Source organism: Colwellia demingiae (genome assembly GCF_007954275.1).
Taxonomy (GTDB): Bacteria; Pseudomonadota; Gammaproteobacteria; order Enterobacterales; family Alteromonadaceae; genus Colwellia; species Colwellia demingiae.
Window position 1 is genome coordinate 1 of sequence record NZ_VOLT01000010.1, and the last position, 57,671, is coordinate 57,671.

The following is a 57,671-nucleotide window of genomic DNA, read 5'->3' on the forward strand; positions in this document are numbered from 1 at the left end:
TCGTTAACGGTGATAAAGAAGCGGTTGATGTGTTATTAAGTGACGAACGCATTAAAGCGGTTAGTTTTGTTGGCTCAACACCGATTGCTGAGTACATTTACACCACAGCGAATGCGAATGGCAAACGTTGTCAGGCACTGGGCGGCGCTAAAAATCACGCCATCATTATGCCTGATGCCGACATGGACAACGCGGTAAATCAATTGTTGGGTGCTGCCTTTGGCTCCTCGGGAGAGCGTTGTATGGCGTTGTCTGTCGCGGTTGCGGTAGGCGACGAAGCGGCGGATGCCTTAGTGGAAAAAATGACGCTAGCGATGAAAAATCTCAGTGTGGGCGCTCATGACAATGCCAGTAATGATTTTGGTCCCGTCATTACACAAGCACACAAAGAAAAAGTAGAAGGTTACATCACCAGCGCGCACAATCAGGGAGCAACGATTGTTGTCGATGGTCGCCAGCCACACGTTAAGGGTTATGAAAACGGCTTCTTTGTTGGCGCAACCTTAATTGATGGTGTTACGCCTGAAATGGACAGTTACGTTGCTGAAATCTTTGGTCCGGTATTGCAAGTAATGCGCGTTAAAACCATGCAAGAAGCAATGCAGTTAATTAACGACCATGAGTACGGCAATGGTACCTGTATCTTTACCCGTGATGGTGAAGCGGCGCGTTATTTCTCTGATAACATTCAAGTGGGTATGGTTGGCATTAATGTACCACTACCTGTGCCTGTTGCTTATCACAGTTTTGGTGGCTGGAAGCGTTCATTATTTGGTGATTTACATGCTTATGGCCCAGATGGCGTTCGTTTTTACACCAAGCGTAAAACCATCACCCAACGCTGGCCTTCAAGCGGTGTGCGTGAAGGAGCAAGCTTCGCGTTTGCTTAGTTAATTACCTCCAATAAAACCAGTGTGGCTTAATTAAAGTTAAGCCACACTTTCCCCCCTTCCCCCCTCTAAAGATCACCAATTATTTGCAAATAGTAAAAAATTCAACAACGAATTTGGTTACTTTTTCATGATTATCTCTTCGTTTTGTAGTGCTATGAATTGATTGACTGACTGCTTTTATATTTTTAATTTTCTTATAAATAGCATAAAGTTGACGACTATCATTTTTACTGGATTCAATAACTTGTGAAAACTCCATCGGCATTTATTATTGGCGCAGCTAAACAACAAGATAAGGTAGGTAGTCTTGATCAGGTTTTACTGCTCGAGTCACAATTACTTCAACAGGGTATTACGCCTAAACATTTAGTTATAGAGCCTTTAGAGGCTGATTGGCATAGTCCTGAAAAAGTGCATCACTTTAGAAGTGGTTGCGCTCCAATTGAGGCATTGGCTGAAGCAAAAAAATTAATTGAAAATGGTGAAGCTGCGGTTGTAATTAGTGGTGAAGATCATATCAGAACGGGTTATAGCCGAGAAAACCGGTTAAGTAAAATGGCAGTTTATGGACAGAGTTATCCATTAACACAAGCTTATACCGACTTAGCCCGTGCTTTTAGTGACAACCACACCATTACAGAACAACAATTTAAAGAATTCTCTAGTGCACTGTTTGAAAATTATCAAATCAGTTTTCGTAACGCTCTGTCTGATAGCTTTACTCCTGAATTATTGCCCGATTTACGTTGGCATAAACCGATAACAGATTTATTTAGAGGCGTAGATTGTGCAAACCCTATGGTCGATTTTTCAGGTCGATTATTGTTAACCCGCGCAGATATAGCTGAGCAGTTGGGCGTTGATAAAAGCCAATGGTTGAAGGTGAAAGCCGTAGGGTTGAGCCGCCTTGATGGTGATGGACGAGAGTTTTTAAACGATATTTCGAGATATGAACATTTACAGCAAGCTTATCAACAAGCCTGTGGTGAAGCTAATATCGACTTTGTGCACCTGTTCAAAAGTGGTGATGCCTTATTAGAAACTTATACTTGTTACCCTGTTGTCCCAATGGCTTTTTTATTAGTCAGTGGTTTGGTTGAGGTTTTAGAGGATATTCCAGACTTTCTCGCTGAACATAGTATTACCATTACTGGCGGCATGAATTTGGCCAAAGCAGCATGGAATAATCCAGCACTTAATGCACTGGTGCTAATGCATCATCGATTATGTGATGGCCCAGAAAAGCTTGGTTTAATACATGGAAATGGTGGTTTAGGTTATCGACAAGGGGTCGCGATTGTAGAGCGTGTTGACGCTATTTAAAATGCTCTGTAACTGCCAATAGGTACATGGTTAGTAACAAAATTTAAAACAGAAAAAAGCCCTGACTCTTTCGAATCAGGGCTTTATAATATTGGTATCAGCGGTCGGACTCGAACTGACACATATTGCGATCATTTTTTTGAAAAGAACATACATTCAAAAAACACTCGTTGTAAATTAAGTCCGGTAAAGTACTTTAATTACATGCCAACCAAATTTAGTTTTAACTAAGTGAGGTTCTAATATTGCGCCCTTAAAAGCTATTTTATCAAACTGAGGTACCATTTGACCTCGTTTAAACTCGCCTAAATCACCGCCCTTTTTACCAGACGGACATGACGAATATTTTTTAGCTAACGTTTGAAACTTAGCGCCTTTACCTAACTGCTCAATAATATCTTCTGCAATTTCTTTGTGCTTCACCAATATATGAAGTGCGTATGCTGTAGCTGCCATGAGAAACCTTTTTAATACCGTTTTATAACTAAAGAAAAAGTGAATAGATGAATATCGCTGCAATTAGTTTTTCAAAAACCAATACCGTGTAATACATTATAAACAAGCATAGTGTAAAAGATTTTATATCGGCTCATGACTAATCTATTTTAAATATTATATTTCGGCAATAAAAAAGCCCCGACTCTTTCGAATCAGGGCTTTCATATAATGGTACCGCAAGACGGACTTGAACCGTCACTTCTTTCGAAATCGGATTTTGAATAGAGCATGCCTAAAACCACTATATAAAATCAATAACTTATAAATTATTTACGGACTTTGCAAAAACTTTGCAAATCTAACTTCGAATTGTCATACTAGATTTTATGACTACTCAAACAGCACGACACGATATTCAAGACGGATTATACGTCTACCTTCAAGACAACAGCAAACGCTGGTACGCACGGTTTGTAATCAAAACCGAAGATAAAGGTAACGGAAAATGGTATAGCAAAGCCACTAAAGAAAAAGAATTAGATAAAGCTATAGCAAGTGCTCATATTATTCTTATGGAATATAAAATAAAAGCTAAAAATAATCTATTAGTTGGTAGTAAACGATTCAAAGATGTTGCAGCTAAGACCATCCAAAAGTTGCAGATAGAATACGATGATGACGGAAAATTTAGTTGCCGTGATTATATGCAAGCCCTGAATAAATACCATATCCCCTTCTTCAACCGAATGTATATAACCTCAATTGACCAAGACAAAATACGTGAATTTAATAATTGGCGTATAGAGAAACTGGGACGTATCCCTGCAAAGTCAACGATACTTACCCACAACGCTGCAATTAATATGGTGTTTAAAGAGGCCATCGAAAACAAGTGGATGATTGCAGCTCAAGTTCCAGTTCTAACATCAAAAGGCGAAAACGGTAAGCGACGAGCTGCATTTTCGGAGGATGAATACGATAAAGTTTTTGATACGCTTCTTAACATGATTGATAACAGCCGCAAAGAGATAACAAAACTAATAAGAGAGCTGTTACTTAACTATATGGAATTTGCTGTTTACACTGGAATTCGCCCCGGCACTGAAATGGACGGTATTACTTGGGGTGATATTGAAATGGCTCGCCAAGACAATAATGTACGTTTCAAAGTAAAAGTCAAAAAAGGTAAAACGAGTAAACATACAGGTACCCGAACAGTTATTTGCCGAGACCAAATATGGGGTACCTTAGAAACATTACGTGATAGATTTCCTAATAGAAAACCAAAAGATAAATTATTCAGGTTAGCAGATGGTAAAGAGACCAAAGAGCTTGGGGTTGCCTTCAGGAAAGTACTTGAAGCCTGCGATTTAAAAGACTCTGCGGATGGAGCTAGAACACTTTATTCATTACGTCATTCTTACATTACTTGGCAATTGCTACGACGTGATTTACGAATCGATATATTAGCCAAACAATGCGGTACTAGTACAGCAATGATTGAGCAACACTATAGCCATGTTGTACCTAGCATGTTTGAAGAAGAACTATCTGGCGTTAAGTTTGATAAAAAAGAGAAAAAGGTTCGTCACATTAATAAGAAGTCTTTAGACCAACAGATAGAGAAGTACAAAGGCTGGGAAGCTGAGTTTAAAAAACGAGGGTGTATCTAAGTAAGAGTTAACCTAGTTGCTAACTCTCCACACAAATAAAAACTAATACTTTGCTTTAGGTAACCAAGCCACCTTCTCTAGAGTTGGGTGCTAAATAGTTTTTCACAAATATATTCGGCAACGCTATTTCATTTAACAAGATATTAAAACAATCAAACTTTATTGGTAGTTTATTGCTCCCATCTTCATAGCCCTTTTCTCTAAAAATAGAATGTGCTTCAAAGTGTTCTCGTGTACATGAACCAACAATGTATGCGTGAGTGAAATTTCTCACATTTTTTTGAGAGGACCCCTTAGGCCGTAACAGTGAAACAAATATATATAAATTTGGTTTTTGATGTTGGTGATTATATGCTGGTGCTGTTGCTACGTAATAGTCTAATGGTGCTTTTGTTCTGTCTTTAGTTTTAACCTCAAATGTATCTCCATTAACAAAACTATAATCATGTGTAGTTTGATCCCTTTCATCAACGAATGGAGTATTTAAACCTCTTAGCCAATCTTCTACAATAATCTCCCCTAAAACACCGACTGGGTTAGCTTCCTCGCCTCTATAGGATAATCGCCATGCTGGCATATTTTCGCACAACGTATCGACCCTTTTGAAATGTTCATTATTTAGTTCAACTTTAATATACGACAATTGAGTTACTCCTTTTAATTATATTTCTAAACAGTGCTTTACAGGGGTTGGAAATAGTAAAGCTAAATCCTTCTTATTCATCTTAAACAAAGGGCCTTTCTCACTAACTTTTGGTTTATCTCCACCTTTACGTTTGATTAGGTGATCCATAGTAATAGTTCCATCCGCTAACAAAGGCATTAACTGACTAACCATGGGGTTTTTAGTGTGAGTAACTGATTTAAGTTTGAAATATTCATGCCCATCTATTTCAATACTTTCGGCATCAATCCAAAAAGTTTCTTTGTGTTTTTCTAATAATCGATCTCGTAATAAGTCTGCTGGCCAAAATGCAACATCACCCTCTTTATTGTGATGTTCTATTAGTTGGTCAATCTTCTCATCATAAGTAAACTGTAACCCTTGGCTATTAGGCTTCTTGGCTGAAATAGTGCAATACAGTTTAAAGTCCACCTCTCTTTGATAACCAAACGCATCAAGGATAGCGGCACTACTTTTTAGTGGACTAATTTTCCAGTCTGCAACTTGGGCAAACAAAGTAGTTCTACTTCCATTTCCACGTCCTGACTTAAGCTCAATACCTTTATAGTCAGGTAATTTGCTACTATTGGGTGGAACGCCTAGAGCATCTTCAATAGCCATTCCTATAGCAGTCGAACCTTTGAGTGTCGCCTTTATTAAACCGCCTTTAGCAATATCCCTAAGCTTATTGAGTAATTCAATTGCAACACTTTCATCATTAGGTAATAGCTCTTGTAACTTAGTTAACTCATTACCACCTTCAGCCAATTGCAGAGTGCTTAAGTTTACCAAAACCAACTGTTCATCAGCAAATATCAACGCGACTTGGTCACCAGCTTCAGCAAAATCCCCAAGACCACGAAACCACATTCGTGGGTCACCTTGCTTTGTCACAGGTCGATATAAACTCATTAAGGAGTTTTTACATTCGTTGTTACCAATAAATAAAGCTGTTTTCATTACTTTGTGTTCAGGACCTTGACCTTGTGAATCATAATCATGGAAAGCTGCACTTCTGAACAAATGTCTTACCGGATGAGTTGCATCTAAAATAGATTTTTTTAGACCTGTAGGAGTTGGTTCAAAAATGACAAAATCAATTCCTTTGGAAACCAATAGCTTCTTGTTTACTGAAACAACTAGAGCTTTATTGATTGCATCTTCGTTTGACATACCTTCACTTAATTCCTTTTTAGTTGAAGTGGATAATTTGATTATATTATGGTCATCACATGCTTTTACAAGCTCAGTCCAACTGCCAAAGTTATATTCATTAGCAATCAGTAATTGGGCTTGATGGAGTTTCAAGTCATGCTTTTTTTGGAAGGCTTTAGCTTCCTTTTTATATGTGGATAGGTTTTTCAAGGTTCTTATCTCCTAACATCTAAGGATTACGTATATCCTCAACGTAAGCTAACGTTTCACAGGACTTCTCAACTGAAACCAGTTGAAGGCATTGGGTTACCTTTCGCTTACAGGTTACTGTATAAATCCTTAGCATGTCCAGAAATAAAACTGATATACTTCAAATTTTTAAAAATCTTGTCCCTGGATTTTTTAACGTATTCAGATTAGAATAAAAAGCACTTTAAATTAGGTAGGTAGAACAGTTGAATTACATAGAATTATTTGCAGGATGTGGTGGTTTATCTTTAGGTCTGGAATCAATTAACTGCTCTAATATGGTAATGGCTAATGAGTTGTCCCCTATGCCTGCTCAGACATTCGCGTACAACTTTTTCAAAGAAGACTTTGAAGAGAAAGACATCCTACCTAAAAGAACTAAGTGGCTTTCTAGTAACTTCTCTTTAGATGAAATGTCTAAAAGAATGAGAGAAGACCCTCGGACTTATCCAGAGTTGAACATCAAAGATAGTGTTTGTGATGTTAAAGATATTAATTCCTTAAAGGGAAACTTAGTTGTAGCCAATGTTATTCATTTAAACCAGTTCCTTAATGACAGTCCTGACTTAGTTAAAAAACTATCTAATTCATTTGGAGACGGAGAGCTAGACTTCGTTTCTGGTGGTCCTCCTTGTCAAAGCTTTAGTATGGCAGGGATGAGAAAGAAAGATTGTGATAAGAACTCTTTGCCTTGGGAGTTTGCTTCTTTCGTTGCAAAAGTACGCCCCAAATTTACCATTTTAGAAAATGTCACTGGTATTTTAAGGGCCTTCCAAGAAGAAGGTGAAAAGTATTATGCTTGGATTGAAGTATCCAAAGCATTTAGTCAGATAGGCTATATACCACTTTGCCTACATGTAAACGCAAAGTATGCTGGCATCCCTCAAAATAGACCTAGGTTTATTATGATAGGCGTTAGGGATGACATTTATCAGAAGCTATCTAAGTCATTTAATAAGTCCGAGAAAGAGCTCTTTTCATCTTCATACGCTTTTTATAACGGTGTAAGGCATGGGATAGAAAGTGAGATAGCAAAACTCAAATATCATGATGTAGTTAATTCAGCAGACATAGAGTTGTTTAAAAACTCATTTCTGTCTGAATTAGTTTCTCATTCAGAAAACTTTGTAAGCGTATCTTGTGCAATTGATGATTTAAGGTTCAATGGTGATAAATCAAAGCCATCTGAATACATTACAACCAACTATGACGCTCTACTAGGAAAAGTTTACAAAAAGCCTACCAAACTGTTTAACCATGAAGAACGGAGAAATGGGGAGTTAGTCCAAAGACGTTTTAGGCTTTATCAGATAATGCAAAGAATAGGGAATAGTTTAGCGAAAGAAGTTCGCTCTATTTTGAAAGGGACAAGCTCAGATTTAAGTGATGTAGCATGGTCTGCTTTTTCAGAGCATGATTACTTAATAGAAGACGGGAGTTATTTAAAATTCAACACTAAAACTCAGTTCATAGATTTCTTATTACGTCATCCGACTAAGAAGCAAACTCAGAAAGCGTTGGATCCAAGCTCACCTGCCCCTGCTGCTTTATCAATTCCTGATGATGCTTGTCATTACCATCATGACGAACTCAGAACTCTTACAGTTCGTGAAATGGCTCGAATCCAATCATTTCCAGATAGTTTTGTATTCCGTTCAAAGGTGACAACTGGTGGACAAATGAGGAGGTTCGAAGTTCCTCAATATACTCAAGTAGGAAACGCAGTCCCACCTTTATTAGGTAGAGCACTAGGCCTTAGCCTGAAAAATTTATTGAAACGAATTTAGGGAGGTTTAATTGGCTATTGGAAAGTATGTTCAGGTTCATATAATAAGTATTATAGAGCTCTGTGAAAGCACAGATGCGAATTTACTTAGTCAATTAAAAAATAAAGAGTTTTCCAATAAAACATTTGGCCTTTCATTCCCATTTTTTAAAGAAGTTAAAGAAATAGATGAAAAGTCAAATGTAAGGTATTGGTCTACAGTCTACTCTGTTTGCAATCAACAGGTCAGAGTCTGTAGTCAATGGTATGCTTTACATCAAGCACGTTTCGATAAGTTTCTTGAAGCTAATAGAATTTCAGAATCAAATCTAGTAAATGACCTATCTCCCCAACCTAAAGAAATAATAAATAAACGCTATAAATATAGGGCTATTGGAAACGCTTCAAATATATTAGTACGAAATATTTTATCAAGTCTTGGTAATGAATCTTTTACAAAGGTTGATTGGCAAAAAACAATCGAATATTTTGATCATAACTGTGCGTATTGTGGCCAGAAAGGCGATATTGAAATGGACCATATTATTCCAATGAATAAGTCATCTCTAGGTGAACATAAGATTGGCAATATTGTTCCATCTTGTAAGCCTTGCAATAGGAAGAAACATGATAAAAGCTATACTGATTTTTTAAAGGGTAACTCCGCGGCCACCCAGCGTATAGATTCATATATGGAAAGTAGAAATTATAATCCTATACGTAATAAAAAAGTTAGTGAATTTTTACGGCTAGCTTATGATGAAGTTGCAACACTAGCTGAACGATATATTGATATTATCAATGAAAAGTTAGACAACAACTCAACAGAATAATGATTTAACTTTTTATAGTTATATCCGTAAACCATTGAATTTATATAAATATCTAATTGGAGAAACAGTGTGGGTCGAAAGTTTATTTCACAAAAGAAACAAACTAGAGAGGAGCTTTTTGATTCTTTAGTTAAAAATGCAATAGATTTCCTAGATTCATCTCTTGATAATCTAGAGAAAAGGCCTAAAAACTCTATTGTTGATTTTTATACTTCCATAGAATTGTTTTTAAAAGCAAGGCTAATGCATGAACACTGGACTTTGATTATCAGCAAGCCGGAAAATGCGAATATTGACAGTTTTATGGTTGGTGATTTTCATTCTGTATTTTTAGAGGACGTGATTAAAAGGTTAAAATCAATAATTAACGAGCCTTTACCTGAAAGTACTATCGCTAACTTTAAAGCCTTAGGTGAGCATAGAAATCAAATAGTTCATTTTGCCCACACTGATTACAGCGATATAAAAGCAACGAAGGCTGGCGTAGTAGTTGAACAATGGTCTTCGTGGCATCATTTGCACGAATTAATTGGTACAAAGTGGCTTGATATATTTAAAGTTTATTCATTAGAAATCAATCGAATTCATCAAAGAATGATGCAACAAACCGAATTTATTCAAGCTAGGTATGATGAACTTGAACCAAAGATTAAGATAGAAGAGAAGAAAGGAAAGAAGGTTATCGATTGCCTTCATTGTAAAATGCATTCAGGCATAATTACAGAAGAAAAAAAATGGGGTGTTGATTATAACTGTATGGTTTGTGGAGTGAAGGACTTGGCAATTACTCCTTTAAACGAAACTATCGAATGTTCTGAGTGTAATAAAGAATTTAAATTTTTTGATTCCACAGTTAAACATTGTCCAAATTGTAAGGTTGAACTTACTACAAAAAAGTTAATTGAGCTTTGTGAAAATAAATACAAAGAAGGTGATGGTTGGTGGGAGGAAGGTCAAGCACATATTGCAAGCTGCCATGAATGCCAAAATGAAAGGCCATCGGTGTTCTTTATAGATAACCTTTGGAGTTGTGTTTCATGCTTTGATCGTGGCTGGCAAGCAATCTGCTGTCCCAACTGTGATGAATTTGTTACGGGGGATATGGATAAATTAAAATATTTTGCTTGTCACAAGTGTGAAGACGACGTCAGAAGAAATATGGAAGCTGATGGCTTTTAACGAGGAATACAACTGCTTTGACCGCAATCAAAAACAAATCAGCTATCAACTATACTTCGTTGAAACATCTAGAGCAGTGGCCAAATTAACTTGGCCTCTATATTCGTTCGAAAATAACCACTGGTGGACAAATGAGGTGATTTGAAGTCCCTCAATATACTCAAGTAGGTAATGCGGTTCCGCCTTTATTAGGTAGAGCTTTAGGTTTATCTATCAATAGCTTACTAAAAAAGTTAACCTAGATTAATTGCAAGATTTTAATTAAATTAATATAAAATAATGGACCCTCCTTTCAATTTAAACATGTTTAAATTGAAAGGAGGCATTTTAAGGATATTCTCATATGATGTTTTACGTTAGAACTAATTCAGCTCTACTTCAATCAAAGAGTTACACTCGCCCATTTGCATTATTAGAAAAAATAAAATGGAATGATTTTAGCTACACCACTTTATTTAGATTATATGTATATCCCAAAGATTCAGCTGATCGAGTTCAAATAGGTCAATTAAAAATAATGCATTTGGGACAAAAAACTGAAGAAGATACATTTGATCCAGAAATTAAATCTTTTGATGACTTATCCAATTTGTCTAAAGAATACTGTTCTCTGGGAGATGAGTTAACTTATTATAAAAGCTTGAAAACAATTGATGGCTCACTTGCCATAAAAATTCTAAAACAATTAAATGATGTGTCATTTAACTCCAATATTCGAAGTAAATTTGAAAGTGACGATTGTTTCAATTCATCTTTACTCAGGTACAGTGAGTCTAAAGAAGCTCTAGACAAAGGGGCTTCTTTGTTTGGAAAAAGAATAATAAGGCAAATAGAGTTCTCTGCGACTATACCTGTTACAGAAGAAAAAAATTATAAATTCAATTTCAACTTTAACACTTTTAAAGGGCTTCCCCACAGAGTTAACCTATTGGTTGGTTCAAATGGTGTTGGAAAAACCCAAGTTATGGCGAAGCTAGCAATTCTTCTTAGTAGGTTTGCCAAAGATAACTTTGACGATAACAAAAGTAGCTTAAAAAAGTTAACCGAAGCTGGCGTTATTGAACCTCGTCCTTCCTTATACAATGTAATCGCAGTATCTTTTAATGCCTTTGATAGTTTTGAATTACCGAGTATTAAGCAGACAAAAGATTTTAGTTATAGTTACTGTGGTTTAAGAAAAGATGACTCTTCCTACTACAGTGAGCAAGAATTAGCGGGCAAAATTCAAAAATTATTAAGTTCTTTGGACGATTTAAAACTTAAAAAAGCGGAAGGGTACCTAAAACAACTATTACATTACGGTGATGACGAAAAAATAACCTCTTCATCAAATTACTCAAATCTTAGTGCAGGTCAAAAAATTGTTCTCAATATTTTATTACATGTTCTTAATAAAATAACGCCTCAATCACTAATTTTACTAGATGAGCCAGAGACTCATTTGCACCCTAAATTAATGACGTCACTTTTTATCATACTCACAGAAGTTCTTATAGAGTTTGATTCATTTGCTATTATTGCAACACATTCGCCAATAATAGTTCAACAAGTACCTTCAAGATCTGTACATGTTCTAAAGAGAATCGATAATATCCCTGATTTATCTGAACCCGTTATTGAATGTTTTGGGGAAAATTTAAGTGAGATATCTAGGCATGTTTTCCAAACAGCTCAAAGTGACCGTGACTATGAATCGATAATTGATGAATTGCTTGCAGATAATTTCAATGATCCTGAGCTAGTTGAAGAACTTTTTGAAGGAAGATTAGGAATGAACGCTCGAATGTATTTGCGCTCTAAAGCTGCATTAAGGAGCCAAAATGATTAACATGAAATTCAAAATTTCCGCTCCATCGAAGGCTTCTTTTAAAGTGTTTAAATCCAAATCAGGGGCTAGGAAAACAGTTTTACAAAATGCGGTTAATTCAGTAAAGACAAGAAAAGCATTATACTTATCGAATAGGTCCTGTTTGCATACTTTAAGAAGAACGACATATTCAGGAGTGCAAAGTGCAGCATTAGAACATTGCTATGATAGTTCAACAAATGCCTTAGTAGAAATTAAGGTAAGCTTAATTAAGAATATCAAAACACAAAATGAATACCTTTTATCTAAATGCCCATACTGCTTAGTAAGAGAACCATCCACATGGGATCATTATTTACCTAAAGCAAAATACCCTGAATACTCGGTATTTTCACCAAACCTCATTAGAGTTTGTGACGTTTGTAATAGAAAAAAATCAGATGGGTTAGTACAGAATACCAAGGAAGCAATACATACTTATTTTGACAAGTTACCCAATACTGAACTACTTGTATGTGACGTGACTTTAGATAACGCAAACATTCCAATCATGAATTTTAATGTACCAAATCCGACAAATAACACTCAAATTACATTAGTTCAAAATCATTTTAATGCTTTCGATTTAGCCGAGACTTATATCGACTATGCTAAAGATTATTTATCAGTTCTCCTTCAGGAATTTGCGAATAAATTTCCTACTGGTATCACCGCACAAATTTATAAACAAGAACTAATATTCATACATAATCAGATACCTATGAACAGAGGTTATAATTATTGGCAAGCTGCTTTATTAAAAGGCTTGGCTCGAAACTTAAATTTAGTATCTGTTATTAACAACTTACAATGCGTTCATTCAAATAACTGGAAAAGAGTCTAGAGTTGTTTATCAAATAGTTAACCAATGAGCTCTATTGTAGAAATGTTGATTGATAGAAATTGATAATTATTTGGTATCAGCACCACTTAGCGTTAAAAAACGAAATGCTAATGTCTGCAATGAGCTTCAGCAAACCTACTACTTATCATAAGTACATATTTAATATAAAAATTAATACTATGTAACTTTTAAGTACACTCTAAATTGCCAGTAAGTTAGTTGAATAAGGTTGTCATTTTTAAGTCTGTTTTGTGGCTAACTTTACAGTTATGTTGAACATCTAAGACCCCAAATTTACGGTGATAACATGACAGAACATATTGGATATATACGTGTTTCTACGATTGAACAAAATACTGTGCGTCAATTACTTAATGTTGAGCTTAATAAATATTTTACAGATAAATGTAGCGGCAAAGATACTAATCGCCCTCAGTTAAAATTGTTAATTGAATATGCGCGTGAAGGCGATGTTATTCATGTTCACGATATCAGCAGAATGGCGCGTAATACTGAAGATTTATTGCGTTTAGTTAAAGAATTCACTGAGCAAGGGATCAGTTTGAAATTTCACAAAGAGCATCTTGAGTTCAACGGTGAAAATAGTCCTATGCAACAACTAATGTTGACTATGCTTGGCGGCATTTATCAATTTGAACGCGCTATGATCCTAGAACGCCAGCGTGAAGGGATCGCTATTGCTAAAGCAAAGGGCAAGTATCTTGGTAAGCCTGTTAATCAAGTTCTTCATGAGAAGATCAGAGAGTTGTTTAGCCAAGGTGTGAATAAATCACAAATAGCTAAACAACTTGGCTGTACTAGACCAACGGTATACAAGGCTTTAAAGTAAGTTTTAGTATGGAAGTAGATAATTGCCTTTCTTTTTATAGAGAAAGGCTAACTAACGTATTTCGCATGGGGAATGAAACCACCATTTAATGCTACAACTCTTTTTATATCATCAACTTCAATTTCGTCGATTCCAAGAGACTTAATTATTCTCATTAACTCAGAAAATATTTGATCCGTTTTACTTATTTTAACAATAATATATTCATAAGGCTTTGTGCAGTAATAAGGACTTACATCATCATCAGCTGTATCAGGAACCCCTTCATTTAGCCCTATTTTTATAAAGTAGTTATAAGATTCAGACCAAATTAAACTAATCTTAGCAGAACCATATCTTGGTGGAAAAATAGAATTGGTTTTGGCCAGATCTGACGAATTCCAATCCCCATCATTATCACCATTTAAGGAGTTTAAAGCATAACTAAGAGTAAAAACCTCATCTCTTGTGTTCGGTATCCAATTAAATGCAAACTCTCCACTTGCTTTAGTTGGAACCAAATCGTCTCTACTTTCCCAAACAGCTCTCCCATTAATAACAATATCTTCCGGTACATAGCCGCATTCAATATTACCTAATTCAAAAGATTCATTTAAGGCTGTAATATCAGGATATTTTCCCTGTTCTAGAGTCTGCTTAATGCACCCGATTAACAATAATTGATTAGCACTGTATTCATCGTTTGAGTTAATAAAAATAATATCAAACTCTCTTTTTGCATATTCGGCCAATGATTCAGGTAATTTTTTTAAACCTAAATGATCATCATTACGTTTATGATATTTATCAATAACGTTTCTATATAATGGATTCGGACGAGCATCAAACGAGCTTAATTTCGACTTCATTATGGTAACCCATGAATTAAAGCCATCAGACTCTAACAGCTTATTAAGTTGAAATAACTTTGCAGCATATTGCTCGTCATTATTAACAACTTTAGTATCTGCTTCTAAAGTAAATCCGTTCAGTACCACACTTATATTTGATGAATCACTAACAAACCTCAGTAAGTACATCATGTGGCTTGCTCCTGAGCCTGGGCGATAACTCCTATCAAAGTCGACGTCATTAATAACCATCCCATGATAAAAGTATCCCGGGTTACTTGTGGGAATTCCGAAGTGTTCTCTCAAAGTATTAGCTTCTTCCATCTTTAAACGACGCGTTCCTCTCTTTACTTCGGAGACCCTTGATGGTTCTAAATTTAGTAATTTTGCAACAAAACCACTACTACTCTGTGAGCACGCATATTCACAAAAATGCTTCGATTCTGGTATTGATATTTTTATATTTTCCATTGCTTTATTCCTTAATAATAACGACCTACAAAGTACCAAAACACCACTTACGAATAAAGCGTAATTATAGCGTAAAAATTACAACTACCGTTTAATGTAGAACTATAATCAACGAATAAGTTCCTCTATAGCTTATGATTCAATAGAGAGGTTAGGATCAAATAACTTTGGTAGGGCTTTGTTATTACATCTTTACTTGTTGAGTCATGGCTCGCTTTGATAACGACAAGCGAATCGAACGAATTAAACAAGGTCAGAGACGTGCTAACGATGCAGGTAAAAAATTTGGGGTAGTACTAAAAATCAAGAAATTAGAATTAAAGTAATTTTATATTTGGATAAAAAATCTAACCGTTAAGAAATTGCTAAAATAGGAGGTTGATGTCTTGCCACTGTATATCGTATTAAAAATGAATTGAAACCTCTTACGTAGTGACCAAATTAACTAGGCCACTAGAATGAGCTGTTACATGTTTTGTAATATTGCTTTTCAATACCGCTTATCGTAGTTGTTTTCTAAACGCTGAACCATAATGAAACATAGCCATCGTATGGATGTACACAACGTGTTGCTGAAGGAAGAATATATTGCCATGAAATGTATTTCTCCACACTGTTGTATTTTCTAAATATAACAAAATGTTACTTATGAGTACTCAACTGCTAATTGAGAAGTATTAATTGACTTTAGGTCATCATCTGATTGCATTATTTCAATATAATGAGGATTCATTTTAATAACCCCTCTCAACTCATTGAGTATTTCTTTTTCATCATAATTTAATCGAGCTTTGTAACATGCTTTATTGAATAATGCGTTTGCCTTGTTATCTTCATGATTAAATTGATCTAGTTTAATGGCATCATTAATAGTTTTTAATGCTTCTTCATATTGTTCTAATCCACACAAACAATAAGCTTTATGAGCATAAATTTCTGAAGTTGGTTCCAATATCAACAGTTTGTTGGCCCAGACTATTGCTGTTTTAAAGCTCTTTTGGTACTTATATGCAAGCATTCTAAGGTAATATGTTTCTGATTCATGCCTTTTTTCTAACTCGCCAATTCTAGAATTTATTTGATTGATAACCTCTTTAGATATGTCACCTTTTAGATCCCCTCTTAATGATTCAGAGAGTTTCAAAAATAGTTCAGGATCTTTAAAATCCTCAGGAGAGAATAATTTAGAATGATGAGAAGTAACTAATCTATAAAATACCAATAGCAGTAAAGTAGAGTAGATAAAAATAAAACTCAATATCGATTTCCTCTCTAATGAGTCTAAACCATTCCCAAACATTATCACTAATGTGCAAAAACCGTATATAAGAACAATAAATAAGGCTAATATACTTACAGGGCTTTTTGACAAGCTTTTTGCGGTTTCGCCGAATTTTGTGACTTCATTCATTTTAATAGTCATAAGATTTTATTTTTCCCCTACAATTATATACCCGCCTTCGAATTCGTCATCACTTCCAGCGTGCAGTGTAGAATCTATGTATGTCATTTCTGTTGCAGTTTCATAAGCGATTGTAAAACCATTTTCTAGTAAAATCGTTTTTTCAGAAAGTGCTTCAATATCAGTTTTAACCTTTTTTACCACTACAGTTGTCATATTAATATCCTTTTATGAATTAGCCCATATTGCTTTGTTTATTTTGTCTATTATGTTTCGTCGTTCTTGGCTCCTGTTTAAATAACCACTTAACCTTTGTTCTATACAAGCTATATCAGCACAATTTTCTAGAAGGCCTTTCTCTGCTTTTTCAATGTTACTCATGAGAGCAGAATCACCTAGAGTTAATTTCCATAAATTTTGATTTAAAATATTTCCAGGTGCAACAGTAGATAAAATTAAGTTAATTTTATTTTTGTTAAGTGTATTTGTATTTTTTGCATCATCAACAATTGCTTGATATTGCTTTGAACCGAGAGATTCCTTTAATTCACTTTCTAAAGTAGATACCTTAGCCTCTGCTTTATCCGCTCTTTCTTTTTGTAGCTGAGCCTCTATAGCACTTGTTGGTTGTACGGTTACTAATCTAGATCCTCCAGATTCAGCTAATTTCTGAGCAGCAATCCCCGTAGCAAAAAATTGAGAAATACCACCAGAAGCAGCTGCACTGCCAGTTTTAGCTTCTCCACCAAATTCAGCTCCTAAAGTTGCCAAAACAGAGTATGTATCTGTTTTCTTGGAACCATCTTTGTTCGTCTCGTTACTTTGGAATACACAATCTGGCTTTCCACATTTGGCAGGTTTTGCATTTCCTTTGTAAACTTCTTCATTTGCCAAAAGAGGCATCCATACTCCTTCTACCCGTTTATAACCTATAGTTATATCAGGGCTACCAGTAGTTGGTTCAGCTGAAATATCTATAGCTACTTTTGTTGTGGTTGAAAATATTAATGTATTACTATGTTGAGGAGTTGAGCTACAACCTGAAAGTGCTACTGCAAATAAAATTGTTAAGCCTACGGAGTTACTGTTGCACATATCTCATTTCCTTTTAATTTTTCTAAATGTTCAATAAAGTGTTCTAATTGTTGTTTGTTTTGCACTATTACTAAAACTCTACAATCCATTGGAACAGAGACGATTTTGTTTTCTTCAAAACCCAATGTAATCCCATTTTGAATGGAAACCCCGATAGTTTTAATGCCTGTTACATTAATATTTTTGTTAGTTAAAGGTGGCTTAATGACTTGAACATAGCCGAAGTGATGAGCTACAGTTCTTCCTTTTTCATCAATTGTTATTTTGCTTGTGCAAGCAGATGATAAAAAAATAATATGAAAAATTATTAATTTAGAAATGTAACTCTCCATGTTTTTGTACAATGAGGACATCCTTTTTTAACCATAACCTAATATAGATTATGGTTAAAAAAAAGACAACTTTTCACATTTAAAATTTATGAAGTTTGAAAAATTTTAGTTAATAAAATTACACTCCTATGTAGCTTATTCAGGTAACACTGTCATTATGGGAAACCACAACAAATTAACGTGATATTTAATCATACTTTATGGTTTAGCATTATTAAAATTGTAGATTTCTAGTGTTTTATGGTGTTCTCATGACACCACCTGAGTAAGCTACATAGGCATGAAAATTAATATTTATCAGCTCCAATAAATATCAACTACTGGAAATTATCGTTTCGGTGCTTTCCCCTGTAGTTGTTGCTTTCGAAGTTACAATTAACTAATAAGACTAGAGGCTCATAGGAAATATTTGTGTTAAGAGCCATTGAGATGCCTACAGATAAAATGCAACAAAGGAATTAAAATTAGATAGTAGATGTATAAGGATAGGAGAATAAAAAATTACTCTTATAAACAATAAATATAGAATTACATGTCTATGAATAATAACTGTCTGTTACCTTAAGTGGCAGACTTAGCTTTGCTGAACGAACTTGGTATACCTGCCGCATAACTCAAAGTAGTTATAAACGATAGAAGTAATAGAATGATTAACGAATTAGCTTTCATAATATTTAGTCACCGTATTTGTAGCGTAATTAAAAAATAGAGTCTCACCTTGATACTTATTTCTTGTGCTCACGTTTAGTTTTCCTTTCTACCGACATTTCTTTAGCGGCAATTTCATTTTCCATTGCATATTGAAGTATATAAGCCAATTGCGAATCGAATTTATGTTTTTCTCTTCCCCTGCTAGTAAGATCATCTGATATTAGCCATTTTTTTATTTCTTCTACTTGTAATTCTTGCCCATGTTCATACCTATAAGCCTTACAAATATGTTTTTCATATTGATTTAAATAAAACAAACACGCCGTTTCAAGAGATTTCCTTTGTTCAATATTTAACTTCAACGGATAAAAGTTATGGGTATATTTTGAACCAGATACTTGGTTCCCAAACTTTTTCCAGTATTTTCCTATTGAGCCAAAACGTAATTCGTTCAACTCATGAATAAGACTCTCACCCAATGGCAACTGCCCTTGCTCTTCTAATCGCTTTATACTTTTAACACTAACTTTAGATAAACTAATTTTTGTTTCTTTAGATAGTACTTTTAATTTTTTTAAGAGCTGCTTGAGTTTCTTTAACTTTCCTTCAGAAACATTACCAGATTCATAGCCCACCTCAACTAACTTAAGTAATTTATCTCCATTTTCAATCCACACTTTTGGTGCTTTGGGCTGGTTTGGTTTCGTGCTCATTTCATTACCTTACTCTTGAATCTCAATTAAGGATATACAATCACATCGAAAAACACAATTCAAAAACGTCGAAAAACCTGTTTGAAATCTTATCGAAAAATGTGATTTTTTAAAACTGAGATTTGATCTCCTTAGCAGAAAGTAGTTTAATTTTTTCTTAAATAGTAATTTCGTATCTAACTGAGAACTGTAAAAACATTTCATACGAACTAAGTCTTTTGGAGCAAGCCTTTGGAGGTGGTTTTTATAAGTATTGTATCGATTAAACACCACTTAGATATGTAACAAACACTACTAATAGGAATTGAATTATGAGAGCTGAGAAGAATAACGGTTGTAAGGTTGTGAACACAAGAATACATACTATCACTACACTACTCCAAGACACCTTACTCCAACATGATCTGTTAAATGATCACCTTTATACAGAGCTACTAAACAACCAAACACTAGATAAAATTTGTGGCCCTGAAGGTTTGAGATTCAAATATGAAAGAGCAAGTGTCCTTAACAAATATCACAATTACTTTTGGACAGGCGCTCAGCATTCTATGGACTGGCAAATGCTAAAGTCAATCCAAGAACATTACCTGTTGTTAAGAAAGAAAGCTGAATCTGATACCAAGTTAATCTCTAGTGATTTTGATAATTTATTATCAGAAGATAACTTGATGTACCTTCATCAAAACATCACTTCAGCTTTAGTCAATCCTGAGCTTGAAGTTGAAACAGGTATCGATGAATTTGAGATATCCTTCATTATCCCTAGCATATGGCGAGAAAGTATATTCAACGAGCTATGTTGTGATGGTGTTATTAAGGAGAGACATTACACCAATGAGGGTTACGATAGACGCTATGGTAGCTCAACTCAATTTCAATACCGCACTGGTGGAATATTTGTTTTTCATTATATGGCAACGCAAGGTGACTGCTTAGTCTCATTTAGATTATCGCAAACACCTTGGCGTAACATACGTCACTTCTTTAATTGTTTTAAACAAGGGTTAGATAGAAACTATCAAGAATTTTTAGATCATGCCAAGGTAACGAGAGTTGATCCTTATATGTTAATCAAAGGCTACCCTCTACCGTTACTTCTTGTTCTTGAAGACTATACACCTAACGGTGAAGCTATTAGTACCTCTTGTTATAGAGAGAACGAGGGCTTTGCTAGAAGCATATACTCAGGAGATCGATTCAAGTCGAGCCACTTTATATTTTACGATATGCTATTGAAATTCTTAGAATTAAAGAAAGGGTACATCAAAGGTAAGAAGCCAATTAAAACTCGACAGAGATTTAAAAAACTTTTTGATAAAGCCTGTTCTGTATTTTGTATTTCTAAAATAGAGCGACGTATACATACTCATAAAAACGGAAGCAAGAACAACAGCATCAATGATATTAACAAGCTCAACGGCCATGGCTTTGAACGATTAAAGTTTTTCTCGCCACTAGCTTTGTTAGAGGTTAGCCATAGTATTCGCGTTAAAATATTCGAGCATGGCTTTGCTAATGTAGCTGATGAACTTTTGCCTAAGCAAAGAGAATCGCTACGTAAGATATTAGCTAAACCGCAGTATCAACTGTATTTTGACCATAAAACAGTTATGCAGCAACACATTAATAACGTTGAAAAGCTTCAGCGTATAATTAAGTGTCCTGATATTTTACCCAATAATATTAAGTTGTAGAGTTAAATGAATGGCTTGAGCAAGGAAGCTCCCGTCAAACTTTGTGAGAATCAGCTATTAATTTAGGCGTTCTTTAAACTTAAATAGCGACCTTAACCGAACTCTAATTACACTAGTATTACCATGGGTGCGAGTATCTAACGCACTGTCTTTATCACCAAATTCAATGATTTCAAGCTTAGTCAATATTTCTTCTGTTTTATTAATCCAACAATTGTGCATAGCCCTAATTTTATTATCTGTAACTTCATAACCAGCATCTTCGGCTACAGCAGTTAAAAAATCTTTCATTGTAAGATACGCATATGCACATCCATACCTCACTGACTCTTCATATTTATTCAAAAGAAATTTAGCAATCTCATGCCCCTGCTTATTTAATTTGTATCCGTTAACAGAGCGGTTCATCATTCTCTGAAGAATCTTATGATGCTCTTGGATAAATTTTAACCTTAGGGCTAAGCTAGGTTCGTCGTCGTCCTCTCCTGAAAAATCTTCTAAGTCTGTATAATCTCGTGCAGCATCCTCAAATTCGTTGAAGTACAACTTAATTCCATCCTTCTTTACAATTCCCACCATCTTTCCCTTTAATTTACAACACATTTCATTTAAAAATGAAAGTGCCTGAAGTAGTTGATTTTAACTGTTTTACTTATGTTCTTTTTAACAGGCTTTGTTCTTATACAAAAGTAAAATATGGAAGAAAACCTTGAAACAACAAAGTTAACTAATCATATCAGTGCAACCAATAAATAAAGGAAAACTAAATGGGCGTTTTTACTACAAGAATATCAAAGAACCTTTTAAGTTCTAATCTGGCGTATGAAGGGGCTGTATATTTAGATGTCGAAGATGTAAACGAAATTCATTTTATATTATCTAATTTATTTCAAAACCAAAAAGAATTAAAAGAACTGTTAAAACATATAAATAAGATAGATAGTCTGGAAATAGATTACTCATTTTCAAGTGTTGTGGAGCTATCTATTAGTTACTATGAACACTTCTCGGAAAGCGACATTCACTATTTTCATGAATTGCTACTTATCGTATTGCATGATCTACATCACAACGCTTCATACTCAACTTATGAATCAGGTAACTTTACCTTTAGCTTAAGTTTGTACGAGAAAAAAATGTGCATGGAACTAAATACTGTTAAATAACCATACACAATGATTATTCGTAAGTATTTTCACCCATATTAAAGGTTATCAATGAATAGAGATTGTACACAAACCATTAATCAATATACTAGATAGCCCTACTTATTTAATCAATCATAATTGATAACTTGTGACTCTGATATAGCTTGGTGAGTCATTGGTTTATCAATCTGCTGTGCAATTAGGGTTTGTGGAATATGGGGTTGTAGCAATGATTCAAATTGCTCAACCTGATTAAAATTGGGGTCTAGCCAGCTGTCTACTAACGATAGATCTTGCGGTAATATCAGGGGCATAGCTTTGCTGTGTATATGCTTCAGCTTCTCATGTGGTGGTAGCGTTATAACCGAACAGCTCAGTTTAACTTCACCTGTTACTTGGTGTTGCCATTCACGACACAAACCGCCAAGAATTAAACCTCCCTCTTCAGCGACCATATCGTAATAGTGAACAGGCTTTTTGTTCACAAATTCAGTTTCACCAAAACCTTTAACGGCGATTATACAACGCGAACTTCGGTACGCTTGATACCCTGCACTTTGAGGTACATTGAGTTTGTCGTACCGTGTATTGAATGACGTAAACTTGGATGGTTTAAAACCTTTTTCCGTTTGGTCTAACAATAACCACCAAGTCGCATTTTCAACTTGTCTTTGATGGCCTACATTTCTAACAATAGAAATGGTATCAGCGGATTTAACAAACCGACGGTCAAATGGCCTATCAACAATCTTGTTAATGTTTAAGCTGGTATAAAGCTTTCTCACTCCAGCATCAAAACTGGCATTGAACCTTCCGCACATAATTTTTATTCCTCATTCCTCACCGTTTAGCTTAACAAAGTATCTTAGGTATATCGCGCCAGTTGCTTGTGTATTGAGGGCTTAAAAAATGACGCTTCATTTGCCATGTTTCGGTTTGCCCTTCTGCCCCTATTTTTACCGTACCTTGGCCATAGCGATTATTAATATTATCAAAGCACTTCATTAGCACAGGGTTGGAGTTATCAGGCATGAATAGATCAGGCTGTTGAAATGTCCTGCTTTCCAATTCAATGGCACCAACACCACAACGGTAGAAACGAACACCTTCAACAAAAATGTCTGCCAGTACCAAGCTAATGGCTTTGGCAATATCACAACTATTATCAGTCGCTACAGGAAATTTATAAACCATCGCTTGTTTATAGTAGTTATCATCGTGAGGCGAGCTAGAAGCAAATATCATCAACTTCTTTATCAACGATGACTGCTGTCTTACTTTCTTAGCGACAATAGCGCCATGTGTTGCTAACGCTGATTGTAATGTATGAATATCAACAATGCGCTGTCCAAAACTGCGTGTTGAAAAGATTTCTCGCTTAGGCTCTCTAATGTCACCCCACGACAAACAGCTAATGCCGTTTAATTCATTAACGGTTCGTTCAGTTACCACGCTAAATTGTTTCCTAATTACTTTAGGGCATTGAGTTGATAATTGATAAGCTGTTTTTATTTCCTGTTGCTTTAAACGTTGTGATATTTTCCTACCAATTCCCCACACTTCATTTACGTCCATCCGTTCTAATATGGCTTTGCCGCTTTGAGCATTATCTATTACCGCCACACCATTATAGCCACTGAGCTTTTTAGCCGCATGGTTGGCTGCCTTCGCTAGTGTTGATGTAGTGCCAAAACCTACCCCGACTGGTAACTTTGTTTCCTTCCATATGGCTCGCCTTATTTCATGGCCGTATTTATGCCAATCAGTAATTAAACCATCGTAGTTTTTAAAGTGTAGAAATGATTCATCAATAGAGTAAACATGATGGTTATCACTGTACCTTGCGATGACATTCATCATCCTTTCGCTTAAGTCCGCATAAAGTTCATAGTTAGATGAACGAACAACAACACCATGCTTTTGGAGTAACCACTTTACTTTGAAATATGGTTCAAACTTAGGTATACCAAGCCGTCTCGCAATAGGGCAGACCGCACAAATACAACCATCGTTGTTTGTTAAAACAACCACAGGTTTATTTCTTATGCTTGGGTCAAATACCTTTTCCGCACTTGCATAAAAAGAGACAGCATCAACTAGTGCATACATGCTGTTAATTCAGGAGCAGGATGGTGTAGTCGAATAGAACGAGTAACTATGCCCTCTAATTGAAAGTCATCTTCTGGTTTTATAGTGATAGGTGCATGAGCTTTTGAGGCCGATAGTAATCTTGCTTGTGGTTTATCAATGAGCTTGCAAACAAAGCACCCATTATAATTAGCCACAATAACATCACCATTCTTTACGGTTAATGATCTATCAACAATGAGTAAATCCCCATCAAAAATACCAATACCTTCCATTGACTGCCCTGATGCTTGACCAATAAAGGTAGCATTGGGGTGTCGGATAAGAAGCTGGTCTAATGATAAACCAAGTTCTTTATATTCTACGGCAGGAGATTCGAAGCCAGAGATCCCAGCTTCAATGTATATGGGTATAACTTTCATGATGAAAAACCAATTAACTGTACATTTAAACAGTATAGGTTTTTAAATCTAATATAGAAAGATTTATACTTAGTTTTGACATTGTTCTTTCGTATTTAAAGGTAAGCGAAATAGGTTTCATAACGATTAATGCTAACTATCCTGCACAGTTACACTCATTGAATTTGTTTAATTTACTTTGATTAAGTACTATAAATAAAACAAACCAGTGGACTTATCCCATGAAATACCTTTTGTTACTCATTAACTTAGTTTTTTCAATTTCAGCTTCTGCACTTGCCCACATACCTGTTTGTCCTCATCTTAAAAATGGTACGCCTAAGGCAAGTGATGTTGTGTTATGTCGAGAGGGTTACGCTCTTGGCTACAATAATAAGTTAAAGTCAGCCGAATGGGTTTCTTACATTTTAGAGAAGGAACCCGGCAATGATGTGGATCGACAAGATGATTTTAGGGTTGATCCTGATATAAAATCAGAGTTTCAAACTACACCAGATGATTATGATGAACCTATATATCATCAAGGTCATTTAGCTAATAGCGAATCGATTGATCAAACACAAAGTGCTAACGATGAAACGTTCTTTATGTCGAATATGACACCTCAGTTACCTACTCATAATACAGGAATTTGGAAGGGCCTAGAAAACCGTGAGCGAAAATGGGCAAATAAGCGAGGAAGGGTAATTGTTTTAGCTGGGCCTGTTTATCACAATGAATTTTCATATATTGGAAAGAAGGTTCCAGTACCTTCTGCTTATTGGAAAGTAATTTATGACCCTCAAAAAAAAGAGGCTATCGCTTATTTGATTCCGCATAAAAAACTTAAGACAAAGCAGCTTGATAACTATCTGGTATCAATTGATCATATAGAAGAAATGTATGAATTAGACCTATTAAATATGCTAGATGATAAATTAGAAGATGCTATTGAGAAGATTACACAGCCTAAACAATGGTAATTAACTAAGCAGGACATTTAACCGTATCGTTTAGCTCAACGGTATGGTTTTAATAATACCGTGAATAAAACGGTGCCATTATTACGTTACTGATAGGAGTTCAGTCCTAATTTGGATTTACGTTCATTATTTAGAGTGTTTATTACAAACTGAAGATAATTGTTCTTTGTTTTGTACGCTGCTATTCCATGAAGCCATAAGTTGCTGAAGCTCTTTAAGCTCATCTTTTGAAGGCTCACCAGAAATTGATTTCTCTGATAGGTATTCGAATCGTTGAAAATCATCTTTGTTCATAATTGCCCTCCTTGGCTTGTTAATATAAACATAGTCCAATACATATAAACATTCAAAAATGACAGTAGATTAAACCACACACAACTCAGGTTTTTGTTCTTCGAAGTCGGAGATCACTTCGTGTCCAGTAGATCGTAGTACCATTAGATGAAATTCTGTGAAGGTTGTAAGATTATTTGAGTTCTTAATTTCATCCACTATAAACTGTTGCCAGTGTTTAATTAACTCCTGCCGATTAACACTATCATCCATCACATCTAACTCGGCATATTGACCATGCACTCGCCCTAAAAACTTAGTTGTTTTACCTTCTTCTATTATTTCATAAACCGCAATGTTGAGTATTTCCCATTGTTGATTATCAATTCGAATTAAGGTCACTAGGGAAAGTAATGCCCCTCTTTCTTTAATGTTATCAGGGAATAGAATAAGGCACTCAAAGTTACTATCCGGTTTATCAAATCCATCTAACCTGTTTTCAAAGTATGTTTGTATTTGAAGTGTTAGCTCAAATGATAGTGAACGTGTATCTATGTGGTTCTTTATCTTAATTTTGATTGGTTCCATCGTTAATTCCTCTTTTTAGTTAACTACAGAGAAATTACTAATAATAGTAAGAAGTTACCTTCTACCTAGGTAAACAGTTTTGTCAAAAATAGGCCTTTAAACAGGTATATAGCCTGATACCTTGGATACAAAGCAACCAAAGGTATCAATCATGTATCAATACATATTAAGACTTATTCACGCTTGTTTAGATAAAAGGGGGCGTTATGGCAACACACTACGCTGAGCTTTTACCTGCAAACATGTATCAACCCCTAGCAACAAAGTTTGCTTATCTAGCCATGACTTCCGGCTATATTGACCCCTGTGATTTACTCAATATCAAAGGCAGTATGATCAAATCAATATGCGGCACTAATATGAAACTAGCCAATGAATCACTGGAGGAATTTGAACAGTTAACTAAGCATTTCTATGACAGGCTCAATAAGGATACTAACACTAACCTGACACATAACTGCCGAGTGTTAACAAACGGCTTGGAACTGCCTAACAATGCGTGGAAAGTTTTACGGTTGATGGTGACAATGACAACCAATGGCGGTTTAAACGAATTCATACAACACACATTACCTTCGGATATGTATGTAACCGCACTGTTGGCTTCGATGATAGGTGTTGATGAAACAGATATAATTAATATTAACTTGGCCTTATCTGATACAGGACTATTTCGTGATTGCTGCTTAGACTTATTAGATTTAGATGGATTACCAAGAGGCATTGTTAATGGTTTAATTGGTGACAAAGTTGAAAGCTATACCCAACTAATCTCACTGTTAGTACAACTTCAACCTTGCAGTGAATTAACCACTAAGGATATAACCCATCTTGATATCAATGCCTTAGTCGAATTTTTGTCCGTGGCGGTAAATCATTCATTAATAGGCGTTAATATTCTCCTATGGGGGGAAGCAGGAACAGGGAAAACACAAGTTTGTAGACTACTTGCAGATATCGTAGGTGCAGCCCTGATAGGTATTAAACCATTAGGTGAAGATATTAACCAAAACAAACTGAATTACGATAATAACACCAGTAGCTCAGGTTTAAGATTGCAGTATCACCGCTTGGTTCAAAACGTGGTGAGTAATGAAGAAAAAAACATGTTGGTTGTTGAAGAAGCCGAAGATATCTTTTTACAAGGTATATCAAACCGTGGTTTAGGCAAAGATGCTCTGCACAATGTTTTAGAAAATAACACCGTACCAACCGTATGGATCACTAATGACGTAGATGCTTTACCCACTAGCTGTATTAGGCGTTTTAGCTTTGTTAAACATATTCATGTGCCTGATAACAGAGTGATGGAAAACTTAATTAGCAAAGTAAGTAAGGGGCTTAGGTTATCTAAAACCTTTAAAACTATGTTGGCGGCTAAGGCAAATGTGACACCCGCAAATATTACTAACGCGACTTTTGTCTGTAGCACCCTTGAACTAACGGGTAAGGAAGCCGAGACCACGATACTCGATATGATAGATGAAACATTATCGGCCTGTGGTTTTGATGAGCATAAAGTGCAATACAAGCCACAATTACCTTTCTCTACTGAATTTTTGAATATCCAAGGTGGCAATCAGGCCATCGAGCAGATAACACTGTCGCTTAACAAAAATGGAAATGTACGTGTGCTGTTAACGGGTCCGTCCGGTACAGGAAAAACAGCGGTCGTTAATCATATGGCTAAACAAGCTAATAAAGAACTTATCACCGTCAGGTGCAGTGATGTACTCGACAAATATGTCGGCGGAAGTACAAAAAACATAGCCCGACTTTTTCGTGAAGCAGAAGAAAAAGAGGCCATCCTATTTTTCGATGAAATTGATAGTTTATTATTAGACCGTGGCGGCATGTCTCAAAGTTTTGAAGTGCAACAAGTCAACGAATTACTGACGCAAATAGAGTGCTTTCAAGAACCTTTTTTTGCAGCTACAAATTTCTCTGCTCATCTAGATCGAGCCATGGCACGTCGTTTTGACTTTAAACTTCACTTTGAGTATCTAACATCATCACAGGCTTTAAAACTCTACAATCGCCTCTCAGCACAATCAGTTATCCCTAATAAAGTATCTGCAAAATTATTAGCACTTAAATTTTTAGCGCCCGGAGATTTTGCAATCTTAACGCGCCGAAGAAAGATCTCAACCACCAAGCTATCACACACTGAATGCTTAAAAATACTAACCAGCGAAAATAACCGTAAGCAAAAAAACAAAGCCATTGGCTTTATTAACTAAACCCCAACCACAATAGGTACATACTATGACTAAATCATTATTGAGCAAGCTCAAGCTATCAACGCGCCCTGAAAAAACTTCAGAAAATCCAACGCTAAAGAAACGTGAGAAATTACTAACCAAGTTAAACCAGCAACTTGCTATGGCACAAAGCCACGTTGCGGGTGAAACACATACTGTTTTCAAAGAAAAGTGGCAAAAGAATGCGGAAACAGGTGTGCAAGAGAAAATACAAATACCCAAAAAAGTCAGCCTATGGTTTTACCTTCGCAATAATCAATACTTTTTTGAAGTGCGTTATGGCAATAAACCACTGGAATTAAGCAAGGGGAATCATGCTATTGAGGTGGGTGAAAAAGAAAACCTAGTTTCAACCATTACCACCGTTATCGAAGCAGTTGTTGCTGGCGAACTAGACCCCCTACTCGATAAGGTCACTTCACACCTGAGTAAAAAGAAATAACCACCCAAAACTTATGCCTCTAGTCTAAAACTCTCAGGTTAGAGGCTTTACCCACTAACTTAAATCCCCAACTAAAATCAAAGGGATAATACATGCCTATTCTACGAGAGATTGAAGTGCGTTATACCTTCAAAGAAATTGATTGTGATGTTACAGGTAAGGCATTAGACAACCCGAAACGAACTCATGAGGTCTTTAGCTTTTTAAGGTTTGAGCCTAAGGAAAAGTTTATCGTGGTGAACCTAAGTAACCAAAATACCATCATGAGTTATGAAACCGTGGCATCAGGTACAGTCAACTCGGTAAGTTTACGTCCTGCTGAAGTGTTACGTACTGCCATCATTATTAATGCGCCAGCTATTGTTTTAGTCCACAACCATCCATCAGGCATAGTCAATCCAAGTAAAGCCGATATCGCATTCACTAAAGTCGTTATCGATGCTGCCAAGTTATTAAGTATCGACGTACTTGACCACATAATTATCGGTGAAAGTGATTTCTATAGCCTAAAACAACACGGAGATATGTAACCAGATAGAAAGCCTGCCTTATTTAATTACCGCCTAAAACATACCACAGTTATTCGCCAGCATATAAGTGAACCTGATCACCGAAAACTTAGCTTAAACATCTAATTTTAATTAACATTTATACACCAAAGGAATAAAATCATGACTATTCGTATTAAGCACGAAGGCGTAGCCTTGCCTCTTAGCCCAATGTTCGCATTGTATATTGCCGACTTAATTGCACCTTATGAAACCAATGAGACAGTTGTACTTAACTTTAGAGATCCAAACTACTCAGCTGAAAATGGTGGTTATCACCCAGTTGAAATTCGATTAGAAAACGAAGGTAATTGCTGGCGTTTTTGTTACATCACCGATTTTTGCTTTGTCGGTAATGGTCATATGGCAGAACTTGCTAAAGATCTAGACTTTGACTTTGATGCTGGCGTGTTTCAAAACCTGTTCGGTACATATCCTATAGAGCAAGCTATAGAAATCTTTCAAGTTTGGGAAAGTAACTTTGTTTATTACGCTATAGTGTCAAAAGTGTTTACCATTCAAAAAATAGCAGATTAATTGTATTTTTTGGATATACGCACGTAAAACATTTAACTATCTATATAAATCAGCTACTACTTTAACTATTTTTTCCTGTATTAATTTTAGAGTTTCATCATCATGATAATAAGGAGCATTAACATCTGTTACTTTATCTAATATGAACGATTGAGTATGTGATAATGTACGTGAAAGGTGAATAGGTAATGATAACTCAACAAGCCAAATACAATGACTGTGACTCATCAATAAATAAAAAACAAACACCATACCCACAAGCCTTTGTTTATGGCGATGTAATCAAAGCAGTTGTAAGTCCACCCTCACGCATGTAATGTAATATTAATAGCGCAGTGTGACAGGTGGAAAATGAACAATTTAGAAAAAATACTAGAACAAGAAGGACCAACAAGCAGTTCGAAGATTGTAGATAGGTTGGTTTCAATATATAAGATATCCAAACCTGCTGCTCGAAAACGAGTTTCAAGAGGCTCTCCAAATATTGTTAGCCTGAAAGGTATTTCTCTACCTCGCAGAGAAAAATTTGTTTACTTAAAAAAAGATTTCGGGTCACCTCAGTACTGGAATAACTTAATTTCTGTACTTCAGGAGACAAACTCAGCATATGGTTTAGCATTAGGTGCATTAACCCAAAGAGGTGAAATTGTTTTAAAGAATCATTTCTCTATTATTTGTGGTGCACCTTTGCGTCAAGCAAAGCACTTAGCGCCAGATACAATACTTAAAAACTTAGTTGCTGCAAAGTTAGTATCTATTATAGATATTTCAGGTGTTGGAGAGTGTGTTGCGTTAACTAAAGGAAGTGATGTTTATTATGAGTCACTGATTCCGCACTTTAAAGCCAGAATGATTACTGAAAATATTCTACTTAATGGTATTGGTGCTTGGGTCAAGAATATTGGACTGGGTAGTTATGGGAAGATACTACTTAGAAATGAAGTTAACGATGTTCAACCTAGAGTTGGAACATTTCATTGGGATTTAACCGCACCTTCATACCTTGGTGCATTGACCACCCTTACTCTAAAGGGGGCTCCTAATAAGCTTGGATTTATTGCTTGTGATATATGCTTAGGAAAGAGAATAAGTGAAAAAGGTTTAGCGCCATTTTTATATAAATGCAACACTTTGCGCAGCCTAAAGAATGTTGGTAGATGCCTCCAAATTTTTGTTGCTGATAGGTTTGAAAAAGACGCCTTTATCAAAGCAAAAGAAAATGGAATTCTTCCTATCACACCTGAAAACTTGTTTGGAAAAGATGTATCTGAAGGGCTTAATTACTTAATTTCAGCGTTAAGTGGCCTTGCCGATTTAATGTTTGAACCTGAAATGTTTGATGAAATGTTTACTCGTTTATCAAAAATTGAAGGAGCCGTAAATAATCTGCGAGGTGCATTTTTTGAGTTTATTGTTGCAGAAATATTTAGAAAGAAAGCAATAGATGTTCGTATGAATTACATACTAAAAACATCGCTTGGTGAAAGAGCCGAAGCCGACATAGTAGTTAATTCTCTAGAACAATTATTATTCATTGAATGTAAAGGGTACTCACCACATGCTACAGTTCCAGACAGTGAGGTAAAAAAATGGCTAACCGAAAGAGTTCCAAGAACTGTTAAGGCCGCAAATGAGCACACTGATTGGAAAGACAAGATCCCAACATTAGAATTTTGGACAACTGGAAAGTTATCTGAAAGTGCGATTCAAATGATTGAGTTGGCGATGAAAACTGTTAAGCCAACTCGATATAAACTAGGTTACAAAGATGTGTTAGTCGTACAAAGGGCTATCAGAGTAACAAAAGACAATGGACTTATTAGTTCGTTTGAGAAAAACTACATCAAAGATCCAATATCATCAATTAAATTAAAGAGGCCTAAATTCGATAGCACCATGCGCTTTAATGATGAATTGGTAATTAATGAAACTTCATCCTAAGGACAAAAATAAAACAATAATCGATTGATAAATGGTTATATTAATGGAGTTTTTGCAAATCAGATAGGAGGATGTTTACCAACGATTTTTTGAAACAAGTAATATCAAGCTCACTCATGTACTTAGTAATAAACGTATGGATAATACTGTGGGATGAACGTATATGGTTAAGTTCATTCGTAGGAAATATTCTTGCTCAGTAACTCGACCTCCACGCTAAATTCAGAACCAAAAAAGCTATTATTTCGAATTAGAGCTTTATAATGATGATATCAGCGACCGAAACCCAATCGTCACCTCTTTCGCAATCGAATTTTGAAAAAATGCTAGTTCTAAATTAAGTCCTATAAAGCACTTTCGTTACATGCCCAATCTAAGTACATTAATAATCTACGATTTCTAGTTGATAAGTGCCCTTTTTCAATCTAGCAAGTTTAATCAAAACATCAGGATTCGCAGATTTAGCAGTATCAATAACTAGCTTTTGCTGGTCTTTAGGCATTTTCTCACCGATCACAAGTTCTTTTAAGCATTTGGGAGAATAACTATGACCATTACCGTTTTCTAGTGTCAGAAGTCGGTACTCTTTTTCATACTTCCACGCTTTTGATTTAGTACCAATTGTTTTAGTAATATCAGTTATCGTATCTGTCATTGGGTTATCATTTAAAATGTGCCTTGAACGAGCAAAGCTATCTAAAGACAAGGTTACAGGGCGGTCTTGATACTCAACTTCTATAGGTCTGATTGTTAGCTCTTGATCATAAAAATCTTGCTGCAACTGCTCACTATCAAATACCAAACAAAACCCCCTCAAGCCACCAGCATAATGTGACCACATAAGATTTTCATAAAGCGGGTCATCATTATCATCATAGCGGGACATACAGATAGCTTTAGACTTATGGACAGTTCCAATCATAGCTTTTTCGAAATCTCGTTTAAGCATTTTAAAGAACAACTCTTCCTGACTATCATTGTCCGTTACACCAGCCTCTTTGAGCATTCTATCTCGTTGAGCAACATCAACTTCAGAGTCCGGTATAGGTGTAACCCTACTAAGCAGGTTTTTCCGAACATAATCTGACACTGTTTCATCAAGAACATAACTCCCTTCAAACGGGTCATTGAATTTCCCTAAATCAGAAAACCACAAGACACTATTTGATAGACCACTCAAACTAAACGTATCAACTTCTCGAAATTTATATAACTTCATAATCCACCAGCAACATAAATGAAGCTATCGTACCTAATTTAAGACAAAAAAAACGTCCTCTAGTTCACACCCTTTACTTTTAATATTATTATCAATTAGTTGAGACTTATCAAGTTCGATAGAGCACTTTAATTACATGCCAACCAAATTTAGTTTTAACTAAGTGAGGCTCTAATATTGCGCCCTTAAATGCTATTTTATCAAACTGAGGTACCATTTGACCTCGCTTAAACTCGCCTAAATCACCACCCTTTTTACCAGACGGACATGACGAATACTTTTTAGCTAACGTTTGAAACTTAGCACCTTTACCTAACTGCTCAACAATATCTTCTGCAATTTCTTTGTGCTTCACCAATATGTGAAGTGCGTACGCTGTAGCTGCCATGTAAAACCTTTTAAGCCTTCTCTTTTGGACATAACCTTTTGGACATAAAAAAGCCCCGACTCTTTCGAATCAGGGCTATCTTTATATGGTACCGCAAGACGGACTTGAACCGTCACTTCTTTCGAAATCGGATTTTGAATCCGACGTGTCTACCAATTCCACCACTGCGGCAAAGGACTGTAGAAATTTTTGCTAATTAGCAAAGAAGTAATTTTTCACTTAAAAAGTTATTTCTTTGTAAACTATTTTCGTCTAACTATCTTACTTAATCACGACTAAATAAAATTTTTTCTTTGCAAATCTTTGCAAGGGCATAATTCGTCGCCAGACTATTAAAATTAAGCATCTACGTGTAGGCGCTCTAAATTTTGAATCCGACGTGTCTACCAATTCCACCACTGCGGCAAAGGACTGTAGTATGTTTTGCAATTTGCAAAGAATTGAGTTTTCATTTAAAAATTAAATTCTTTATAAACTTTTTTCTTTTGAACTTTAGCTACAAGCTAAAGATGGGGGCATTATACGAAACTTATTCCAGTAAGCAACAAGTTTTTCATGCCTTCACGACACTTAGTCATCAAGTGTCGTTTATTTGTGCAATCATCTTACATTTTGTGGGCATCTAAAAAGATATCAACAGCCTTACTCACTTGATAAGTGATCTCTTCATCGCTGGCTTTTTTATCTGGCAATAATAAGCTGCGGGTATGGAGCGGCCCTTTCGCCATTTCCATTAACATTTGCGCACTAAAATGACAGTTTTCAATTTTTAAAATCTTTTGCTCGGTCAACCACGTTAAATAATCAACTAAAGGCAATATGCCAGTCATTGGTCCATTTTTATATATCATTTCACCCAATTCAGGAAACTTCACTACTTGCTGAACGACTAAACGAAATAGTGACATTAACTCTGGTGATAACATACCTACCACAAACTTAAAGCATACTTGGTTGAGTGCTTCTTTTGCTCCAAGATCGCGATTTATTGAGGTTAAAATTTCAGACTGTGCTTTTACTTGCCTTTGAATAACAGCCATCAACAAACCGTGCTTATTTCCAAACTCATTGTAGATAGAACGTCTTGAGCCGCCTGCTTCATTAATGATCATTGCTAAAGACGTTTCATCAAAACCTAGATTATAAAAAAGATTTTGTGCTGCATCTAAAATCAATAGACCCCTTGGACTGAGTTTTGTTATGTCTATACTGCTGTCTTTAACCATGAGATTGTCCGTAATTGTAACTATATTGTTGACTTTGGTACTACATAGTACCAAAATATACGGTACTGACTAGTACCAATTGTACAGATCAGCAAAATTGAACTTTACTGACAGGGACATCCCTGCACTTTTGTCTAGTCAAAAGAAACTGAAGGAACACGTATGCGCGCGCTCTCATTTATATTTATTGCTCTGATACTCGCTGGGTGTAATGAACCTGCTAAAGAGATTACTAAACCAATTCGTCCAATCATGTGGACCAAAGTAGAAATATCTCCGTTTGAACAAATTCGCACCTTGTCTGGTATTGTTGCCCCTGTTGAAGCAACTAAATTGAGCTTTGAAGTGCAAGGAAAAATTCAAACCATTGAGGTGAATCTTGGTAATGAAGTGGTTAAAGGTCAAGAGCTAGCGCGCTTAAACCAACGTAGTTTTAACTTGGGACTTCAGTCTGCACAAGCGCAATACCAACAAGCCAAAGCAACATTAATTGATGCCAGAAATAGCCATAGACGATACGAACAATTACTTAAGCAAGGCGTAGTGTCACAATCAGGCTTTGATAATGCTAAGGCTACTTATGATGCCAGTAAAAGTGCTGCTGATGTTGCACAAGCACAATTGGATATTGCCAGTAAAAATTTGCAAGACAGTATTTTATTAGCCCCTTATGATGGCATTATTACCAAACGTTTATTTGAGCCTTCCCAGCAAATATCCGCAGGACAATCTCTCTTTGAAATTGAAGGTAAACATGGTCTTGAAGTTCATGTCATGGTACCTGAAACGCTCATTCGTGAGTTAAGACAGCTTTCTATTCTCCCTATCCATTTTCCGGTTTTACCTGAATTAACGATGCAAGGTCAAATTACCGAAATTGGCACTCGTGCTGAATTTGCTAATGCTTTCCCGGTTACGGCAGTACTAGAAGGTGATAATCCTTTACTGCGTGCAGGTATGACAGCTGAGGTGGATTTTTCTTTTTCTGGTACAGGAAGAACAGGCCATACAGGTGATGTTTTTCGTATCCCTGCCACTGCGCTAAGTGCAGGATTAGAGCAAAAAGCTTATGTTTTTGTTTATAACCCTGACAGCCAACAAGTGATTAAAACCCAGGTACAAACAGAAAACATTTTCAAAAATGAAGTGTTCATTTCATCCGGCTTAAAACAAGGTGATATTATTGCTACCGCCGGTGTTGCCTTTTTGCGTGATGGTCAACAGGTCAGTTTGACTGATAATAACATTCAGCGTTTTAACTAAGTCAGTATTAGGAAGATTAATGAACATTACCCAACTGGCTTTTACTTACCGAAAAAGCGTATTTTTGATTATTGCAGTGTTACTTGTTAATGGCCTCTTTGCCTACTTCACTTTACCAGCCCAAGAAGATCCAACGATTACCATTAGTGAGGCGATTGTTAGTACTTCTTTTCCCGGTATGGCGCCCGATAGAATTGAGCAGTTAATCACTAAAAAACTAGAAGAAGAAATACGAAAGATACCGCAAGTAAAAGAGATAAAATCTAGCTCCGCAACTGGTATATCTATTATTCACGTTAAAATTTACGACCGTTATTTTAACCTTGATGATATTTGGCAAAACCTGCGTAATAAAGTAGCAGCAGCACATAATAAAATGCCCTCAGGTACCCATACTCCTTTTGTTAACGATGAGTTTGGTGATGTATCTGTTGTCACCTTAGCGCTAACCGCTGATGGTTTTGATTTGGGTGAGATGTATGATATTGCTCAACATATTCGCGATACTTTATATGGCGTCGAAGGTACTAAAAAAATTGAAATATTAGGCCGCCAAGAAGAACGTATTTTTTTAGAAGCATCAAATGCAAAACTTGCTCAGTTAGGTATTTCACCTCAATCGCTTATCAATGAATTACAAAAGCAAAATATTGTCCGCTCTGGCGGCGAAGTAAACACGGGTGCTATCAGTTTTATTGTTGAACCCTCAGGTAATTTCAATAGCTTAGCTGATATTGGTGATACCTATATCAGCATTCCTAATACTGAAGATTTTATCGCATTAAAAGATGTAGTGACTTTACGTCGTGATTTTATCGACCCACCCGATAAAACCGCTTACTTGAATGGTCAATCAGCGATATTTTTTGCAATTTCGATGTTGCCAGAAAACAATCTTTTAGAATACGCCCCGCGTGTATTAAACAAAATCAATGAAATCGAATCAAGTTTACCTATTGGTTATAACCTTGAAATTGCCACTTATCAGGCCGACCAAGTGGCAAAAACCATTAATGGTGTCTCTGTTAATGTACTGCAAACGTTGGCTATTGTATTAGTGGTTGTGATTCTATTTTTAGGTTTACGTACTGGTTTGATTGTTGGCGCTATTGTGCCTTTTGTTATGCTAACCACATTAAGCATAATGCAATTTAGTGACATGAAACTCGAACGAATGAGCTTAGCCACTCTTATTATCTCGCTCGGTTTATTGGTTGATAATGGCATTGTTATCGCTGAAGACTTCAAGCGTCGATTAGAAGATGGTGTAGATCGTTATAACGCCATGTTGCAAGGTAGCAAAGAGTTAGCAATTCCTTTACTAAGTTCATCTGTGACGACTGTTTTGTTTTTCTTACCACTTATGCTGGCTGAACATGTTGCTGGGGAATATACCCGCTCTATCTCACTGGTTATTCTAATTACCTTACTTACCAGTTGGATATTGGCTTTATGTGTTACCCCGCTACTGTGTTATTTCTTTATTACGCTACCTGCAAATAAAGAGTCTACCAGCGAAGAACCAGGTAAGTTTTACCGATATTATGAGACTTTCTTGCATTGGTTACTTAAACATAAAGCCCTGTTTATGACTGCGATGTTAGCGCTGTTCATCGGCTCAATACTTTCAATGAAATATGTCGCCAAACAATTTTTTCCTGATTCAGATCGTACCCAAATATTGGTAAATATCGATTTACCTAATGGCACTTCATCCACAGAAACCAATCGTCAGATGAAGGATATTTTCACTTGGTTAGACGATGATACACGTTTTGATTTTATTGAGAGTTACTCTGCTTATGTTGGCTTTAGTGGCCCAAGATTTGTAATGTCGCTTAACCCTGAAGACCCAGCTCAAAATAAGGGTTTCATGGTATTAAACGTTAAAGATAATACCGATATTAGTGCAACGGTATTAACACTTGATGAGCAAATAGAGCATGATTTCCCCAACGTTTCTGCCCGCGTTAAAAAAATGTTTTTAGGACCTTCTGATTCAAGTACCATTAAAATTCAAGTGAAAGGGCCAGATAAAGAAGTTATCTATAAAAAAGCACAACAGATAATGGCTGTTCTGCACGATGTGCCCAATACGATTGATATACGTACCGATTGGGAAAACCTGATCACTAAAATTGACGTGCAAATTGACCAGCATAGAGCCAAACGTTCAGGCCTTACTTCTGAAGAAATAGCTCAGGCACTCGATGCTTACTTCTCCGGTTCGAAAATTACTGAATTTCGAGAAGGTGATAATATTATCCCTGTTGTGCTGCGTGCAGAGCAAGAAGAACGACAAAGCTTAGATAGACTTAGAACCCTAAATATTTATTCCAACAAAACGGGGCAAACGGTGCCCTTGTTCCAAGTAGCTAACTTAGCACCTTATAATCAATTTTCTATTATTCACCATGAAGACCTCTTTCGTACCATCAGTATTCAAGCGAGAAATACTGATGTTGCCGCAGAAGACCTTAAGTTGATTATTGATGCAAAAATTCAAGCTTTAGCGGCTGATTTACCGATAAACCATCGCATTGAATATGATGGTGTGATTAAGGAGTCTCGTGCTGCTCAAAAAGCGTTAGGTGCTAGCATGCCAATAGTTTTAGGCTTGATATTAATCTTATTAGTGGCACAGTTTAATTCATTTAGACAGGCCGCAGTGATCACCTTAACTATCCCACTATCATTTATAGGTGCTGTATTAGGCTTATTTTTGATGCAAGCTCCTTTTGGCTTTATGGTAACCCTAGGGCTATATAGTTTAGCGGGTATTATAATTAATAACGCTATTGTGCTCATTGACCGCATTAAAATTGAAATAGCCTCAGGAAAGTCTGACTATCAAGCAGTGGTTGATGCGTGTCTAACACGGTTACGTCCAATAGCTATGACCACTATCACTACCGTAATGGGATTATTACCCTTAATCATTGGTAAAGACCCGTTGTTTTACGGTATGGCAAACGTTATTGCTTTTGGTCTCGGTATTGGCACCATTTTAACCTTAGCTGTGGTACCAGCACTGTATTGTGGTTTTTATAAAATCACTGATAATCAAGTAGAGTCTGTATAACTTAGCCTAATAACAAGCCCTCAGCTTGCTTTACCTATGACACAAAAAAGCCAATTTTCTCTGACGAGGAAGTTGGCTTTTTATTTAATGTCTGCCTCCGGTATATTAATCCCATTTATATCCGTTGCTTTACGCTAACTAACAGGGATACTCAATTAAGATAAACTTTGTTAAACTGCTGACATTATTTTACGCCATTCTTGCGCGTAAAGACTCAATATAAAGAAGATTAAATGACTGATACTACCTCTGTAAATTTTCCTCGAGCTGGCTTTAGACGCCGCTTCGGCTCATGGATTTATGATCTATTAATTATCATCGCTATATTTATGCTTTCAGGCTACGTATGCGTAGCGCTTTTTGTTGCTTTAGATGCAATGGAGTTAATTTCAATTGCCAGAAGTGGCTTTGGTATTGACTGGAATGCCACACATCTTGCTTATAAAGTTGCCTTTAATTTTTGGTGTGTTGCTTGGGTTTGTCTGTTTTTTATTTACTTTTGGTCTAAAAAAGGCCAAACATTAGGTATGAGAGCATGGCGTTTACGTTTACAAAACCATGATGGTTCACTACTTAGCAAAACAACGGCAATTAAACGTTTATTACCAACGTTATTGGGTTTAGGTAATATTTGGGTTATTTTTGATAGAAAAAACAAACTCAGTTTACAAGATAGAGTTACCAATACTGAAGTGGTGCTATTATCACTTGAAGCAAATAGAGGCCGCTTATAAACGCTACTTTATTGAGCTAAATGTATAGCTGTTAATAGTGCTACTCCTCAAGTGAATAGTGCCATTAACAGCGTGTGGTATATTTGGCTATTTACTACCCTTGTTAATATTAAGTCGTCTTAAAAATCTTAGAAAAAACTAAGCAGTTTTCTTCCCAATAAAATACCAAGCAATACCAACAAAGAACAAACTCGGCATCATAGCCCCAAGTATTGGTGGTAATTGATAGACCAAACTCAATGATCCTAATACTTCATTACTAATAAAAAATAGAATGCCCGTAAAGACGCCCATCATAATGCGCGCGCCCATCGACACTGAACGTAAAGGACCAAAAATAAAAGAAAGTGCCACTAAAAGCATTACCGCAACAGTTAATGGCTGCATTATTTTTCGCCAAAAAGCTAGCTTATAACGACTAGGATCTTGTTCATTCGCTTCTAAGTAATCTAAGTAATCAATCAAGCCTCTTAAAGAAAGTGACTCAGGGGTAACGGTTACTACGCCAAGCTTTTTCGGTGTTAGCGAGGAGTTCCAAATTTTTTGACTATGGCTTTTAATGATAATTTCTTTATCAGTTAAGGAAAACTCCTCAACATCAGTCAATAACCAGCTTTTATCTTGATAAATTGCACTTTTCGCCGAGAGCCAACTATCAATTTTTAATTCATCATTGAAGCCATAAATTTGTACTTTCTTTAATTGACCTCTGTCCAGCACTTCACCAATATTAACAAAGTAATCACCATCTTTAGCCCAAACACCATTTTTAGCGGCAATTAAACTTCCTCCTGAAATTGCTTGAGCGCGTATTTCACGCGCTTTCGCCTCACCACTTGGCGCCAACCATTCACCAATGGCCATACTAACGATAATCAATAAAACAGCCGTTTTCATCACCGACTTAATAATATCTAATCGCGATAAACCTGCGGCTTGCATTACAATGAGTTCACTATTACTTGCTAACATGCCGATACCAATTAAGCCGCCAATAAGTGCTGACATAGGGAAAAATACTTCCACATCGCGTGGCACGGCATAAAGCACATATAATGCGGCATGGGCTAGATCATAATTACCTCGACCTATAGCGCGCATTTGCTCAACAAACTTAATAATGCCACTGACACTAACAAAAACAGCCAAGGTAATAAAAGTAGTAGAGGCAATAACACGACCAATATAAAAATCAATAATGCGCATTAATCACCCTTAACTTGTTCAAAAAATCTCACCACACCACTCACACAGCTACCGACAAAAACAGCCAAGGTAATAAAAGTAGTAGAGGCACTATGATGAGTAAAGCGACCAATATAAAAATCAATAATGCGCATTAATTGCCCTTAACTTGTTCAATAAATCTAATGACAACACTCAAGCAGCTACCGATAAAAACAGCGAGTGTAATGAAAGTCGTTGAGGCACTATGATAAGTAAAGCGACCAATATAAAAATCAATAATGCGCATTAACTTTCTTTTCCTTCAGTCGTTTTTTTAATCGATTTTCGTTTGAAACTCGGTAATTTTGCTTTGATAATTCGCCCACTACTACGCTCTTTCATTAATAACATCATCCCAATAAACAAAGCACTGATATGTATGGGCCACAAGCCAACAACACTTGGAATGGCGTTCTTTTCAATAGCTGAGCGCATTGAAGTTAATAATAATAAATACCCTAAAAATAACATCAAGGCCGGCAGCATTTTGGCAAACTTACCCTGCCTTGGATTAACCACACTTAACGGCACGGCAATAAAAATTAGAATAATACAGGCTAAAGGAAAAGCGATACGCCATTGAATTGTAGCCCGGTACGCTGACTCTAGCTCTGGAGGCATATTGTTATACAACTCGAGCGTAGTTATCGCACTTAGTTTACGGTGTTGATGTTCTACTTCTTGGTCTTTAATTTGAATATAATACTTGGTAAACGCCACAGATTGGAATTCTTTACTCTCTATATCTCTATGGTAACGAATGCCATCACCAAGCACTAACTGCTGGGAGCCAGAATCATCTTCAAAAACCTTGCCTGTTTTTGCGTACACTAAACTTGAGTTAATAATGCTGGCATCAACATTGTCACCTTTAGGTAACTGAGCAACAAAGACTTTATTGAAACTATTGGTTTCTCGGTCTTTATCATGAATAAAAACTACCGCATCTTGATTTCCTGTTTGCTGGAAACGCCCAGAAACTAAGGCACTTAGACCCGAATCTGCCGCAAGTTCTTCTTTAACTTTATATTGATATTCGGAGGCTAACGGCGCTAGGTATAGAGTAAAAATTCCGGTAAAAATAGCCGTAATAATCGCGAGCACCAAAGTCACTCTCACCACATACCATTCACTAACACCACACGCGTGCAACACAGTCATTTCACTGTCTGCATAAATACGTCCATAGGCGAGTAAAACGCCTAGGAATAAGCTAAGGGGTAATATAAACCCCGCAAGATCTGGTATTTTCAAGGCAATGAAAGTCATTACCAATTGCCCCGGTATACTTCCTTCTGAAGCATCACCGAGTACACGGACAAATTTTTGACTGATAAAAATAGTCATTAACACAAAAAATACTGCTAATTGCGTTTTGGCGACTTCTTTTAATAAATAACGAAAAATGATCACAAAAAGATCCCGTATAAACTTAGTTTTTTTCTGACATAATGGCAATTATTGAGTAAACTTGTCGTTTTCATAAGTAAACTATATAGTCAGTGACTAACTCATATTGATGAGTGCGACTATAATTATAGCCCTTAGCGATATCAATTGAATAGACAAGAGTGCTATTTTTTACTTATTTTAGCAATATATGCAATATATTCTAAATAAACACCTTATTAAATTGTAAAAGGAAAAGTCATGGAGTTCAGTGTAAAAAGCGGCAGTCCAGAAAAACAACGTAGCGCTTGTATTGTTGTAGGTGTTTTTGAACCACGCAGACTTAGCGGTACAGCCGAACAGCTTGATGAAATCAGTGAAGGCTACATAAGCAACCTTTTACGCAAAGGCGATTTAGAAGGTAAATCAGGACAGATGTTATTATTACATCACGTGCCTAATATTTTAAGCGAGCGTGTTTTATTAGTAGGTTGCGGTAAAGAGAGAGAGCTTGATGAACGTCAATATCGTCAAATAATTACCAAAACAATTAACACCTTGAATGAAACAGGTTCTATGGAAGCCGTATGCTTCTTATCTGAGTTACATGTTAAAGGTCGTGATATTTACTGGAAAGTTCGCCAAGCTGTTGAAGCAGCACAAGATGTCTTATATAGTTTTGATAGTTTAAAAACTCGTAAAGCTGAGGCTCGTCGTCCTTTACGTAAAGTTGTTTTTAATGTGCCAACTCGCCGTGAACTGCCTATTGGTGAACGCGCCGTTAGTCATGCCTTAGCCATTTCTGAAGGTATTACTACCTGTAAGAATGTAGCTAACATGCCACCAAACATTTGTAATCCAGCTTATCTTGCTGAACAAGCCAAGATTCTTGAAAATGATTATGACAAAGTTACAACAACGATTGTTGACGAAAAAGAAATGGAAGAGCTTGGTATGGGTTCATACTTAGCTGTTGGTCGTGGTTCAGTAAATGAATCTTTAATGAGTATCATTAAATATGACGGTGCCGGTGATGATTCAAAGCCACTAGTATTAGTGGGTAAAGGTTTAACTTTTGACAGTGGTGGTATTTCATTAAAACCTGGCGCAGGCATGGATGAAATGAAATATGACATGGGTGGTGCCGCAGGTGTATTAGGTGCTATGCATGCTCTGGTCGAACTTAATTTACCTATTAATGTTATTGGCGTTTTAGCTGGTTGTGAAAACATGCCAAGCAGTAACGCATATCGCCCAGGTGATATATTAACAACTATGTCTGGTCAAACTGTTGAAGTACTTAATACTGATGCTGAAGGCCGTTTAGTTTTATGTGATGCACTTACCTATGTTGAACGTTTTAATCCTGAAGCGGTTATTGATGTAGCCACGTTAACTGGTGCTTGTGTCGTTGCTTTAGGCGCACATGCAACAGGCTTGCTAAGTAGTCATAATCCACTTGCTCATGAGTTATTAAATGCTTCAGAGCAAAGTGGTGACAGAGCATGGCGTATGCCGTTATGGGATGATTATCAAGATCAACTTGAAAGCCCATTTGCTGACTTTACCAATTTAGGTGGTAAAGAAGCAGGAACGATTACAGCAGCTTGTTTCTTATCGCGTTTCACCAAAAAATATAATTGGGCGCATTTAGATATTGCTGGTACAGCATGGCGCAGCGGTAAAAATAAAGGCGCAACGGGTCGTCCCGTAAGTATGTTAACGCAGTTTTTACTTAATCGTGCTGGTCAAGAACAAGGCGAGTAAACTGCTACAGTAGATTGATATATACCCGTTCCACTTGAAGATGCATGATTCAGCTGGAATTAGAAACGCCTTTAGGCAAGGCATTGATATTGAGAATGGTTGTTCCCTTCTCAATATCAATAACGCAGCATAAAGCGTTTCTAAACCAGCCCCTTGGAGAAGGCTGGGCAAATCATACTCTGCGTTACATTTCTTTTTAAGGGAATAACCCTTAATAAAAAAATGTGCCTTAATTATGAATCGCTCAGACTTCCTGAAACGAGCATCTTCAAGTGGAGCGGGTATAGTAGATTGATATAAAAAGATTAACCCCTAGTAGTTCTACTACTAGGGGTTAATGATTACAATAGGCCAATAAAATGCAAACCCAAGTAATGTTTTATCTACTTAAGGATGATGGAACAGACGAGACAGAAAAAGAGTCCCGCTCTGCGATTTATCATGCTTGTTTGCAAGCCAGTTATTTTTATCGACAGAATCAGCGTGTCTATATTTACGCACAAGACCAGCAACATGCTGAGCAAATTGATGAAATGCTTTGGGCATTTGATAGCGATAGTTTTGTACCACATAACCTAGTTGGTGAAGGTCCAAAGCAAGGCGCTATGGTGGAAATAGGTTATCAAGTACCACAAGGGCGTCGTCCTGTGCTTATTAACCTCAATAGTGCAGTGCCTAACTTTGCCAATCAATTTCAATTCATCGTTGATTTTGTACCCAGTGATGAAACACTTAAACAACAAGCGAGAGAACGCTTTAAAACTTGCCGTCAATGGGGTTTTCAAGTTGATAACCAAGCGGTAACTGTGTCAGAAGAAGCCATTAAATAGCGACTACTATTTATACAGGGCTAGCACAAAAACAAACAAGAAAATGAAGACGAACACAAAAAACTAATTCAATAAACGTTGCATTTTACTTTGCTGCATTTTTACTTTGTTGAACTTTTACTAGTGAAGCGTATAGATGACTTAACTGATAAAAAGTACTGAAGAACAGTGCCGTAACAAAACAACGAACAACTATTAAACCTATTACCGGATAAAATGATGGAAAAAACCTTTAACCCTACCGACATTGAACAGTCCCTTTATACTAGCTGGGAAGAGCAAGGTTACTTTAGCCCTACAGGTGAAGGTGACAGTTACAGCATTGCTATTCCACCACCGAATGTTACTGGTAGCTTACATATGGGTCATGCTTTTCAGCAAACCATCATGGATACGCTTATTCGTTACCAACGCATGCAAGGTAAAAATACCTTATGGCAAACAGGTTGTGACCATGCAGGTATAGCAACACAAATGGTTGTTGAACGAAAAATTGCTGCTGAAGAAGGTAAAACTCGACATGACTATGGTCGTGAAGGCTTTATCGATAAAATTTGGGAATGGAAAGAAGAGTCTGGCGGCACCATTGGTAAACAAATGCGTCGTTTAGGTAATTCTATCGATTGGACTCGTGAACGTTTTACGATGGATGATGGTATGTCTGAAGCGGTACAAGAAGTATTTGTACGCTTATTTGAAGACGATTTGATTTATCGTGGTAAACGCCTTGTAAACTGGGATCCAAAATTCCATACCGCTATTTCTGATTTAGAAGTAGAGAATAAAGACAAAAAAGGCCACATGTGGCATTTGCGTTATCCCTTAGCTAACGGTGCGAAAACAGCAGAAGGTCTTGATTATTTGGTTGTAGCGACAACACGACCGGAAACTATGCTTGGTGATACTGGCGTTGCAGTAAACCCAGAAGACCCTCGCTATAAAGACCTAATTGGCAAGCAAGTATTATTACCGTTAGTAAACCGATTAATTCCTATTGTTGGTGATGACCATGCCGATATGGACAAAGGCACGGGTTGTGTAAAAATCACCCCTGGCCATGACTTTAACGATAATGAAGTAGGTAAACGTCATCAATTACCACAAATCAACATTTTTGATAAAGACGCTGCAGTATTAGCCGCCGCTGAAATTTACGATACTAAAGGTGAAGCATGTAACGCGTACGATGCTGAATTACCCGCTGAGTTTGCTGGTATGGACCGATTTGTCGCTCGTAAAGCTATCGTCGCTAAATTTGACGAATTAGGTTTATTAGTTGAAGTAAAAGATCATGACTTAGTTGCACCCTATGGTGATAGATCTGGCGTGATCATTGAGCCCCTTCTTACTGACCAGTGGTATGTTCGTGTTGAAAAACTAGTAGGTCCTGCAGTTGACGCTGTAAAAGATGGTCAAATTGAATTTGTACCTAAGCAATATGAAAACATGTATTTCTCTTGGATGAACAACATTCAGGATTGGTGTATTTCACGCCAACTGTGGTGGGGACATCGCATCCCTGCTTGGTATGACGAAAACGGTAAAGTATATGTAGGTCGCACCGAAGAAGAAGTCCGTGCTAATAACCCTATTAGCGATGACATGAAGCTACGTCAAGATGATGATGTACTTGATACCTGGTTCTCATCTGCTCTTTGGACGTTCTCAACGTTAGGCTGGCCAAAAGAAACTGAAGATTTAAAAACCTTCCACCCTACTGATGTATTGGTGACAGGTTTTGATATCATTTTCTTCTGGGTTGCCCGCATGATTATGATGACGATGCACTTCAACAAAGATGAAAATGGTAAAGCACAAATACCTTTCAAGAAAATCTACATGACCGGCCTTATTCGTGATGAAAATGGCGACAAGATGAGTAAATCAAAAGGTAATGTGGTTGATCCATTAGACATGATTGATGGTATCTCTCTTGAAGACTTATTACAGAAACGAACGGGTAATATGATGCAGCCTAAGTTGGCTGCTAAAATTGAAAAGCTTACCAAAAAAGAATACCCAAATGGTATTGAAGCTCATGGTACTGATGCGCTTCGTTTTACTTTAACGTCTGTTGCAACAACTGGCCGTGATATTAGCTGGGACATGAAACGTCTTGAAGGGTACCGTAACTTTACCAATAAGTTATGGAATGCTAGCCGATACGTGATGATGAATACCGAAGAATTTGATTGCGGTAGCTCTTCATCTTTAGGAACAGCAGGCGAAATGGAATTATCACTTGCGGATCGTTGGATCATAGGTCAATTCGAGCAAACTGTAAAAACGGTTCATGAAGCCTTTGATACTTATCGTTTCGATCTTGCCTCACAAGCTTTGTATGAATTTACCTGGAACCAATTCTGTGATTGGTATTTAGAGCTTACTAAGCCAGTATTATTTAAAGGTAATGAAGCGCAACAACGTGGAACTCGCCATACCTTAGTAAACGTTCTAGAAGCTTTATTACGCTTGATGCACCCTATCATGCCGTTCATTACTGAAACCATTTGGCAGCGTGTGCAGCCATTAAGTGATTTTAGTAAAAATGGTGATTCAATTATGGTTCAAGCTTTCCCACAATTTAACGAAAGCAATTGTGACCAGCAAGCCATCGACGATTTAGAGTGGGTTAAACAGTTTATCATTGCCATTCGAAATATCCGTGGTGAAATGGATATATCGCCAAGTAAAGAATTGCCAGTATTGCTTAAGAATGTAAATGAAAACGATCAACGTCGTTTAAATGAAAATGAACAATTCTTAAGTTCACTAGCGAAACTTGAAAGCATTACCGTGTTAGCCGAAAATGAACAAGGTCCAGCGTCAGCATCGGCTGTAGTTGGCGATTTATCAGTGCTTATACCAATGGCAGGTTTAATTGATAAAGAAGCTGAACTGGCTCGTTTAGATAAAGCGATGGACAAGCTTGAAAAAGACGCAGCGAGAACACGTGGCAAGCTTAGCAATGACAATTTTGTTGGTAAAGCACCAGCAGCTGTTATTGATAAAGAAAAAGCGAAACTAGCGGAAGCTGAATCTGCATTGGTTAAAATGCAAGAGCAAAAAGATCAAATTGCTGCGCTTTAACCTAAAACAGATAAGCTAAAAGCCAAAAATGACGGCTAGTCCAAATAGCCGTCATTTTTTATTAATCATTTCCTCACATCTCCTCAAACCCCAGTTTATTGGACTATTAACACTACCATTGATAGTTACTCGTATTTAAACAAAGAAAATTTGAACTAATCTGTTTTTTTATAAAGCAAATTAAAAACAACTATGCTAGACTACTTTCGCGTTGAGTTCTTGCGTTGCAGATGAAGGTTTATACTGACTTTTGTTGTAGTTTTCTATCTGATGCACATAGTGTATTGATTATTCTACACAGGCAGATTTAGACAATGCAAACTATTGTTTGAAGCAATGATTGTGTCGAATATGGTTTGTTTCCTTCCTCTTCCTGTACTTTTTGGTAGAGGGCACTTACTCGGGTGAAAACGGTTTCTACCTATTTTGGGATAGAGCCACAATATTATTTTATGATTACAGGAAAATGTTAGTATGTCTGATACAGTTACTGGTAAAGTTAAATTTTTCAACGAAACTAAAGGTTTCGGTTTTATAGAGCAAGAAAATGGTCCTGACGTGTTTGTTCACTTCAGCGCTATCTCTGGAGACGGTTTCCGTACTCTAGCTGACGGTCAAGCAGTTACTTTTACTGTTAAACAAGGTCAAAAAGGCCCTGAAGCAGAAAACGTACTAGCTGTATAAGTTTAACTTATAAGCTAATCTAAAAAAACGAAGCATGAGTTTAACTCTTCCTTCGTTTTTTTGTGTCTGCAGTTTAAGAAAATAAAATACACTCATATCAAAAAAACCAACAACTTCAATTAACTATCAACTAGATCCCATCAACTAAACTTGTAACGACCTTTCCTTAATAATTCAATTACCCAAATAAAACCAGTTAAACAGAATACGAATGTTAATAAGGCAAAGAATATTATTTGACCATTATTAAACCCCCCAACGGACCCTTGACCTAGAAAAGGGTAATCCATGAAGTGCAGCATAAAGAAAAGATCAACAAAGCGTTTATCATCATTACTGTGCCCAATCAAACGACCTGAGCTAGCGTCGATATAAACACTCGTATTTAGAGCGTCTGAGAAATTTACCTGCCAAGCTATATTTCTTTCTTTGAGCATATCTGTAATAGGCGGCTTCACTTTTACTATACCACTTACACCCCCTTTGCCTTTATAACTTGCTTGAGCTAACTTACTTGCAACACCATCATCAATGATAAGCTTTTCTCCAGCGTAAGCATCTACGAGACTGTAATCACTTTTAAAATGACTGTATAAGCCTTCTTCATGGGTTAACAAGTAATAAGGTTTACCTAGTCGCTGTATTAAGGCTATCTCAGTTACCGGTTTACTACTTTTACTCATAATCAGTTCAAGGTTTACTAAACGGTCATGTTCAACTTTCTGGAAGGTGATGGCTTTTTTATTTTGATTACCACGTGCTTTTTCATGATCCATTAAATTAAAAAATAAACCTGTACTTAGCCAAATGAATAACTGAATAAAAACCAATAGAGATAGCCATTTGTGGAGTTTCTTAATTGTAGAAAACTTAATAAATGATTGTTTTAGAGCATTACGCTTTTTCATCTACAACCTCCTTATTCAAATCATTATCAACTTTACTGTTTCTTTTTTTCTGCTGGGGCATAAGACGAAAGTAAGTCAGCACTAAGCCAAATATACTGGCAATAAAAGCAAGAACAGTGAAGACAAGAAGTAACTTATTGTCTGCCTCTTCATCGATATAATCCATAACATGAAAAGCAAACATCCAATCAAAAATACGCCAGTAGCTATGACGCTTAGTTACCAATTGACCAGAGTTAGCACTTATATAAAAACTAGGGCTAGCAAAGTCATCAAAATCAATTCGCCATGCTGGTAAATGGCGACTACTTAATTCTCTTGGTGGATTAACGGTAATCAACTGAACATTGATTACCGTTGTTTTGGTATTTATGTAGTTGTCTTTAGCGATAGAAGTCGCGAGTTGTTCATTGATTGGCGATAGTTGCTGACCATCAAGCGCTGAAAGAAGCACTTTCTGATCGCCATCATTAAAACGATAAACGGTTTGATTTAGCAATAAACCAAGCTTAACATTTGATGCTTTATTATGGTCGTTCATTAACTCGCTAAAAGAATAACCTACTTGCTCTGGAGTTAGTCTTTGTTTGTTCTTGGCTACTAATGTATCACCATGAATATAATCAATATCCATTAGCACCATATAAGTCCCCGTTACCGACCACGTTAACAGTTGTAGACCAACAAATAACATCAGCCATTTATGATATTTTCTACTCTTTCTATGCAAAGACACTACAATGTTTCCTTTAAATTTCTGCTAACGCTTGTACTAACATGGCTTCAATTTGGGACATAATTGCTTGGTTCGTGGCAGCATCAAAACCACTTATACGTGGCGTATGAATATGCCCCGTAGGGATTGTTGAACCTAACTTATTACGCAAGGCAATACTGCGATAAGAGATCTCATTAGATAAATAACCTCCCCCGCCACCTTGCACCGCAATCTTATCAACAAGCTCAGATAAGTTATTGGCTGTAACATTTTTTGCTGTACCTGATTCGAGTATCGTTACCCCACGGTTATCATTAATTTTGTAGCGACCTTTCGCTTTCATCATCGCTTGATAAGGCAAACTAAAAAGAACAAATTCATCACCTATCAGCGGTGCTTCAAGTAAACTAGGTACTAAAGGGTTGTTTTTATTAGCGCCAGTATAAACATTGACGTTATCTGGTGCTGTAGCGCTGCGTCTTAAACCTGGAAAATGCTCTAAATCAAAGTCACTTCGACCCATTGAAATAGTCGCAATCAAATCAACGCTATTTAATGCATAATAAGGGGCTAACAAGCTTTCAACTTCACCGTGATCAAAATCAGCATAACGTACTGGTATCATGGCAGTATTTATTTCCGCCGTTATCTTTTTCCCGTTATTCATGTATTCGATAACAACACCATCGAGTAGTAACGCAGCTAAACCTGAAGGGTTAGATTGTTTAATGTTTCTATCAAGCAAAAATGGGTCAAAACCAGTTAGCAGAATACGCTTATCGGTAGCTTGCTTGTAAGTTAAATCATTGCGACCACGGGATGTGTTTTCAAAGGTTTCAACTAAAGCTGCCAATTCAGTTTGAGAATATTGAATTGGCGTAGTTTTTACAAATGAGATAATAGCTAACCTTGTCCAGTATAAGGGCCTATCATCAACAATCTGACCATTTTTCGCTTGTTCTTTACTGTATTGCCATAATTGATTACCAAGCAGTGATAACGATTGCTGCGCTAAAATAAAAGTATTATTTTGTGGCCAGTTCTTTTTAAACGCAGACCACTCAAAATGTGTATTTACTCCTGGCATGGCTTCTTGAGCTTTATTTACACGTTGCTCTTCAATGGTCAAGAGTGTCTTAGCATTGGAATATAAACTAGTTGAGCTGATAAAAAGGGAAAAAATCAATAATGCACGGTTGAACTTCATGGTGAGCCTTTAACAAATAGGTGAAGATATAAAACCATAATGCCAATGAAAAATATCGAAGTAAACTTCAAAAGCAAGAGCCTCACTTGAACATAACTAAAAATGGCGGTATATGTTTACAACATATACCGCCATTTTATTGTGTACTTAAACTCTAATGCTAGTCAGCAATGTACTCAACTACTTCTAGGCCAAAACCTGACAATGAGTGATATTTAGTTTGCGAACTTAATAAACGCATTTTACTCACACCTAAGTTTGCTAGGATTTGTGAGCCCACACCAACATTGCGAGATCCAATGTGACGATTAGTTTCTTTTACCGTTTCACCCGCATCAATCTTGGCATATTTTTCTACCAAGTTAATTAATTCATTTGGTGACTCATGCTTACCGAGTAAAACAAGTACACCACCTTCTTTAGCAATTTTTTCTAATGCATTAGCCATTGGCCAAGTCGAAATACTTTCACGTTGACTGAATAATAAATCTCTAAAAGTATTTTCTAAATGTACACGTACAAAAGTAGGTTCATCAGCTTTAATTTCGCCTTTAGTTAAAGCAAAGTGCGCTTGACCGTCAATGGTGTCTTTAAACACGGTTAAATCAAATTCACCAAAAGCGGTAGGAAGTTTACACTGAGAAACTCGCTCAATGGTTGTTTCAGTAGCATTTCTAAATTCAATTAAATCAGCAATGGTGCCCATTTTTATATCGTGTTTTTGTGCAATGATTTCTAAGTCAGAGCGACGCGCCATCGTGCCATCTTCATTTAAAATCTCGACAATAACAGCAGCTGATTCAAAACCCGCCATACGTGCTAAGTCAACACTCGCTTCAGTATGACCTGCGCGATTTAACACACCACCATCTTTAGCGATTAGCGGGAAAATATGACCTGGTTGAACGATACTAAGATGAGTCGCTTCTTTATTTGCCGCAGCAAGAACAGTCGTTGCACGATCAGCAGCAGATATACCTGTAGTTACACCGGTAGCAGCTTCAATTGACACGGTAAAGTTGGTACTAAACTGTGCCTCATTTTTATCTACCATTAAGGGCAGCTTCAATGTTTCACACTTTTCACGGCTCATTGGCATACAAATTAAGCCGCGGCCATGAGTTGCCATAAAGTTAATGGCTGCAGGAGTCACTTTTTCAGCGGCCATAATGAAGTCGCCTTCATTTTCTCTGTCTTCATCATCCATTAAAATAACCATCTTACCTAATGCGATGTCTGCGATGATTTCTTGTGGGGTATTTAAATTCATTTCGGCCTCTTTAAATGGCTAGCTATGTTGTTAGCCTATTTTAACTATTCTAATTTGATATGTTTTTATTTATTTTTGTTCGAAAGCAAACTACTTAATAAAGCCTGCTTTTAATAACATGGATTCGGTAACATTCGACGTTGGAGCTTGATCATCTTCATTACTTTTAGTCAATAATCGTTCTAAGTAACGAGCAATTAAGTCCACTTCAATGTTCACCTTGCTACCTACTTGATACTGAGCAAAGATGGTTTCTTTTACCGTATGTGGCACAATCGTTAATCGAAAACTACCTTTTGAGCTCTCTTCAGCAAGTGCATTAACCGTTAAACTAGTACCATCAATAGTTACCGAACCTTTTTCGGCAATATAGTGTGCTAAATCACTTGGCATACTTAACCAGTATTCAATACTATTACCATTATTATTGATAGCTAATATTTCACTGACACCATCTACATGTCCTGAAACCATATGACCACCAAAACGTGTGCTTGCCAACATCGCTTTTTCTAGGTTTACTTTACTGCCAACCTGATAGTTTGCAAAACCAGTTCGCTGCAGGGTTTCGTTCGAAACATCCGCGCTATAACTGCCATTACCTTTGCCATTATCAAAATCAACCACAGTAAGACAAATACCGTTAGTGGCGATGGAGTCACCCAGTTTAACGTCACTCATATCTAAGCTATTGGTATCAATAACTAAACGAGCACCTTGGGCATTAACATTGATGGCCTTAATAGTACCAACAGCTTCGATAATTCCTGTAAACATAGACTTCTCTATTTAATTTTTTATGTGTTTATTGTTAGTTAGTTGGCTAGTGATGCGAATATCTCCACCGACCATACGAATATCACTAATAGTTAATGCCTTGGCTTGGTTTAGCCTTAATACTGAGGGCATTTCCATTAAATTTTTACCGTCGCCACCCATTAATTTGGGCGCTTGATAAAGAATGAGTTCATTAACTAAATCTTGCTCAATAAAGGCACCACTTAATTGTGCGCCCGACTCAATCAAAATATCATTGAGCCCTCGTTTTGCTAGATACTCTAACAAAGTCTTCAAATTTATTTTCAATTTACCCTGAGAGTTTTCAGTCACAGGTAATTGCACCTGTTCTACGAAATGCGGCCATTTTGGTAAGTTTTCAAGATGTGATTCAATTTTATTTTCAATGTAGTCAGGATCTATGCCATTAATAATTAAAATTGGTGACTGATGTTCGAATAATGCCAGGTTTGGCGTCAACCTATTTTGACTATCGATTACAATGCGTAATGGCTGACGAAGGGCTTCTTTCGGGTAGTTATCTTTCAACTCACCTAGCTCAGACCAACGTACCGTCATTTTAGCATTATCGAAAAGCACTGAATCTGCACCTGTAATAATCGCGCAACTTTGGGCGCGTAAACGCTGAACATCTTGCCGAGCATCGCTTGAGGTAATCCATTTACTTTCGCCACTGGCCATGGCTGTTTTTCCATCAAGACTTGCTGCTAATTTACAGCGTACATAAGGAAGATTATTAATCATCTTATGAATGAACCCGACGTTAAGGTGCTTAGCGCTTTCTTCTAACAAACCCGATTGCACCGTGATGCCCGCTTTTTCTAATAGGGATAAGCCATTACCAGAAACTTGTGGATTGGGATCAACCATAGCGGCAATAACATGACTAACACCAGCATCAATTAATGCTTTGGCACATGGCGGCGTACGGCCAAAATGGCTGCAAGGTTCAAGAGTGACATAGGCAGTAGCGCCTTTGATTAAAGCGGGATTGTTTTCTTTTGCCTCAGCTAACGCATTAACTTCTGCGTGACCCTGCCCTGCCTTTTGATGATAGCCCTCACCAATAACTTTACCAACATCTTCTTTATAGCTCACTAACACACAACCAACTCTCGGGTTGGGAGAAGTAGTGAAATGCCCTTTTTTAGCTAAATCTATAGCCCTAGACATAAAATGCTTATCTTGGTCAGTAAAGTATTGTTCAGTAAAAGTCTTGTTATTAGGCGAACTAGTTGTCATATTATTTAGCCGTTTTCGCTGGTTTAGCCTTTTTTGCTTTACCGTTTTTTTCTTTTCCTAATCGCGTGATCTCATCAGCAAATTCACTGATATCTTCAAAGGACAAATAAACAGAGGCGAAACGTAAGTAAGCAACTTTATCTAATTCTTTAAGCTGCGACATAATTAAGTCTCCTAGCATTTCACTGCTAATTTCTCGCTCACCCGTAGCGCGCATTTGAGACTTCAGCTTATTAACCGCTAACTCTATCTGTTCCATGCTTACAGGGCGTTTTTCTAATGCTCGGGTTAAGCCGCTGAGCATTTTATCTTCATTAAACGGTTCTCTGCTGCCATCACGTTTTATGATTCTTGGCATGACCAATTCAGCACTTTCAAACGTTGTATAACGTTCGTGACAAGCTAAACATTCACGACGTCGTCTTACTTGATGGCCATCAGAAACTAAACGTGAATCGATGACTTTAGTGTCATTCGCTGAACAAAATGGACAATACATGGTTTACCTACGGTAATGAAACTAAGTTTACGGGCAAAAAAAATGGCCGCTCAAGGCGACCATTTTAATATAAATTCACTTATATTAGTGAATTAGTTTCTCATTCAACTGTTTTACTTTTGGTAAACAGGGAAACGAGCACATAACTCTTTAACTTGATCTTGAACACGTTTACTAACGTCTTCATTTTCAATATCATCAAGAATGTCACAAATCCAGCCAGTTAATGCTTTAGTTTCTTCGATACCAAAACCACGACGAGTAATCGCTGGAGTACCTAAACGTAGACCTGATGTAACAAACGGAGAACGAGGATCGTTTGGAACTGAGTTTTTGTTCACTGTGATGTGAGCTTTACCTAAAGCGGCATCAGCATCTTTACCAGTAATATCTTTATCGATTAAATCAAGTAACAATAAGTGGTTTTGAGTACCGTTAGATACTACTTTATAACCACGTTCTTGTAATACAGCTACCATTGCTAAAGCGTTAGCTAAAACATTTTGTTGGTAAACTTTAAATTCTGGAGATAATGCTTCTTTAAATGCAACGGCTTTCGCTGCAATAATGTGCATTAATGGTCCACCTTGACCACCAGGGAAAACAGCGCTGTTTAACTTTTTGTAAATAGCTTCGTCATCACAACCAGAGATAATTAAACCGCCACGTGGGCCAGCTAATGTTTTATGCGTAGTTGTAGTCACAACATGCGCATGTGGAACTGGGTTAGGATAAAGACCTGCAGCAATTAAACCAGCAACGTGAGCCATATCTACGAAGAAGTAAGCGCCAACTTTATCAGCAATTGTACGCATACGTGCCCAGTCAACAACACCTGAGAATGCTGAGAAACCACCGATAATCATTTCTGGTTGGTGCTCAACAGCTAAACGTTCTAATTCTTCATAGTCAATATCGCCTGTTTCAGGGTGAAGACCATATTGGAACGCTTCGTAAGACTTACCAGAGAAGCTTACATGTGAACCATGAGTTAAGTGACCACCATGAGCTAAGCTCATACCTAACACTTTACCACCAGGCTTAACTAAAGCTTGGAAAACAGCTGCGTTAGCTTGTGAACCAGCATGAGGCTGAACGTTGGCATAAGTAGCGCCAAATAATTCTTTAGCACGGTCAATAGCTAATTGCTCAGCGATATCAACATATTCACAACCACCGTAGTAACGCTTGCCAGGGTAACCTTCAGCGTATTTGTTAGTAAGTTGTGAGCCTTGTGCTTCAAGAACGCGCGGGCTACAGTAGTTTTCAGATGCAATTAATTCAATGTGCTCTTCTTGACGAACAACTTCATTGCTCATTGCTTCATAAAGTTCTGGATCAAAAGTAGCAATATTCATATCACGAGTAAACATGGTTTATTCCTTAAGTATTTCAGCCCAAGGCTGCAAACTGTGTCCTAGTTACCTATTTAGTAAACTTAATTACTTAATTCGATTAACTTGGACACACAAAATTAGTGGCAGTATTTTGCCTGATTTTTGCCTGTATGTACACGGCAAAACGGGCTAGCCTTAGTGCATTTCGCACTGTTTTATAGCGTAAGTTGTTAAGCCATCGAACTTAACAGCACAATAAAAGTTTTCACCAAAGCAAGCAAACAGACTATAACTAATAAAAAAGCAACTTACAACGAATATAAAACAGAAAACAAAACAAATACCCGAATAATAAACAGGTATAACATGTAAAGTGCAAATTATTCATGGAGCCATGAATATTATTACGAAACCGAAAAGACTGGTCCCATAGTTAGTGGTGATATTGTTTATCGGAAGTTATTTATGACTTTATTGTGCAAAACTAAGCGCTATATTTGCACATGCATCATTAGATTAAGCTAAGTTGGTTCAACTCTTTAGTGCGCTTTTGATGGAACCAATGGCTGACCAACCACAATATGACTATAACAAGATTGATAACAAAGAAAGGCGGCCAAGGTGATTTTTCTGATTCTTCAATCATGACATAAATGTACCAGTTAACTGCAGGTAGCAAT

At 36.7% G+C, this 57,671-nt stretch carries 56 protein-coding genes and 1 tRNA gene (1 of these 57 running past the window's edge); 25 read left to right on the top strand and 32 right to left on the bottom strand.

The features are described from left to right. Window positions 1-890: aldehyde dehydrogenase family protein (locus ESZ36_RS17020; protein WP_146790100.1), on the top strand; the 890-nt coding region annotated here is incomplete at its 5' end. Between the two features lie 249 nt (window positions 891-1,139). Continuing rightward, entirely contained in the window at window positions 1,140-2,216 is a 1,077-nt protein-coding gene (locus ESZ36_RS17025; RefSeq protein WP_146790102.1) for a hypothetical protein, read from the top strand. Between the two features lie 177 nt (window positions 2,217-2,393). Here ESZ36_RS17025 and ESZ36_RS17030 read toward each other — a convergent pair whose 3' ends face one another. Further along, entirely contained in the window at window positions 2,394-2,672 is a 279-nt protein-coding gene (locus tag ESZ36_RS17030; RefSeq protein ID WP_057830312.1) for a peptidylprolyl isomerase, read from the bottom strand. Between the two features lie 368 nt (window positions 2,673-3,040). On the opposite strand from ESZ36_RS17030, the gene ESZ36_RS17035 reads away from it, so the two are divergent. Next, window positions 3,041-4,327, top strand: a complete 1,287-nt coding sequence (locus tag ESZ36_RS17035; protein ID WP_146790104.1) for a tyrosine-type recombinase/integrase — start codon at window positions 3,041-3,043, stop codon at window positions 4,325-4,327. A gap of 55 nt (window positions 4,328-4,382) precedes the next feature. Here the strand turns inward: ESZ36_RS17035 and ESZ36_RS17040 are convergent, their stop codons facing one another. Both ESZ36_RS17040 and ESZ36_RS17045 read right to left on the bottom strand, forming a co-directional pair. Beyond that, a complete protein-coding gene (locus ESZ36_RS17040; protein WP_146790106.1) occupies window positions 4,383-4,970 on the bottom strand; it encodes a hypothetical protein in 588 nt (195 codons plus the stop codon). A gap of 18 nt (window positions 4,971-4,988) precedes the next feature. Continuing rightward, window positions 4,989-6,356, bottom strand: coding sequence for an MvaI/BcnI family restriction endonuclease (locus ESZ36_RS17045; protein WP_246129148.1), 1,368 nt, complete (start codon window positions 6,354-6,356; stop codon window positions 4,989-4,991). 245 nt (window positions 6,357-6,601) lie between these two features. On the opposite strand from ESZ36_RS17045, the gene ESZ36_RS17050 reads away from it, so the two are divergent. From ESZ36_RS17050 to ESZ36_RS17080, 6 genes are all read left to right on the top strand, one after another. Beyond that, on the top strand, window positions 6,602-8,182 hold the full coding sequence (locus ESZ36_RS17050) for a DNA cytosine methyltransferase (RefSeq protein ID WP_146790110.1): 1,581 nt from the start codon (window positions 6,602-6,604) through the stop codon (window positions 8,180-8,182). Window positions 8,183-8,192: 10 nt separating this feature from the next. Beyond that, window positions 8,193-8,993, top strand: a complete 801-nt coding sequence (locus ESZ36_RS17055; protein ID WP_146790112.1) for an HNH endonuclease — start codon at window positions 8,193-8,195, stop codon at window positions 8,991-8,993. Window positions 8,994-9,062: 69 nt separating this feature from the next. Beyond that, on the top strand, window positions 9,063-10,172 hold the full coding sequence (locus ESZ36_RS17060) for a hypothetical protein (RefSeq protein ID WP_146790114.1): 1,110 nt from the start codon (window positions 9,063-9,065) through the stop codon (window positions 10,170-10,172). 343 nt (window positions 10,173-10,515) lie between these two features. Further along, complete coding sequence (locus ESZ36_RS17070) at window positions 10,516-12,000, top strand: AAA family ATPase (RefSeq protein ID WP_146790116.1); 1,485 nt, start codon at window positions 10,516-10,518, stop codon at window positions 11,998-12,000. Then, window positions 11,993-12,862 (top strand): hypothetical protein, encoded by an 870-nt coding sequence (locus ESZ36_RS17075; protein WP_146790117.1) that lies wholly within the window; start codon window positions 11,993-11,995, stop codon window positions 12,860-12,862. The genes ESZ36_RS17070 and ESZ36_RS17075 overlap by 8 nt, the downstream gene beginning before the upstream one ends. A 307-nt stretch (window positions 12,863-13,169) precedes the next feature. Next, window positions 13,170-13,712 carry a recombinase family protein gene (locus tag ESZ36_RS17080; protein WP_146790119.1) on the top strand — a complete coding sequence of 181 codons (543 nt, stop codon included), beginning with the start codon at window positions 13,170-13,172 and terminating at the stop codon, window positions 13,710-13,712. 47 nt (window positions 13,713-13,759) lie between these two features. On the opposite strand, the gene ESZ36_RS17085 is transcribed toward ESZ36_RS17080, so the two are convergent. The 6 genes from ESZ36_RS17085 to ESZ36_RS17110 all read right to left on the bottom strand — a co-directional run bounded on the left by ESZ36_RS17085 (window position 13,760) and on the right by ESZ36_RS17110 (window position 19,206). Further along, window positions 13,760-15,013 (bottom strand): hypothetical protein, encoded by a 1,254-nt coding sequence (locus ESZ36_RS17085; protein WP_146790121.1) that lies wholly within the window; start codon window positions 15,011-15,013, stop codon window positions 13,760-13,762. 646 nt (window positions 15,014-15,659) lie between these two features. Next, window positions 15,660-16,436, bottom strand: coding sequence for a tetratricopeptide repeat protein (locus tag ESZ36_RS17090; RefSeq protein ID WP_146790123.1), 777 nt, complete (start codon window positions 16,434-16,436; stop codon window positions 15,660-15,662). 6 nt (window positions 16,437-16,442) lie between these two features. Continuing rightward, window positions 16,443-16,631 (bottom strand): hypothetical protein, encoded by a 189-nt coding sequence (locus ESZ36_RS17095; protein WP_146790125.1) that lies wholly within the window; start codon window positions 16,629-16,631, stop codon window positions 16,443-16,445. A 12-nt stretch (window positions 16,632-16,643) separates the two neighbouring features. Then, complete coding sequence (locus tag ESZ36_RS17100) at window positions 16,644-17,510, bottom strand: hypothetical protein (protein WP_146790127.1); 867 nt, start codon at window positions 17,508-17,510, stop codon at window positions 16,644-16,646. Then, the gene (locus ESZ36_RS17105) at window positions 17,489-17,854 is read right to left on the bottom strand and encodes a hypothetical protein (RefSeq protein ID WP_146790129.1); all 366 of its coding nucleotides are present in this window, start codon (window positions 17,852-17,854) and stop codon (window positions 17,489-17,491) included. Before ESZ36_RS17105 ends, ESZ36_RS17100 begins: the two co-directional genes overlap by 22 nt. A 713-nt stretch (window positions 17,855-18,567) precedes the next feature. After that, on the bottom strand, window positions 18,568-19,206 hold the full coding sequence (locus tag ESZ36_RS17110) for a hypothetical protein (protein WP_146790130.1): 639 nt from the start codon (window positions 19,204-19,206) through the stop codon (window positions 18,568-18,570). A 311-nt stretch (window positions 19,207-19,517) separates the two neighbouring features. Here ESZ36_RS17110 and ESZ36_RS17115 point away from each other — a divergent pair, with 311 nt between their 5' ends. Then, on the top strand, window positions 19,518-20,903 hold the full coding sequence (locus ESZ36_RS17115; RefSeq protein WP_146790132.1) for a hypothetical protein: 1,386 nt from the start codon (window positions 19,518-19,520) through the stop codon (window positions 20,901-20,903). 57 nt (window positions 20,904-20,960) lie between these two features. Here ESZ36_RS17115 and ESZ36_RS17120 read toward each other — a convergent pair whose 3' ends face one another. After that, on the bottom strand, window positions 20,961-21,482 hold the full coding sequence (locus ESZ36_RS17120; RefSeq protein WP_146790134.1) for a hypothetical protein: 522 nt from the start codon (window positions 21,480-21,482) through the stop codon (window positions 20,961-20,963). 188 nt (window positions 21,483-21,670) lie between these two features. Here ESZ36_RS17120 and ESZ36_RS17125 point away from each other — a divergent pair, with 188 nt between their 5' ends. Further along, window positions 21,671-22,069, top strand: a complete 399-nt coding sequence (locus tag ESZ36_RS17125; protein WP_146790136.1) for a hypothetical protein — start codon at window positions 21,671-21,673, stop codon at window positions 22,067-22,069. A 110-nt stretch (window positions 22,070-22,179) separates the two neighbouring features. Here ESZ36_RS17125 and ESZ36_RS17130 read toward each other — a convergent pair whose 3' ends face one another. Genes ESZ36_RS17130 through ESZ36_RS17140 form a run of 3 tightly spaced genes read right to left on the bottom strand, consistent with a single transcriptional unit; the run spans window position 22,180 to window position 24,561 of the window. Then, window positions 22,180-22,872 carry an SOS response-associated peptidase family protein gene (locus ESZ36_RS17130; RefSeq protein ID WP_146790138.1) on the bottom strand — a complete coding sequence of 231 codons (693 nt, stop codon included), beginning with the start codon at window positions 22,870-22,872 and terminating at the stop codon, window positions 22,180-22,182. A 31-nt stretch (window positions 22,873-22,903) separates the two neighbouring features. Continuing rightward, on the bottom strand, window positions 22,904-24,160 hold the full coding sequence (locus tag ESZ36_RS17135; protein ID WP_146790140.1) for a Y-family DNA polymerase: 1,257 nt from the start codon (window positions 24,158-24,160) through the stop codon (window positions 22,904-22,906). Continuing rightward, window positions 24,148-24,561, bottom strand: coding sequence for a LexA family protein (locus ESZ36_RS17140; RefSeq protein ID WP_146790142.1), 414 nt, complete (start codon window positions 24,559-24,561; stop codon window positions 24,148-24,150). The genes ESZ36_RS17135 and ESZ36_RS17140 overlap by 13 nt, the downstream gene beginning before the upstream one ends. A gap of 221 nt (window positions 24,562-24,782) precedes the next feature. Here ESZ36_RS17140 and ESZ36_RS17145 point away from each other — a divergent pair, with 221 nt between their 5' ends. After that, window positions 24,783-25,523 (top strand): DNA/RNA non-specific endonuclease, encoded by a 741-nt coding sequence (locus ESZ36_RS17145; protein WP_146790144.1) that lies wholly within the window; start codon window positions 24,783-24,785, stop codon window positions 25,521-25,523. 126 nt (window positions 25,524-25,649) lie between these two features. Here the strand turns inward: ESZ36_RS17145 and ESZ36_RS22570 are convergent, their stop codons facing one another. Both ESZ36_RS22570 and ESZ36_RS17150 read right to left on the bottom strand, forming a co-directional pair. After that, on the bottom strand, window positions 25,650-25,817 hold the full coding sequence (locus ESZ36_RS22570) for a hypothetical protein (RefSeq protein ID WP_170235872.1): 168 nt from the start codon (window positions 25,815-25,817) through the stop codon (window positions 25,650-25,652). A 69-nt stretch (window positions 25,818-25,886) separates the two neighbouring features. Next, window positions 25,887-26,384, bottom strand: coding sequence for a hypothetical protein (locus tag ESZ36_RS17150; RefSeq protein WP_146790146.1), 498 nt, complete (start codon window positions 26,382-26,384; stop codon window positions 25,887-25,889). 206 nt (window positions 26,385-26,590) lie between these two features. Between ESZ36_RS17150 and ESZ36_RS17155 the strand changes: the two genes are divergently transcribed. From ESZ36_RS17155 to ESZ36_RS17175, 6 genes are all read left to right on the top strand, one after another. Then, window positions 26,591-28,624, top strand: a complete 2,034-nt coding sequence (locus ESZ36_RS17155) for an AAA family ATPase (protein ID WP_246129149.1) — start codon at window positions 26,591-26,593, stop codon at window positions 28,622-28,624. A 25-nt stretch (window positions 28,625-28,649) separates the two neighbouring features. Then, window positions 28,650-29,087, top strand: a complete 438-nt coding sequence (locus ESZ36_RS17160; protein WP_146790148.1) for a DUF6641 family protein — start codon at window positions 28,650-28,652, stop codon at window positions 29,085-29,087. A 92-nt stretch (window positions 29,088-29,179) separates the two neighbouring features. Then, a complete protein-coding gene (locus ESZ36_RS17165) occupies window positions 29,180-29,617 on the top strand; it encodes a JAB domain-containing protein (RefSeq protein ID WP_146790150.1) in 438 nt (145 codons plus the stop codon). Between the two features lie 141 nt (window positions 29,618-29,758). Then, window positions 29,759-30,172 carry a DUF2787 family protein gene (locus tag ESZ36_RS17170; RefSeq protein ID WP_342779743.1) on the top strand — a complete coding sequence of 138 codons (414 nt, stop codon included), beginning with the start codon at window positions 29,759-29,761 and terminating at the stop codon, window positions 30,170-30,172. Window positions 30,173-30,360: 188 nt separating this feature from the next. Then, window positions 30,361-30,489 (top strand): hypothetical protein, encoded by a 129-nt coding sequence (locus ESZ36_RS23085; RefSeq protein WP_281285049.1) that lies wholly within the window; start codon window positions 30,361-30,363, stop codon window positions 30,487-30,489. Between the two features lie 34 nt (window positions 30,490-30,523). Next, window positions 30,524-32,113 (top strand): hypothetical protein, encoded by a 1,590-nt coding sequence (locus tag ESZ36_RS17175; RefSeq protein WP_146790152.1) that lies wholly within the window; start codon window positions 30,524-30,526, stop codon window positions 32,111-32,113. A 382-nt stretch (window positions 32,114-32,495) separates the two neighbouring features. On the opposite strand, the gene ESZ36_RS17180 is transcribed toward ESZ36_RS17175, so the two are convergent. From ESZ36_RS17180 to ESZ36_RS17195, 4 genes are all read right to left on the bottom strand, one after another. Then, window positions 32,496-33,332, bottom strand: coding sequence for a DUF2971 domain-containing protein (locus ESZ36_RS17180; protein WP_146790154.1), 837 nt, complete (start codon window positions 33,330-33,332; stop codon window positions 32,496-32,498). A 109-nt stretch (window positions 33,333-33,441) separates the two neighbouring features. Then, entirely contained in the window at window positions 33,442-33,720 is a 279-nt protein-coding gene (locus ESZ36_RS17185) for a peptidylprolyl isomerase (protein ID WP_146790156.1), read from the bottom strand. 86 nt (window positions 33,721-33,806) lie between these two features. After that, a tRNA-Leu gene (locus tag ESZ36_RS17190) sits at window positions 33,807-33,891 on the bottom strand. 434 nt (window positions 33,892-34,325) lie between these two features. Further along, window positions 34,326-34,946: a TetR/AcrR family transcriptional regulator gene (locus ESZ36_RS17195; protein ID WP_146790158.1), complete on the bottom strand. Its 621-nt coding sequence runs from the start codon at window positions 34,944-34,946 to the stop codon at window positions 34,326-34,328. Window positions 34,947-35,108: 162 nt separating this feature from the next. Here ESZ36_RS17195 and ESZ36_RS17200 point away from each other — a divergent pair, with 162 nt between their 5' ends. The 3 genes from ESZ36_RS17200 to ESZ36_RS17210 all read left to right on the top strand — a co-directional run bounded on the left by ESZ36_RS17200 (window position 35,109) and on the right by ESZ36_RS17210 (window position 40,025). After that, the gene (locus tag ESZ36_RS17200; protein ID WP_146790160.1) at window positions 35,109-36,209 is read left to right on the top strand and encodes an efflux RND transporter periplasmic adaptor subunit; all 1,101 of its coding nucleotides are present in this window, start codon (window positions 35,109-35,111) and stop codon (window positions 36,207-36,209) included. A 19-nt stretch (window positions 36,210-36,228) separates the two neighbouring features. Beyond that, window positions 36,229-39,291, top strand: coding sequence for an efflux RND transporter permease subunit (locus tag ESZ36_RS17205; protein WP_146790162.1), 3,063 nt, complete (start codon window positions 36,229-36,231; stop codon window positions 39,289-39,291). Between the two features lie 233 nt (window positions 39,292-39,524). Beyond that, a complete protein-coding gene (locus ESZ36_RS17210) occupies window positions 39,525-40,025 on the top strand; it encodes an RDD family protein (protein ID WP_146790164.1) in 501 nt (166 codons plus the stop codon). 138 nt (window positions 40,026-40,163) lie between these two features. On the opposite strand, the gene lptG is transcribed toward ESZ36_RS17210, so the two are convergent. The 4 genes from lptG to lptF are packed head-to-tail and all read right to left on the bottom strand — an operon-like array spanning window position 40,164 to window position 42,665. Further along, window positions 40,164-41,231, bottom strand: coding sequence for an LPS export ABC transporter permease LptG (gene lptG, locus ESZ36_RS17215; protein ID WP_146790166.1), 1,068 nt, complete (start codon window positions 41,229-41,231; stop codon window positions 40,164-40,166). Further along, entirely contained in the window at window positions 41,231-41,365 is a 135-nt protein-coding gene (locus ESZ36_RS23090; RefSeq protein ID WP_281285050.1) for a hypothetical protein, read from the bottom strand. The genes lptG and ESZ36_RS23090 overlap by 1 nt, the downstream gene beginning before the upstream one ends. Continuing rightward, window positions 41,365-41,499, bottom strand: a complete 135-nt coding sequence (locus tag ESZ36_RS23095) for a hypothetical protein (protein WP_281285051.1) — start codon at window positions 41,497-41,499, stop codon at window positions 41,365-41,367. The genes ESZ36_RS23090 and ESZ36_RS23095 overlap by 1 nt, the downstream gene beginning before the upstream one ends. Further along, window positions 41,499-42,665, bottom strand: coding sequence for an LPS export ABC transporter permease LptF (lptF, locus tag ESZ36_RS17220; protein WP_146790168.1), 1,167 nt, complete (start codon window positions 42,663-42,665; stop codon window positions 41,499-41,501). Before lptF ends, ESZ36_RS23095 begins: the two co-directional genes overlap by 1 nt. 237 nt (window positions 42,666-42,902) lie before the next feature. On the opposite strand from lptF, the gene pepA reads away from it, so the two are divergent. From pepA to ESZ36_RS17240, 4 genes are all read left to right on the top strand, one after another. Next, window positions 42,903-44,408 (top strand): leucyl aminopeptidase, encoded by a 1,506-nt coding sequence (gene pepA / locus ESZ36_RS17225; protein WP_146790170.1) that lies wholly within the window; start codon window positions 42,903-42,905, stop codon window positions 44,406-44,408. Window positions 44,409-44,767: 359 nt separating this feature from the next. Beyond that, on the top strand, window positions 44,768-45,238 hold the full coding sequence (locus ESZ36_RS17230; RefSeq protein ID WP_146790172.1) for a DNA polymerase III subunit chi: 471 nt from the start codon (window positions 44,768-44,770) through the stop codon (window positions 45,236-45,238). Window positions 45,239-45,457: 219 nt separating this feature from the next. Next, window positions 45,458-48,328: a valine--tRNA ligase gene (locus ESZ36_RS17235; RefSeq protein WP_146790389.1), complete on the top strand. Its 2,871-nt coding sequence runs from the start codon at window positions 45,458-45,460 to the stop codon at window positions 48,326-48,328. A gap of 474 nt (window positions 48,329-48,802) precedes the next feature. Then, entirely contained in the window at window positions 48,803-49,012 is a 210-nt protein-coding gene (locus ESZ36_RS17240) for a cold-shock protein (protein ID WP_011041587.1), read from the top strand. A 140-nt stretch (window positions 49,013-49,152) separates the two neighbouring features. Here the strand turns inward: ESZ36_RS17240 and ESZ36_RS17245 are convergent, their stop codons facing one another. From ESZ36_RS17245 to ESZ36_RS17285, 9 genes are all read right to left on the bottom strand, one after another. Next, the gene (locus ESZ36_RS17245; RefSeq protein WP_146790174.1) at window positions 49,153-49,920 is read right to left on the bottom strand and encodes a hypothetical protein; all 768 of its coding nucleotides are present in this window, start codon (window positions 49,918-49,920) and stop codon (window positions 49,153-49,155) included. Further along, complete coding sequence (locus ESZ36_RS17250) at window positions 49,907-50,656, bottom strand: PepSY domain-containing protein (protein ID WP_146790176.1); 750 nt, start codon at window positions 50,654-50,656, stop codon at window positions 49,907-49,909. The genes ESZ36_RS17245 and ESZ36_RS17250 overlap by 14 nt, the downstream gene beginning before the upstream one ends. Before the next feature lie 13 nt (window positions 50,657-50,669). Further along, the gene (locus ESZ36_RS17255; protein ID WP_146790178.1) at window positions 50,670-51,845 is read right to left on the bottom strand and encodes a hypothetical protein; all 1,176 of its coding nucleotides are present in this window, start codon (window positions 51,843-51,845) and stop codon (window positions 50,670-50,672) included. A 160-nt stretch (window positions 51,846-52,005) separates the two neighbouring features. Then, a complete protein-coding gene (ribB, locus tag ESZ36_RS17260; RefSeq protein WP_146790180.1) occupies window positions 52,006-53,115 on the bottom strand; it encodes a 3,4-dihydroxy-2-butanone-4-phosphate synthase in 1,110 nt (369 codons plus the stop codon). 90 nt (window positions 53,116-53,205) lie between these two features. Continuing rightward, the gene (locus ESZ36_RS17265) at window positions 53,206-53,892 is read right to left on the bottom strand and encodes a riboflavin synthase (RefSeq protein WP_146790182.1); all 687 of its coding nucleotides are present in this window, start codon (window positions 53,890-53,892) and stop codon (window positions 53,206-53,208) included. 12 nt (window positions 53,893-53,904) lie between these two features. Beyond that, window positions 53,905-55,155 carry a bifunctional diaminohydroxyphosphoribosylaminopyrimidine deaminase/5-amino-6-(5-phosphoribosylamino)uracil reductase RibD gene (gene ribD, locus ESZ36_RS17270; protein WP_246129150.1) on the bottom strand — a complete coding sequence of 417 codons (1,251 nt, stop codon included), beginning with the start codon at window positions 55,153-55,155 and terminating at the stop codon, window positions 53,905-53,907. Window position 55,156: 1 nt separating this feature from the next. Further along, window positions 55,157-55,654 carry a transcriptional regulator NrdR gene (gene nrdR / locus ESZ36_RS17275; RefSeq protein WP_146790184.1) on the bottom strand — a complete coding sequence of 166 codons (498 nt, stop codon included), beginning with the start codon at window positions 55,652-55,654 and terminating at the stop codon, window positions 55,157-55,159. A 113-nt stretch (window positions 55,655-55,767) separates the two neighbouring features. Further along, the gene (gene glyA, locus ESZ36_RS17280; protein WP_146790186.1) at window positions 55,768-57,027 is read right to left on the bottom strand and encodes a serine hydroxymethyltransferase; all 1,260 of its coding nucleotides are present in this window, start codon (window positions 57,025-57,027) and stop codon (window positions 55,768-55,770) included. A gap of 475 nt (window positions 57,028-57,502) precedes the next feature. Beyond that, a protein-coding gene (locus ESZ36_RS17285; protein WP_146790188.1) for a hypothetical protein crosses the window boundary here: on the bottom strand, window positions 57,503-57,671 show its 3' portion. Its footprint extends 497 nt past the window's final position; 169 of the gene's 666 nt are visible here — the last part of the coding sequence; the start codon falls outside the window, past its right edge; its stop codon occupies window positions 57,503-57,505.

What these genes read in the sequence shown, in the direction of transcription:
- ESZ36_RS17155 (WP_246129149.1), top strand. Translation starts at nt 26,591, where the DNA reads ATGGCAACACACTACGCTGAGCTTTTACCTGCAAACATGTATCAACCC.
- ESZ36_RS17195 (WP_146790158.1), bottom strand. Translation starts at nt 34,946, where the DNA reads ATGGTTAAAGACAGCAGTATAGACATAACAAAACTCAGTCCAAGGGGT.
- ESZ36_RS17165 (WP_146790150.1), top strand. Translation starts at nt 29,180, where the DNA reads ATGCCTATTCTACGAGAGATTGAAGTGCGTTATACCTTCAAAGAAATT.
- ESZ36_RS17070 (WP_146790116.1), top strand. Translation starts at nt 10,516, where the DNA reads ATGATGTTTTACGTTAGAACTAATTCAGCTCTACTTCAATCAAAGAGT.
- ESZ36_RS17125 (WP_146790136.1), top strand. Translation starts at nt 21,671, where the DNA reads ATGGGCGTTTTTACTACAAGAATATCAAAGAACCTTTTAAGTTCTAAT.
- lptG (WP_146790166.1), bottom strand. Translation starts at nt 41,231, where the DNA reads ATGCGCATTATTGATTTTTATATTGGTCGTGTTATTGCCTCTACTACT.
- ESZ36_RS17150 (WP_146790146.1), bottom strand. Translation starts at nt 26,384, where the DNA reads ATGGAACCAATCAAAATTAAGATAAAGAACCACATAGATACACGTTCA.
- ESZ36_RS17235 (WP_146790389.1), top strand. Translation starts at nt 45,458, where the DNA reads ATGGAAAAAACCTTTAACCCTACCGACATTGAACAGTCCCTTTATACT.
- ESZ36_RS17140 (WP_146790142.1), bottom strand. Translation starts at nt 24,561, where the DNA reads ATGAAAGTTATACCCATATACATTGAAGCTGGGATCTCTGGCTTCGAA.
- ribB (WP_146790180.1), bottom strand. Translation starts at nt 53,115, where the DNA reads ATGAATTTAAATACCCCACAAGAAATCATCGCAGACATCGCATTAGGT.
- ESZ36_RS17130 (WP_146790138.1), bottom strand. Translation starts at nt 22,872, where the DNA reads ATGTGCGGAAGGTTCAATGCCAGTTTTGATGCTGGAGTGAGAAAGCTT.
- ESZ36_RS17255 (WP_146790178.1), bottom strand. Translation starts at nt 51,845, where the DNA reads ATGAAGTTCAACCGTGCATTATTGATTTTTTCCCTTTTTATCAGCTCA.
- ESZ36_RS17030 (WP_057830312.1), bottom strand. Translation starts at nt 2,672, where the DNA reads ATGGCAGCTACAGCATACGCACTTCATATATTGGTGAAGCACAAAGAA.
- ESZ36_RS17160 (WP_146790148.1), top strand. Translation starts at nt 28,650, where the DNA reads ATGACTAAATCATTATTGAGCAAGCTCAAGCTATCAACGCGCCCTGAA.
- ESZ36_RS17245 (WP_146790174.1), bottom strand. Translation starts at nt 49,920, where the DNA reads ATGAAAAAGCGTAATGCTCTAAAACAATCATTTATTAAGTTTTCTACA.
- ESZ36_RS22570 (WP_170235872.1), bottom strand. Translation starts at nt 25,817, where the DNA reads ATGAACAAAGATGATTTTCAACGATTCGAATACCTATCAGAGAAATCA.
- ESZ36_RS17265 (WP_146790182.1), bottom strand. Translation starts at nt 53,892, where the DNA reads ATGTTTACAGGAATTATCGAAGCTGTTGGTACTATTAAGGCCATCAAT.
- ESZ36_RS17110 (WP_146790130.1), bottom strand. Translation starts at nt 19,206, where the DNA reads ATGAGCACGAAACCAAACCAGCCCAAAGCACCAAAAGTGTGGATTGAA.
- ESZ36_RS17100 (WP_146790127.1), bottom strand. Translation starts at nt 17,510, where the DNA reads ATGTGCAACAGTAACTCCGTAGGCTTAACAATTTTATTTGCAGTAGCA.
- ESZ36_RS23095 (WP_281285051.1), bottom strand. Translation starts at nt 41,499, where the DNA reads ATGCGCATTATTGATTTTTATATTGGTCGCTTTACTTATCATAGTGCC.
- ESZ36_RS23090 (WP_281285050.1), bottom strand. Translation starts at nt 41,365, where the DNA reads ATGCGCATTATTGATTTTTATATTGGTCGCTTTACTCATCATAGTGCC.
- ESZ36_RS17135 (WP_146790140.1), bottom strand. Translation starts at nt 24,160, where the DNA reads ATGTATGCACTAGTTGATGCTGTCTCTTTTTATGCAAGTGCGGAAAAG.
- ribD (WP_246129150.1), bottom strand. Translation starts at nt 55,155, where the DNA reads ATGACAACTAGTTCGCCTAATAACAAGACTTTTACTGAACAATACTTT.
- ESZ36_RS17210 (WP_146790164.1), top strand. Translation starts at nt 39,525, where the DNA reads ATGACTGATACTACCTCTGTAAATTTTCCTCGAGCTGGCTTTAGACGC.
- ESZ36_RS17085 (WP_146790121.1), bottom strand. Translation starts at nt 15,013, where the DNA reads ATGGAAAATATAAAAATATCAATACCAGAATCGAAGCATTTTTGTGAA.
- ESZ36_RS17035 (WP_146790104.1), top strand. Translation starts at nt 3,041, where the DNA reads ATGACTACTCAAACAGCACGACACGATATTCAAGACGGATTATACGTC.
- ESZ36_RS17200 (WP_146790160.1), top strand. Translation starts at nt 35,109, where the DNA reads ATGCGCGCGCTCTCATTTATATTTATTGCTCTGATACTCGCTGGGTGT.
- ESZ36_RS17095 (WP_146790125.1), bottom strand. Translation starts at nt 16,631, where the DNA reads ATGACAACTGTAGTGGTAAAAAAGGTTAAAACTGATATTGAAGCACTT.
- pepA (WP_146790170.1), top strand. Translation starts at nt 42,903, where the DNA reads ATGGAGTTCAGTGTAAAAAGCGGCAGTCCAGAAAAACAACGTAGCGCT.
- ESZ36_RS17145 (WP_146790144.1), top strand. Translation starts at nt 24,783, where the DNA reads ATGAAATACCTTTTGTTACTCATTAACTTAGTTTTTTCAATTTCAGCT.
- ESZ36_RS17175 (WP_146790152.1), top strand. Translation starts at nt 30,524, where the DNA reads ATGAACAATTTAGAAAAAATACTAGAACAAGAAGGACCAACAAGCAGT.
- ESZ36_RS17230 (WP_146790172.1), top strand. Translation starts at nt 44,768, where the DNA reads ATGCAAACCCAAGTAATGTTTTATCTACTTAAGGATGATGGAACAGAC.
- ESZ36_RS17180 (WP_146790154.1), bottom strand. Translation starts at nt 33,332, where the DNA reads ATGAAGTTATATAAATTTCGAGAAGTTGATACGTTTAGTTTGAGTGGT.
- ESZ36_RS17075 (WP_146790117.1), top strand. Translation starts at nt 11,993, where the DNA reads ATGATTAACATGAAATTCAAAATTTCCGCTCCATCGAAGGCTTCTTTT.
- ESZ36_RS17240 (WP_011041587.1), top strand. Translation starts at nt 48,803, where the DNA reads ATGTCTGATACAGTTACTGGTAAAGTTAAATTTTTCAACGAAACTAAA.
- ESZ36_RS17205 (WP_146790162.1), top strand. Translation starts at nt 36,229, where the DNA reads ATGAACATTACCCAACTGGCTTTTACTTACCGAAAAAGCGTATTTTTG.
- ESZ36_RS23085 (WP_281285049.1), top strand. Translation starts at nt 30,361, where the DNA reads ATGATAACTCAACAAGCCAAATACAATGACTGTGACTCATCAATAAAT.
- ESZ36_RS17090 (WP_146790123.1), bottom strand. Translation starts at nt 16,436, where the DNA reads ATGACTATTAAAATGAATGAAGTCACAAAATTCGGCGAAACCGCAAAA.
- ESZ36_RS17185 (WP_146790156.1), bottom strand. Translation starts at nt 33,720, where the DNA reads ATGGCAGCTACAGCGTACGCACTTCACATATTGGTGAAGCACAAAGAA.
- ESZ36_RS17080 (WP_146790119.1), top strand. Translation starts at nt 13,170, where the DNA reads ATGACAGAACATATTGGATATATACGTGTTTCTACGATTGAACAAAAT.
- ESZ36_RS17170 (WP_342779743.1), top strand. Translation starts at nt 29,759, where the DNA reads ATGACTATTCGTATTAAGCACGAAGGCGTAGCCTTGCCTCTTAGCCCA.
- glyA (WP_146790186.1), bottom strand. Translation starts at nt 57,027, where the DNA reads ATGTTTACTCGTGATATGAATATTGCTACTTTTGATCCAGAACTTTAT.
- ESZ36_RS17120 (WP_146790134.1), bottom strand. Translation starts at nt 21,482, where the DNA reads ATGGTGGGAATTGTAAAGAAGGATGGAATTAAGTTGTACTTCAACGAA.
- ESZ36_RS17115 (WP_146790132.1), top strand. Translation starts at nt 19,518, where the DNA reads ATGAGAGCTGAGAAGAATAACGGTTGTAAGGTTGTGAACACAAGAATA.
- nrdR (WP_146790184.1), bottom strand. Translation starts at nt 55,654, where the DNA reads ATGTATTGTCCATTTTGTTCAGCGAATGACACTAAAGTCATCGATTCA.